This is a genomic window from Neoroseomonas terrae (genome assembly GCF_018129025.1).
Classification (GTDB): domain Bacteria; phylum Pseudomonadota; class Alphaproteobacteria; order Acetobacterales; family Acetobacteraceae; genus Neoroseomonas; species Neoroseomonas terrae.
Window position 1 is genome coordinate 1 of sequence record NZ_JAAEDI010000032.1, and the last position, 56050, is coordinate 56050.

The following is a 56050-nucleotide window of genomic DNA, read 5'->3' on the forward strand; positions in this document are numbered from 1 at the left end:
CTGGGCGCCGCCTGGCCGCCGCCGCGGCCCCGGCGTCGCCGCGGGCGGGCGCACGGGGTCGGCCACCTGCACCGGTGCCCCGGCCGTCAGGCGCAGCGCGCCGGACGTGACGACGCGATCCCCCGGCTGCAACCCGCGCTGTACCACCGCCTGCGTGCCCGATACGACGCCGAGCGTCAGCGGACGCTGCGCCACCGTGCTGTTGGCCTGCACGACGAAGGCATAAGGTCCGTCCGGCCCGCGCTGCACCGCGACCAGCGGGATCGCCACCACATCCCGCAGCAGCGCAACCTGCAGGCGGATGTTCACGAAGGCGCCGGGCCACAGGCGCATGTCCTCATTCGGGAAGGTCGCCTTGAGGCGGATCGTGCCCGTCGCGGCATCCACCTGATTGTCCACCGTCACCAGCGTGCCGACCGGGTTGGGCGGCGGCGGCGTGCCGTCGGCGCGCGGGATGGTCGGCTCGGGCAGCCGCGCCTCGACCTGCACCGGCCCGGCGGCGAGCGCCGTCATCACCTGCGGCAGCGCCTGTTGCGGCAGGGTGAATGTCACGCTGATCGGCCGCATCTGCGTGACGGTCACGATGCCGCCCGAGCTGCTCTGCACCAGATTCCCGATATCGAGCTGCCGCAGGCCGACGCGCCCGTTGATGGGCGAGCGGATCACCGTGTAGTCGAGCTGCGCCTGAGCGTTCTCGATGGTCGCCTGGTCGTACTGCACCTGCGCTTCAAGCTGCGCGACGGTCGCGCGCTGCGTATCGAGCGTCTGCTGCGAGGCACCCTGCCCGCGCACCAGCGTCGCATAGCGCTGGAGGTCGAGCCGCGCATTGGCGAGCTGCGCTTCCCGCTGCGCCTTGGTCGCGACGGCCTGGTCGAGCGCTGCCTGATAGGTACGCGGGTCGATGCGCACCAGTACATCGCCGGCCTTCACCTCCTGGCCTTCGGTGAAGGCGATCTCGGTGATGCGGCCGGCGACCTGCGGCACGATGGTGATGGTGTTGAACGCCTGCACCGTGCCCAGCGCGTCCAGCAGGATCGGCACGTCGGTGACCGCCGCATCGGCGGTGCTGACCGGCACCGTCATGCGCCCGCGCGGCCCGCCGCTCGGGCCGAAGCCCGCCGGCGGGGCGGAGGCGGCGCGCTCAGGCTGCGGCGGCCAGGGCAGCCAGCCGCGTTGCCAGGCATACCAGCCACCGCCGGCAAGCACGGCCAGCAGCAGCAGCCAGCGCCAAAGGCGCCGGCGCCGGCGCGGGGCAGCGGTTTCCAGGGTCCGGGGAGCCTCCCGCAACGGCGGGCGCGGCAGCTCGTTCATGGGGTCGGCCCTCCGGCGGCGGCAAGCGCGGCGCGAATGCTCCCGACCGTCCAACCGCCGCCGAGCGCGGTGAACAGCGTGGCGGCCGCCTGCAGCCGCGACGTCTGTGCCTGCGTCAGCGCCAGGCGGGCGTTGAACAGGCTCGACTGCGTGGTCAGCACCGTCAGCAGGTCGATCGTTCCTGCGCGGAATTGCGCGTCGGCGATATCATAGGCCCGCTCGGCCGCCTGCACGCGCGCCATCTGCAGCGTCACCGTCTCCCGGCTGCGCTGAAGGGCGGAAAGGCTCGTCTCGGTGTCGCGCAGCGCCGCGAGGATGGTCTGCTGGTAGTTCGCCAGCAGTTCCTCCCGCCGGGCGCGCGTCTGGGCAAGCTGGGCGCGGAGCGCGCCGCCGTCGAAGATCGTCTGCGTCAGCCCCGCGGCGATGCTGTAGATCGTTGCACCCGGGCGCAGCAGCGTCTGCAGCGCGACGCTCTGCAGGCCGCCTTCCGCCGTGAGCACGATGTTGGGGAACAGCGCGGCGCGCGCGACCGTGACGTCCGCGCTCGCGGCGGCGAGGTTCGCCTCGGCCAGCCGCACATCCGGTCGGCGCGCCAGCACCGCGGCGGGCAGGCCGGGCATGATCTCCGGCACGCGGATGCCGGCGAGACGCTGCGTCGCCACCGTGATCTCGGCCGGCTGCATCCCGGCGAGCGCTGCGAGGGCATAGGTGTTGGCCTCGACCGCCTGTTGCAGCGGCGGCACCTGCGCGCGCTGCTGCGCCACGACCGATTCCTGTTGTGCGACATCGAGGCCCGTCGCCGTCCCGACCGACAGCCGCTGCCGCAGGATGCCAAGCGTGCGGTCCGCGATGCGCAAATTCTCGTGCTGGTTCGCGAGCTGCTCCTGGGCGCCGAGCAGGTCGAACAGCGTGCTCGCCACCGCCGACTGGGTGGCGAGCGCCACCGTGCCGATGCCGAACTCCGCGGCGGTGACGCTGTCGCGAGCCGCCTGTTCCTGCGCCGCCAGCCCGCCCCAGAAGTCGATCTGGTAGCTGGCCTGGAGGGAGCCGCCATAGCGCCGGCCGGCGTTGGCCGGCGTGCCCGGGGTGGCGGAGGTGCCACGGCTCCGCCCGATCGAAGCGCTGCCCTCGACCAGCGGCAATAGCTGGGCGCCCGCGATGCGCAGCGATTCGTCCGCCTGTCGCATCCGGGCGATCGCCGCGGCGAGGTCGAAGTTGCGGGCCATCGCCGCGTCCATCAGGCGGTCGAGCTCGGGGGCGCCGAAGGCGCGCCACCAGGCCGGGTCGGGTGCGGGCGCCGCCTCTGCCGGGGCCCGGCCGGCGACGAAGCGCCCGGGGGCCGCGATGCCGGAGTCAGCCGGCTCGATCGGCAGGGCGCAGGCGGCCAGGGCCATCGTCAGCAGCAGGGCACGCGGTGCCGGACCGACGCGCAGGGGTGGCGGAACAGATTGAACGAATTCGGACATCAGGCTGCGAGACGACCATGGGCACACCCCTCTGGTCGCTATTTGGCTCGGCGGCGGCCCCGCCGCCAGTATCGAAAGGCAACGGTCTGTTGCGAATGAGTCGCGATTTGCGCCTGAATCGCGGGGTGCCGCGCCATGATGTGCGGGGCGTTCCGCCGCGGACAGCAACGTTTCGATGGGCGCGGCTCTCATCAGGCGTGGGTTTGGGAAACGTTCCTGATGGCTTTGATACGTCCACTGTCGCAGTTGGAGGGGCGTTGCCCCTCCAAGCCACCCCAGCAAAGGCCGAAGGGCCTTTGCAAACCTAAACTTGGCGCCGGGCGACGCGCGCAGAATCCTCCTGGGCGCGCAACTAGCCCGCCATGCCGGGCGCCAACAGCTTGCGGTCCAGGGGGTCCAACCCCCTGGCGGGGTGGTCTGGAGGGGCCGAGCCCCTCCGGCTTTCGTGAGCCCCATATAGCGTGAAGAGACCGCGGAGGATCGCCGCGCACCTGCCTATCGCATCGTCACCAGCAGAACTGCCCCGCCGGCGGCGAGCCCCAGCAGCGAACCGATTCCGTAGGTCCGCCCATATTCCCGGTTGCCGAGCGTGGCGGCATAGACCGCCTTGGCGATGATGTTGCTGGCGACCGCCACGGCGATCGCCGCCGCGGCGAGGGTCGCTTCAATCACCCCTGGCACGAGTTGCGGGACTGACAGCGTGATCGCATCCACATCGGCCAGCCCCGTCACCGCCGCGATCAGGAGCACCGCCGCGCCGCCGAGCCATTCCGCGCCGAGCTTCGCTATCGCGCCGACTCCGCCGAGCAGCGCGGCCATGCGCAGCACGGACCCGATCTCGAACGGGTTGGACGGCGGGTTTGGCTCCTCCTCAGCCTTGGTGCCACGCAGCGACAGTATGGCGGCCATCGCCCCCATCCCGGCCGCGGCGGCGAGCAGCGCCGGCCAGACCACCAACCCCACCGCGGGCGAGGCGATCATCGCGAGGACGATCGTGCGCAGGCAGGACACCGCCCCCGCCACCAGCGCCCCGGCGGCGAGCCCGCGCGCCGGCCCGTCCTTCGTCGACGCCGCGGCGTTGGACAGCGTCGTGGCGGTGGAGCTGACGAGCCCCCCCGCCGCGCCGGCCAGCAGCAGCCCGCGCTGCGCCCCGCCCAGCTTCACGGCGAGGTAGCCAAGGAAGGAAATGCCGGCGAGCAGGATCGCGAGCGTCCAGATCTTGTGCGGATTGATCCCGGCGAGCCAGGGGATCGGCCGGTCCGGCACCAGCGGCAGCGCCACCAGCGTCATCGACAGCAGCAGGATGGCCGAGCGCATCTCCGCCCAGGTGATGCGTGCCATCAGCCCATGCAGCTGCTCCCGCGCCGCAAGCAGGCCGGTCATGGCGACGGCGGCCGCCCCCGCCGCCTGCGGCTGCCCCGACACCGCCAGCGCGCCGAGCGCATAGGTGACGATCGCGACGACCAGGCTGGTGGCGCTGACATTGTCCTCGGCGTCGGATTCCCGCAGCGCGAAGGGCAGCAGCACGGCGACGAGGGCGAACAGCCCGGCGCCGATCGTCAGCGCCCCGCCCACCGGGCCCGCGGGCGCCGCCAGGGCGCCCATGATGCCGCCGCCGAGGCCGATGAGCCCGAAGGTGCGCACCCCGGCGGTGCGCGTACCGGGCGATGCGTCGCGTTCCCGCCAGTGGCGTTCCGCGCCCACCAGGAGCCCGATCGCCAGCGCGACCGCCAGGTGGTGAATCAGAGTCTCCCCATTCATCGGAGCATTTCGCGCAGCAACGCCACTGGCGGCAAGCGCCGCCTTGCGCCGGGACGGCCGCCGCGCCCATATCCCGGACCATGGAGCTCGACTTCACCGAAGCGGAACTGCACCGTTATTCCCGTCACATCCTGTTGCAGGAAGTGGGCGCGGTCGGGCAGGCGCGGCTGCGCGCGGCGCGGGTGCTGGTGGTCGGTGCCGGTGGGCTCGGCTCGCCCCTCGCGCTGTACCTGGCCGCGGCGGGGGTCGGCACCATCGGGCTGATAGACGACGACCGGCTGGAACTGTCGAACCTGCAGCGCCAGATCGCCCACACGACCGACCGCATCGGCCGCAACAAGGCCGAGAGTGCGGCCGAGACGCTGCATGCGCTGAACCCCGCGACCATCGTCGAGGTACATGCGCGGCGCATGGATGCGGAAGCGGCGCAGGACCTGATCCCGCGCTACGACGTCGTTTGCGACGGCACCGACAATTTCGCGACGCGCTTCCTGATCGGCGACGCCTGCCATCTGCTGGGCCGGCCGCTGGTGAGTGCCGCGGTGCTGCGCTTCGAGGGGCAGCTCTCGGTCTTCGCCGGGCATGACGGCGTCTGCCCCTGCCACCGCTGCCTGAACCCAGAACCGCCACCGGAAGGGCTGGTGCCGACCTGCTCCGAGGCCGGCGTCCTCGGTGCGGTGACCGGGGTGATGGGCACGCTCCAGGCGACCGAGGTGTTGAAGCTGATCATGGGCATCGGCGACCCGCTGAAGGGCCGGCTGCTGCTTTGGGATGCGCTGGATGCGCGCTTCCGCACCGTGCGGCTGAAACGAGACCCGGCCTGCGCGCTGTGCGGTCCCGATGCGACGATCCGCGACCTGTCCGCGCACCGGGACATGGCAGGCCCCGTCTGCGCGGTCGGATGAGGCGCGCCCTCGTCACCGGCGGCGCCAGCCCCATCGGCGCGGCGATCTGCCGTGCGCTTGCCCGCGACGGATGCCGCGTCATCGTGCATGGCCATGCGAACGCCGCCGCCGCCGCTGCGCTGGCGGTCGAGATCGGTGGCGAGCACGCCACCTTCGACGTGACCGATCACGGCGCGGCGCAGCGTGCGGTTGATGCCCTGCTCGAACCCGGGCCGATCCAGGTGCTGGTGCATAACGCCGGCATCCATGACGACGTGCCGATGGCCGCGATGACCGAAGCGCAATGGCGCGGTGTCATGGCCGTCTCGCTCGACGGCTTCTTCCACGTGGCGCGGCCGCTGCTGCTGCCGATGATGGGCACGCGCAACGGGCGGATCGTCGCGATGTCCTCCGTTTCAGCCATCATGGGCAATCGCGGGCAGGCGAACTACGCCGCCGCCAAGGCCGGGCTGATCGGCGCCGTGCGCGCGCTCTCGCTGGAATGTGCGCCCCGCGGCGTGACCGTGAATGCCGTTGCCCCGGGGTTGATCGACAGCCCCGCCATCGCCGCCACGGTGCTGCCGGAGACGGTGCGGCAACTCGTGCCCGCGCGACGCCTCGGCCGGGCGGAGGAAGTCGCGGAACTCGTCGCCTTCCTCTGCTCCGACCGCGCCGCCTACATCAGCGGGCAGGCCATCTCGATCAACGGCGGGATGGCGTAGGTCCTAGCTCTCGATCGGATGGCACCGGCCCACGCCCCACCCGGCTACCAAACGGCGGTATGCCGAATCTTGATTACCTTGCTGGTTCCGGCGGTGGAGATCGGAGGGGCTCTGCCCCTCCGAACCACCCCGCCAGGGGGTTGGACCCCCTGGACCGCAATCTGCTGGCGCCGGGCACAGCAGCGGGTCCGGGAGTCGTTCCTGCCCGCGGCGCACGACACCAGGTGGAGGTTTGCAAAGGCCCTTCGGCCTATGCGGGCCCCATTCACACTGCCGAGGCAATGTGAATGGGTACCCGTGCCGGGGTAGGGTTCGGGAAGGGGCAGCGCCCCTTCCTGATCCAACCGCTACCGCAAATCTTCGCGCATAGGGGGCGACGCCCCTCCAACCGCGACAGCGCAAGTATCAGACCAATCAGTCGCAAAATCGGAGACCGGGCCGGTGCCGTTTCCGACAAACTGCGAAATGCTCTAGCGCGGCTGGCCCGCCGGCAGAGCCGGGAAGGCGCCGTCCGGGATCGAGCCCACCGGCAGTTCCGACACGCCTTCGGTCAGGCGGCGTGAGGAGCGTGCGCTCGCCGTGGCGCTTTGCGGCGCGGTGCGGGCGGCGGGGGTCGCGCGGCTCACCGTGTCAGGCTGCGTCCGCAGGATCGCCCCCTCCAGCGCCCGCACCCGGTCGTTATAGGCGGCATGGATGCGTGCGCCGTCGTAGTCCAGGTTCACGCTGTTGACGTAGCGGATCGAGAACGTGCGCACGTCATAGGAGATATCGACGGTCATCTGGTGGCTGCGCCAGGAATTCGTCGCTCGCAGCAGGCCGTAGCGCACGGGCTGGACGGTCCAGCCGGTCTGCGTCGCGGCGGCGCGGCGGATCTGGGATTCGCGGTCAGCCATGTTGCCGTTGCCGGGGAACTGCCCGCCGACGCTCTCATAGATCGGTGCCTCGCGGCAGGCGCCGAGGCCCAGGCTTGCGCCCACCGCCACCAGCGCCGGCATTCCGCCGCGCAGCATCTCACGCCGTTGGAGCATCCCGTTTCTCCTGACTTTCCTGCCGCAGACTGCGCCACAGTCCCACCGGGTCCATGCCGCGTGCCAGCAGCTTTCCGGCGACCATGATGACGATCCGGGCGATGTCCGCAACGGGCCGGAAATGACTGGCCCGTTGCAGTGTCGGCCCGTAAAGCGCCGGAATTTCCGCCGCCACCGTCATGATGCCGGCCCGCGCCGCATCGATCAGGATCTCGCTTTCGAAGGAGAAGCGGCGCGCGCGGCCGTCATACCGCGCAAGGTCGGCCAGCGCGGCGGTCGGATAGATGCGGAAGCCGGATTGGCTGTCCGCCACCGGGTGGCGCGCGGCCCAGGAGATCCAGAAATCCGCCACGCGATTGGCCCGGCGGCGCGCTGCCGGCTGCCCGGCCGCACCGCGCCGGGATCCGATCACGATGACGCCCGGGCCGGCGAGGGCAAGCAGCCGCGGAAGATCCTCCGGCCGATGCTGGCCGTCGCCGTCCAGCGTCACGACCAGGGCGGCGCCCATCGCCGTCGCATGCCGCATGCCCCGCCGCAGCGCCGCGCCCTTTCCTTCGTTCGAAGCGCAGCGCAGCACCGTCGCCCCGGCTGCTTTGGCGATCGCGGCGGTGTCGTCCGTCGACCCGTCGTCAACCACCAGGACCGACAGGCCCGGCATGACCGTGCAGAGCCGCCTGACCACGCCGGCGATCGTCGCCGCTTCCTGATAGGCGGGGATGAGGGCCACGAGCGGCGGCGATGTGGACGAGGTTGCGTCGGTCACGGGAAACCGGCTGGAATGGGCCGTCATCCTACAGTCGGACCGCGTCGGGGCACAGGATCATGCCGCTCGATAACACTGCCATGGCGCCGGCCGGAACGGCCTGCGACGTTCTTGTCATTGGCGGCGGCCCTGCCGGGGCCACCGCCGCCGCGCTGCTGGCCGCCAGGGGTCGGCACGTGATCCTGCTCGAGAAGGACCACCATCCGCGCTTCCATATCGGGGAGAGCCTGCTGCCGCTGAATCTGCGGCTGTTCGAGACGCTGGGTGTGGCGGAGCGCATGGCGGCGATCGGCGTGTACAAGCCTGGCGCGCGCTTCGTGTCGGATGAGCACGGCCGGCACACCGCCTTCTCCTTCGCCGCCGGGCTGAACCAGGACTACACCTATTCCTACCAGGTCCGGCGCAGCCAGTTCGATGAGATCCTCTTCGCCCGCGCCCGCGAATGCGGCGCCGATGCACGCGAGGGGATGCGTGTGATGGAGGTGGCGCTCGATGCGCGCGCGGGACACCACGTCACCGCTCGTGGCGAGGACGGCGCCATGCACACTTTCCGCCCGCGCTTCGTCATCGATGCCTCCGGCCGCGACACGGTCCTGGCGGGCCGCATGGCCAGCAAGGCGCGCAACCCGCACAACAACACGGCCGCATTGTACGGCCATTTCCGCGGCGTCGCGCCTTTCGGGGAGGCGGAGGACGGCAACATCACCATCCATCTGTTCGACGAGGGATGGTTCTGGATGATCCCGCTGCCGGGCGACGTGATGAGCATCGGCGTCGTCAGCAACCCCGGCTTCTTCAAGCGTCGGCGCGGCGAGGTGCGGGACTTCTTCCTCGACACGCTGCGCGCCGTGCCGTCCGTCGCCCGTCGCATCGAGGGCGCGGAGCTGGTCAGCGACGTCACCACAACCGGCAACTACTCCTACGCCTCAACGGTGATGCAGGGGGATGGCTGGCTGATGGCGGGCGATTCCTATGCCTTCATCGACCCCGTCTTCTCCTCCGGTGTGCTGCTGGCGATGGCGAGTGCCGAGATGGGCGCGGCGGTGGCGGACACTTGGCTCGACGACCCCGCCCGTGCGGCGCCGATGGCGCGTGCCTTCGAGCGCAAGGTGAAGCGCGCCATCGGCTCGCTGTCCTGGCTGATCTACCGGATCAACACGCCGGTGCTTCGGGACATGTTCATGTTCCCGAGCAACCGGTTCCGCATGCGGGAAGGGCTGGTCAGCCTGCTGGCCGGGGACGTGCATGCGAACGCGAACCGGCAGTTCCCCGTGCTGGCGTTCAAGGCGGCGTATCTGTGGCTGACGCTGGCCCGGCGGTTCGGATACCGGCTGCGGGAAGGCGGGCTGGCGAAGGTGTGAACGGGCGGCGGGGCGCTGGGAGAGACGGCGCCCCTCGCGCGCTCCCTATTCCCTGCCCTTCCGGTGGTGCAGCAGGCGGAAGACCGGCGGCGTCAGCACGGTGACGAGGAAGATGCGCGTGACGTGCAGCGTCACGATCAGTGCGACATCCATGCCCAACACCTTGCCGGTCAGGCTCATCTCCGCGACGCCCCCGGGTGCGGTGCCGAGGATCATCGCGCCCAGTGGCTCCTGGAACAGCCAGGCCATCAGCCCCGCCGCCACCGCGCAGCCGGCCATCAGCAGGAAGACCTGCATCACGGCATGCGGCAGGAAGCGGCGCAGCGGGCGTATCGTCTCCCGTCCGAAGGCGGCCCCGAGGCTGGCACCGAGCACCACCTGCGCGACGGCCGACAGCCATGCCGGGATGCCCGACAGCGTCACGCCCGAAGCGGTGAGAGCCGCCGTGACCGCGAGGGGCCCGAGCATCCACCCGGCCCGCACGCCCAGCCGCACCAGCAGGAAGCCCGCCGCGAGCCCGCCGGCAACCTGCAACGCCAGGATGCCGGGCTGGAAGGGGAGGATCGTCGCGACCTGCGGCACGTCGCCTTTCAGCCCGGCCAGGGCAAACAGGTTCGGGACCAGCACGACCACCGAACAGACGCGCAGCAGCTGCGCCAGCGCGACCGGGGCCGGGCGGCCGCCATAGCTTTCCGCCAGCATCGCCATGTCGGCGACGCCACCCGGGATGGAGGAGAACCAGGCCGTCGCCATGTCGACTCTCGCGCGCTTCGCGAGCAGCGGCGCCAGCGCCGCCCCCATCGCCAGCGTGACGATGGCCGCGAGCAGCAGCAGGCCCGCCTTGGCCCCCAGCACCGCCGCCGTGGCCGGCGTGAAGTACAGCCCGAGCGCAATGCCGATGATACCGAGGAAGAGGTTGCGCAGCCGGGGGTCGGCCTCTGCCGGCAGGCCCGACAGCCGCCCCGCGGCAACCGCGACCAGCGATCCGATCAGCCAGGGCAGCGGCAGGTGCAGCGCCGCGAAAGCCGCGCCGCCGAGACCACCCAGCGCGAGGCCGAGCAGCAGGCGGAGAGCCTTCGCAGCCGTCATGCCTGATCGGCCGGGCAGCGGTGTCGGGGCAGGCGACGGGTCACGAAGGCTCCTTGCCGGGGGTGCGGTGCATGGTGCCACGCAAGTCCCGCGCCACTAAGGCAGCGGGGCGAATTACCGCCATGCGGGGTGGGGGGTGGTGCTGCCGGGGGAAATGTGGGCGGCCGCTACCCGATCATCACCCGGTCCCGCCCGGCGGCCTTTGCGGCGTACAGCGCCTGGTCCGCCGCCGACAGCGCCGCTTCGAGCGCCGCCTCCCCGCCCCCCGGGCCCAACGCTGCGATGCCGGCGCTGAAGGTCACGCGCTGGCCTGCCCCGGCCGGATGCGCAACCCCGGCCGCCACCGCGGCGCGCAGTCGTTCGACGAGCCTTGCGGCACCGGCCGGATCGTCGCCGGGCAGCAGCAGGGCGAATTCCTCCCCGCCCAGCCGGGCGGTCACGTCCGAAGCGCGCACCGCCTGGGCGATGGTCAACGCGGCGCCGCGCAGCACGGCGTCGCCGGCCGGGTGGCCGAAGCCGTCGTTGATCGCTTTGAAGCGGTCGAGGTCGAGCATCGCCACCGCGCAGGCCCGGCCATCCCGCCGGGCGGCGGCCACGGCGGGCTCGGCGCGGGCCAGGAAGCCGCGGCGGTTCGGCAGGCCTGTCAGCGGGTCGGTCTCGGACAGCATGGCGAGTTCCGCCTGCAGCCGGTCGTAGCGCCGCCAAGTTTCCATCTGCAGCAGGAGGAAGGCCGGCACCAGGACGTCAAGCGCCGTCCAGATCCATTCCAGGACGGTATCTTCAGGCACTTCGAGCTGCGTCAGCACGGTGGCGAGATCGAGCACCGACAGCACCACGACGCCGAGCAGCAGCGGAGCGCCCAGCGCCCGAAGGCCGCGGCGCCAGCCATCGCCGCGCACGGACACCGCCCGCGCGACGCCGTAACCGAAGGCGATGATCGCCAGGATCGCCGTCACGGAGCGCAGCGCGACGTGCAGCGGTATCTCCCAATCCATGGTCGGCGCGGTCCTCCGGGGCGCGGCATGAAACGCCGAAAGGGCTTGGAGAACCATTACCCGCGGTGACCCGGTGCACAACGCGGGGCGGCTGCGCGACGTCAAGGGGCGCCAAACGCGGGATGAAGCGGTACAGTGCGGCCGCCATGGGCGACACCGCGCCCGGCGCAACCGCAACCCCGAAGGCGAGGCACATCCCGTTGTCTTGGCGCGACGCAGCGGCAGCATTGGCCCGGCGGCACAGGGCGGAACCCGTGGCTACGGACCATGGTCGACCATCCCTCCTCCCCGTCGGCGGCGCGACATCGCGGCGTGCCGCGCTGGCGGCGCTCGCCCTGTCCGCGTGCGCGCCGGTGCGGTCCCCGATGGGCCCGCATGTCGCGGTGCCGATGCTCACGCCGGATGCGCTCGTCATGGCCGATGGCGCCCGACTGCCGGTCTACGGCTGGCTTCCGCCGCAGCCGCCGCGTGCGATCGTGATCGGCCTGCACGGCATGAACGAGCATGCGCGATCCTTCGCCGAGGATGCCGCCGGCTGGTTCACCGATGCCGGTGTCGGCCTCTACGCCTATGACCAGCGGGGCTTCGGCGGTTCCCCCAACCGCGGCATCTGGGCGGGGCATGAGAGCATGGCCGCCGATGCTGCCGAGGCCGCGCGGCTGATCCGTGCCCGCCATCCCGGCGTCCCCGTCGTAATGATGGGGGAAAGCATGGGCGGGGCGGTGCTGCTGGTTTCCGGGGCCTCCGCCGCGCCCCCCCCTGTGGATGGCTACGTGCTGCTTGCGCCGGCCGTGGTGTCGCGGTCGAGCCTCGGCTGGTTCGCGCGCGGACTGCTCGACGTCATGGCGAGCGCCGTGCCGATGATGGGGTTCCAGAACAGCGCGCCGGGCTTCCAGCCGACGGACAACATCGCGGCCTGGCAGCGCTGGTCGCGCGATCCGCTGCTGATCCGCCATACCCGCGTCGACGCCATCGCGGGGCTGGTCGACCTGATGGATGCCGCCGTGGCGGCGGCGCCGCGCCTCCGTGGGCCGGCGCTGCTGCTCTATGGCGGGCGGGACCGGCTGGTGCCGGCGGGGCCGACCCGCGCGCTGCTTGCCGCGCTGCCGGCGCCGGCGCAGCGCGTCGGCTTCTACCCCGCCGGCTATCACATGTTGCTCCGGGATACGCAGGGCGAGATGGTCGCAAACGACATCGCGGCCTGGGTGACGGACCGGCGGTACATGCTGCCCTCGGGTGCCGAAGCCGCGGCACAGCGCTGGCTGCAGGCGTGACGCCAGCGCGCGGCCCGATCGTCGGCCGCGACGGCGCGATCACCCTGGCCGCCGCGCTGGCTGCCTGCCTGCTGACGGTGGGGATCGCCCCGGTCCTCGCGACCGCCGCCGTGGCGCGGCGCGCCTGGCTCGCGCCGCTGCTGCCGCGCGAGGCACCCCGGCGCATCCTGGTACTCGGGCATCGGCTGAAGCAGGGGCGGCCCTCGACCGATTTCGAGCATCGGCTGGCACGGGCAGCGGAGCTGGCACGGCGGTTCCCGGAGGCGAGGGTGGTGGTCCTCGGTGGCCGCGCGACCACCGAGGAACCGACGGAGGCCGAGGCTGGGCGCGACTGGCTGGTTGCGCGCGGCGTGGATGCCGGCCGCATCACGATGGAGCCGGATTCCCGCCACACCCTCGAGAACCTCAGCAATCATCGCGCGCTGCATGGCACCGCCGGACCCGAGACGCTGGTGACAAGCCGCTTCCATCTGCACCGGTCGATGCTGATGGCCGAAGGGCTCGGCCTCAGGCCAATGCCGGTGGCGGCCGAGGAGACGCCGCAGATCGAACCCATCCGCCTGCTGGGCGAGGGTCTGCGCGTCCACTGGTACCTGACCGGGCGTGCTTTGGCGTGGCTGCTGCAACGGCCGGCCTGGCTGGCACGAATCTCGTGACGCCGATCGGCCGGGCGAGGCTGGCGCAACTTCAATGGCGCGGAGACAGGGTCCGTGTCGGATCAGGGAGTGGCTCCGCCCCTCCCCGAACCCCACCCCGGCAAAGGCCGAAGGGCCTTTGCAAACCTCAGTTTGGCGCCGGGCACCACTGACAGGATGAGTGCCGAAACCCGCACCTGTGCCCCTAGCGCGTTTGCTGGGGAAAGAATGCCATTCTGCCCAACGCCGGATGCCGACGGTCCAGGCCATGCATTGGCCTGGCGGGGTGAGGTCTGGAGAGGGGCAGCGCCCCTCTCCAGTCTGGAGCGTACCCCCGCAGCTCCCCGCCCGCCGGCGCCAGCAGAGCAGCGATGACATCCCGTCCCCGCCGCCCCATTTACTCCCACCGCTGGTCACTGCGCCGGCTGCACCCTCCATTCCCGACGAGATTCCCCGCCCGGTGAGCCAGCAGACCGAACTTGCGAAGGTGAAGGACCGTATCCGCCGCCTGGCGGCGCGCACCGTGGATCGCGGCTGTTCCGAAGCTGAGGCGCTGGCGGCCGCACAGAAGGTCGGCGAGCTGCTCGAGGTCTATGGCCTCACGATGTCCGAAGTCGAGCTGCGCGAGGAGGCGTGCATCCAGCGGGAGGTGCTCTTCGCCGGACCCCGACTGCAGGCCCTGAACGGCATCTTCCTGTCCGTGGTGGCGCTGACCGAGACCAAGGGCTGGATGGTCGGCCGCCAGACCTTCGTCTTCTACGGGCTGGAACCGGATGTGCTGATGGCGGAATACCTGCTGCATCTGGTCGCCGCCGCCGTGGACCATGAGGAAGGCGTCTTCCGCGCGAGCCCGGGCTACCAGCGCAGCCGCGCGACGCCCCAGAACCGGCTTCGCAGCTTCCGCTACGGCTTCGCCGAGCGCGTCTCCGGCCGCATCGAGGATCTTGCCGCGCATCGCCGTGCGACGGAGGAAGCGGCCCGCGGCCCGACCTCAAGGGGCACCGCGCTGGTCCTCGTGAAGGAACGGCTGATCGAGGAAGGGTTCCGCGATCTCGGCATCCGCCTGCGCACGAGCTACACGACGCGCACTGTGCGCGACGCCGGCGCCTATCGCCGCGGCGCGGAGGCGGGTGACCGCGTGAACCTGCAACGACCGGTCCGCGCAGGCGCTGCCGCGGCTGCGCTGCCGCGCCGCGGCCGATGACCAGCGCGCGCGACGCCCGCGTCTACGCCTGGGAGAACCGGGTCGTCGCACCGCGCGATCGATCCATCGTCCCGTTTGGGCAGATGCAGGCGCTCGTCGATCATGTATGGGCGGCGGAGGGTCTGGCCTGGCCACCGCGCATGCGGCCGCGGAAGGCGTCGCGCGGCGTACTCGCCACCGGAAGTCGCCTCGCCATCGAGGCCCCGGAGAGCCTGCCGAGCTGGGTGCTGCTGCACGAGATCGCGCACGCCATGACCAGCACCGCGGATGGCGACGGCGCAGGGCACGGGCCGGATTTCGTAGGCGTCTATGTCCGCCTGCTCGTGCAGCACTGCCGGCTGGATGAAGAACTGCTGTCGGAAACGCTGGCAGCGGACGGGATCGCCTGGAACCGGCATGCGCGGGTGGCGTTCGTCGATGTTCCGCGCGGCGGGGGCAGTTCCCGAGCAGGCGGAATCACCTGATCGGGGCAAGATGCGCGCCCGGACAATGGGTTTGAGGCTGTCGGTACTGGGAGAGAGGGCGCTGTACCGTCCGGACCCCAGCGCCAAAGGCTTGGTGGCCTCCTGACAGTTCCGCTGTCGCGGTTGGAGGGGCGTCGCCCCTCCAAGCCACCCCAGCAAAGGCCGAAAGGCCTTTGCAAACCTCCACTTGGCGCCGCGCAACGCGGTAGGAACGACGCCGAAACCCGCTCCTGCGCACAAAGCGTGCGGGGTGGGTCCGGCGTGCCCGTTGTGCCCGGCGCCCACAGATTGCGGTCCAGGGGGTCCAACCCCCTGGCGGGGTGGTTCGGAGGGGCAGCGCCCCTCCGTTCGCGGCAGACGCAAATACACAAGCGCCAGAGCGCCGCTCGGACCTTCGCGGAGTGAGGTTCGGTGAGGGAAGGGCCGGGGGGCCGCTCAGCAGCGAGAATTCTCAGGCGAACAGGTCGGCCGGGCTGTCCCGTCGCAGTGCATGGCCGAGTTCCTGGCCCAGCCGCGTGGCATCCTTTGCGAGTCCTTCTTCCGCCCGCTTCAGCAGGAAGGTGCCGTCGGCGCGCGCCACCAGCCCGGTCAGCCGCAGCCGCCCGCCCGTAAGCAACCGGGCATAGCCGCCGATCGGCGTCCGGCAGGATCCGTCCAGCGCCGCCAGCAGGGCGCGCTCGGCCGACGATACGGCGCGTGCATCCGGGTCCTCGATGGCGGCGAGCAGCTCGTGCAGTTCCGTATCGTCCGCCCGCACCGTGACGCCGACGATGCCCTGGCCGGCGGCCGGGACCATCACTTCCGGGTCCAGCGCGACGCTGCCCGGCGGGTTCAGTTCCATGCGCCGCAGCCCGGCGAGGGCCAGCAGGGTGGCCGCGGCCTCGCCCTCGGCCAGCTTGCGCAGCCGGGTCTGCACGTTGCCGCGGAACATCACGACCTTCAGGTCCGGGCGGCGATGCAGAAGCTGCGACTGCCGGCGCACGGAGGAGGTACCGACCACCGCGCCGTGCGGCAGCGCCGCGAAGGGATCGGCCGGGTCGCAGGGAGGCAAGGCGGGGCCGGGCAGCAGGCAGTCGCGGGCATCCTCCCGCGTCAGCGTGCAGGCGAGCACGATGCCGGGCGGCATCTCGGTCTCGAGGTCTTTCAGCGAATGCACGGCGAAATCCACGCGGCGGTCGAGCAGCGCTTCGTGGATCTCCTTGGCGAACAGCCCCTTGCCGCCGACATCGGCGAGGGTGCGGTCCTGGATCGCGTCGCCCGAGGTGGTGATCGCGTGTTCCTCGAAGGCCTTGGCGTTGCGCAGCACCGGGCAGAAGCGCGTGATGCGGTCGAGGAAATACCGCGTCTGCCACAGGGCGAGCGGCGAGCCGCGGGTGCCGACGCGCAGGGGCAGGGGCCGCCGGTGATCCGGCACGGCGGCTGTGGGGTGGGCAAGGGCCATGGGCGCGTCATAGAACCCCGCCCATGGGCGCGAAAGATGTGATGACGCTGCGCGGCCCCGTCCTGGGGCTGGAGAGCAGCTGCGACGAGACGGCCGCGGCCGTGCTCGCGCCGGACGGCGCGATCCTGGCCGAGGCGGTGTTGAGCCAGGAGAAGGAACACGCCGTCTTCGGCGGCGTGGTGCCTGAGATCGCGGCGCGGGCGCATCTGGCGGCCCTGCCCGGCCTGGCGGAAACAGTGCTGCAGCGCGCAGGGCTGACTTATGGCGATCTCGGCGCGGTGGCAGCTACCTCGGGGCCGGGACTGATCGGTGGACTGATCGTCGGCGCTTCCTTCGGCAAGGGGGTGGCGATCGCCCACGGCCTGCCCTTCGTCGCGGTGAACCACCTCGAGGCCCATGCCCTGACTGCGCGGCTGCCGGGGCTGCTGGAAGCCGGGGCGCCCGCCTTTCCGTACCTGCTGCTGCTGGTCTCGGGAGGGCATTGCCAGTGTGTGGCGGTGGAGGGGCTCGGGCAGTACCGGCGGCTTGGCACCACGCTGGATGACGCGGTGGGAGAGGCCTTCGACAAGGCCGCCAAGCTGATGGGCCTGCCCTGGCCGGGTGGGCCGCATCTGGAACGGCTGGCCGGGGTCGGCGATGCGCGGGCCGTGCCGCTGCCGCGGCCGCTGTTCGGCCGGCCGGGTTGCGATTTCTCCTTCTCCGGTCTCAAGACGGCCGTCGCGCGAGCCCTGGCGCAGGGCGCGGCGCGGGAGGATGTGGCGGCGTCGTTCCAGGCCTCCGTCGCCGCCGTCCTGGCCGACCGCGCGAAGCATGCTCTGGCGATGGTGCCGCAGGCGACTGCCGTCGTGGTGGCGGGCGGCGTCGCGGCGAATGGCGCGGTGCGTACCTCCCTCGCCGCCGCGGCTGCCGCGTTGGGTGTGCCGATGCTGGCGCCACCGCTGCGGCTGTGTACCGACAACGCCGTCATGGTCGCCTGGGCCGGGATCGAGCGCCTGCGCGCCGGCCTGACCGACCCGATGGACCACAATCCGCGGCCACGCTGGCCGCTCGCGGAACTGACCGGCGCGGCATGAACTACCGCCACGCCTTCCATGCCGGGAACCACGCGGATTGCCTGAAGCATGCGCTGTTGCTGCTGCTGCTCGATGCGCTGAAGCGGAAGGACGCGCCGTTCGCTGTGCTCGATACCCATGCCGGGCGCGGGATGTATGACCTTGCAGCGGATGAGGCCGCGCGCACCGGAGAGGCCGCGCGCGGCGCGCTGCGGCTGCGGGGCATCACGGAGGGTCCGCTGACGCCCTTCGTCGCCGCCCTGGTGGGCCAGGGGTTCCCGGCGCGCTACCCCGGTTCCCCTGCGCTGATCCGCGCCGTGCTGCGCCCGCAGGACCGGCTCGCCTGCTGCGAGCTGCATCCCGAGGACCATGCTGCCCTCCGCGCCCACTTCGCCCGGGATCGCCAGGTGGCCGTGCACCACCGCGACGCCTATGAGGCGATCCGTGCCCTGGCGCCTTTCCCCGAACGCCGCGGCCTGATCCTCATGGACCCGCCCTTCGAGCAGGGTGACGAGTTCGACCGCCTCGCCGCCGCCATCGCCCAGCTGCACCGCCGGTTCCGTGCCGGCATCGTCGCCGCCTGGTACCCGGTGAAGCACCGCTCGCCGGTGCGGGATTTCCACGACGCGCTGCGCGCCGCCGGCGTACGGGATGTGGTCGCGGCAGAGCTCTGGCTGCGTGAACCGACCGACCCGCGCCGACTGAACGGCAGCGGCCTGCTGGTGATGAACCCGCCCTTCGGCTTCGAGGAAGCAGCGGGCACGATACTGGCGGCGCTGCTGGGAGTGCTGGAGCACGAGGCCGGCGCGGGGGTCTCGGTGACGAGGGTCGCGGCGGAATGAGGCGGGAAGCGCTTAAGTTTGCGGGGCGCGCACGGTGGTCCGAATGGAGCTTCGCCCATCTCCGGAGCACAGGCCGCCAAAGGCCGAAATGCCCTCCTGGTCGTCCTGAGATTTCCGCTGTTGTCGTTGGAGGGGCGTTGCCCCTCCAAGCCACCCCAGCAAAGGCCGAAAGGCCTTTGCAAACCTCTATTTGGCGCCGGGCGGCATGGGCGGAAACGATGCCGGAAGGCGCCCTCGCGCACGAAGCACACGTGGACGGTCCGACTTGGCTGCTGCGCCGGGCGCCAACAGATTGCGGTCCAGGGGGTCCAACCCCCTGGCGGGGTGGTTCGGAGGGGCGGAGCCCCTCCGTTCTCCAATGGCGAAGCCGACGCGGCCATCAGAACGGCACAACGCCTTTCCCCGGGAGCCGCCCATGACCGCGAAGACCGCCATCCTCGGCGCCGGCGCCTGGGGAACCGCGCTCGCCATCCAGGCGGCCCGCGCCGGCTGCGACGTGGCGCTCTGGGCACGGGATACTGCCCGGGCCGAGGCCATTGCGGCCGCGCGCGTCAATCAGCGTTACCTGCCCGGCATCGCACTTCCCGACGCCGTCAAGGTCACCGCGGATGCCGAAGAAGCGCTGGGCGGCGCTGCGCTGGCGCTGATGGTCGTGCCGGCCCAGGCGCTCGCGCGCGTGCTGGCTGCGATGCCGGTGCGCGGCGTGCCACTGCTCGCCTGCTGCAAGGGCGTGGAGGCGTCGACGCTGCGCCTGCCGCTCGAGATCATCGAGGCGATCCGTCCCGGCCTGTCTGCGGGCGTGCTGTCAGGGCCGAATTTCGCGCATGAGGTCGCGCGCGGCCTGCCCGCCGCCGCGGTCGTCGCCGCGGCCGACCCGGCGCTGCGGGAGGCTGGGCTCGCGCTGCTCTCCTCGCCCGCCTTCCGGCTGTATGGCGGGGAGGACCCGATCGGCGCGGAGGTCGGCGGCGCGGCGAAGAATGTCATCGCCATCGCTGCCGGCGCAGTGATAGGGGCGGGGCTGGGGGAGAATGCCCGCGCGGCGCTGGTCACGCGCGGCCTGGCGGAGCTGTCGCGCCTTGCCGTCGCACTGGGTGGCCGCGCGGAGACGGCGGCGGGCCTGACCGGGTTGGGCGACCTGATGCTGACCTGCGCCGGGCCGGGCAGTCGCAACATGTCGCTCGGCCTGGCGTTGGGACGAGGCGAGAGCCTGGCCGCGGTGCTGGCGGGGCGGGCCGGCGTGACGGAGGGTGTGGCAACAGCGCCCGCGATCGTCGCGCGCGCCGCGGCGGCCGGGGTGGAACTGCCGATCTGCGAAGCGGTGGCCGACCTCGTGGCGGAACGCATCACCGTGCCGGAGGCGATGGCCCGGCTGCTCGCGCGCCCGCAGCGCGCCGAATAGCCTGCGGGGCAGACGGTGCGCGCGCCTCGGCATCGTGGGGCCTGCGCCCCGGACGGCGTGCCGGTGATCGGCGCCTGTCGCAACTGAGGCAGAATCTGCTCGAGCTTGCCGACGCGAGCGATCTCGCCCCGTGCGACGCGATAGGAACCGTCGCGGTCGCCGCGCGGGTGCTACCGCGATCGATGGCGAACCGATGTGTATCCAGGCAGTGACGGGCCGTCGCGAGGGGGCGACTGCCCCCCCGCCGTGGCGGCGTCAGCCGGCCTTGACGCGGCGCGCCGGCTGGTCGGCCCGCGCCGCGATGCGGGCGCGGATGCCGTCCAGCGCCGCGTCCCCTTCCTCGAGGACCGGCGCGCAAGCCGCGGCGCGATAGCGCCCGTTGCTGCGCATCGCCTCGAAGTCCACGACCAGCGCGGCCACCTTCGCATTGTCGAAGAGGTGGCGATTGCCGTCGTCGAAGTAGGTCTCGGTCACCGCGCCCTCGGAAACCACGAGGCCGTGGTGCTCGAGTTCAACGTGATAGTAGGTGACCTCGCGAACCCACAGCTCCTGCACGATGTTGGTGCCGTTCACCAGCAGCCGTGCCGGCACCAGGCGGCCATCGAGGTGGATGGCGTGCTCGGGGCTGACGCGCAGGTCGCGGAAGGGCACGCCCGAGGCCAGGGCGCCGGCCTTGATCAGGATCGGCGCGGCCTTCGCGCGGTCGCGCTGGCGCGCGACGTTCACCTGGGTGCGGCCGACCCAGACCAGCGGCTGCAGCGGCGCACCGCCATGGGCCGCCACCACGAGGTCGCCCGCGCGCAGGTGCTCGACCGGCACTTCGCCGCGGGCAGTCGCGATGCGCGTGCCTTCGGCGAAGCAGACGATGACGTCGTTGTCAGGGTCGTAGCCGTAGACGGTGATGGTGTCGGGCCCGTCGCCGCCGTTCACCGTATTGTAGAACAGCGTCGACCCGTCGCCGCCGTCGACCGTTTCCCACGGATCGTCGCCGCCGCCGGTCCAGCCCTGGAAGTCCAGGGTGTCGTTGCCGCCGCCGAGGTAGATCGTGTCGTTGCCACCCCCGTCGGACCAGGAATAGCTGTCGTCGCCGCCGCCGAGATGAATGGTGTCGGCACCGCCGCCGGCAATCACCGTATCGTTGCCATCGCCGAGAACGTAGTTGCCGAAGTCGGAGATGGTGTCGATGCCACCCTGGCCATCATTGACGGTGTCGGCACTCAGGTCGAGCACCACCGGCGCATCCGAACCCGAGTAGTCGAGCGTGTTGGTGCCGCCGCCGCCGACCAGGCTGTCGTTGCCGGCCGAGCCGACGACGGTGTCGTCGTTCGCACCGCCGTCGATCGTCTCGTTGCCGGACCCGCCGACCAGGCTGTCGTTGCCGGATCCACCGACGAGGCTGTCGTTGCCGCCACCGCCAACGATGGTGTCGTTGCCGCCGCCGCCGTTGATGGTGTTGTCGTCGCTGTTGCCCGTCAGCGAGTCGCCCCCGCTGCCGCCGAGGATGTTCTCGATGCCCTGGAGCGTGTCGTTGCCCGCCGCGCCGGTGGCCGTGCCGTTGCCGGATTCGTCCAGTGTCACGGTCACGGCCGAGCCGGTGCCGTTGTACGAGGCCCAGTCGTCGCCGGTGCCGCCGATCAGCGTGTCGTCGCCGCCGCCGCCGCTCAGCGTATCGTTGCCGGCGCCGCCGTCGAAGAGGTTGTTCGCGTTGCCAGTGCTGACGATGGAGTCGTCGCCGGCGCCGCCGGTGACGTTCTCGATGCCGGTCAGCGAATCGCTACCGACATCGGCGCCGCCCTGGCCGGTGCCGTTGCCGCTGTTGTTCAGATTGACGACGACGTCGCTGGTGGCGCTGCTGTAGTCGGCAAGGTCGGTGCCGGAACCGCCGATGAGGCTGTCGTTGCCCGCACCGCCGTTGAGCGTGTCGTTGCCGCCGCCGCCGTTCAGCGTGTCATTGCCGGCGCCGCCCCAGAACTGGTTGGCCGTGTCGCCGCTTCCGCCGAAGATGCTGTCATTGCCCGAGCCGCCGATCGCGTTCTCGAACCCGTAGGCACGGTCGCTGCCTGCGCCGCCCGTCACGTTCACGCCGGACGTCGCGCCGAGGCTCGCCGTGACAGCGCCGCTGATGTTGGAGAAGTCCAACAGGTCGATGCCGTCACCGGCCTGGATGGTGTCATTGCCGAGCGTCGCGACCACCGTGTCGTCGCCGGAACCCGCGTCGATCGATTCCGCCTGCGCGCCGCCGACGATGCTGTCGTTGCCCGCGCCGCCGATCAGCGTATCCCGCCCGCCCTGGCCGAGAATGGTGTCGTTGCCGTCGCCGCCGTCGAGGAGGTCCATATCCTCCTCGCCGGACTGTGGTGCGGTGCCGATTAGGTAGTCGTCGCCGGCTTCGCCATAAGCCGTGTCGCCGTAGTTCGTGACGATCGTGTCGTTACCGGCGCCGCCCCAGAGCACGTTGTCCGCCGTCGAGCCGCCGGTGAGATGGTCGTTACCCCAGCCACCGCGCAGGTTCTCGAACTGATTGATGCCAATGTTGTCGCCCTGGGCATCGCCGCCGGAGGCCGTGCCGTCGATGATGCTGACAGTCACGCCCGCCGTATCAGAGGAATAGGACAGCTCGTCCGTGCCGCTGCCGCCGCGCATGTAGTCGGCGCCGGCGCCGCCTTCGATGGTGTCGTTGCCGCTGTCGCCGGTGAGGCTGTCGTTGCCGACGCCGCCGTAGATCAGGTCGTTGCCGTCACCGCCCGAGACAGTGTCGTTGCCGCCCTGGCCATAGACGGTGTCGTTGCCGCCACGCGCATTGATCGTGTCGTCGCCGCCGAGGGTGATGTTCGCGCCGCCGTTGAGGCTGTCACCGAAGATCAGGTCGGCCTGGTCCGTCGTATTGCCCGAGACGCCGGGGCTCGAGTTATTGGGTGCCCAGGGCCAGCCGCCGCCCGTGATGGTGTCGTCGCCGGTCGTGCCGTTAATCGTGGCCATTGGAACTGTCTCTCCTCAGGATCTGGTCACACCGGCGCACAGGGCCGCGGCGGCGGGTTGAAACGCGAAGAACCCCACGGCGCAGTGCGCTGTGGGGCGGAAAGGGACGGTGATTGCGAAGAGGCGCGTGGCCGGAGGGGCCCGCTCGTCCGGCCCCTCGGCCGCGCTTGCCGGCCGGGCGCCGGGCGCTGGCAGGTCGGGAAGGCGGTCGCGGCGCCCTCGCCGCGGTCTGCGTGAGAGCAGGCGGTGACGCGACCCCCTTGCTCGGCATCTCGGCCTGGCTGTCCCGCATCGGAGAGGTGGCCGCACCAAGTGAGACCGCTTCGCGCAGGACGATCCGCACACCGCGCCGGGCCAGCGCCGCCAAGCGTCGCGCGACCCGCGCACCCGCCGGGGGGGCGGGTGCGCGGGTCGGGCGGCTGGATGCGGGCACCGGGCGGAGCATATTCGGAATCAAAGCGCCAAAAATGAGATGGACAACCTTGTTGCGGGCCGTGTTCTCCGCCGCAATGGCGTAAATTTCAGCGAAGGATTCCCGGTGTGAGAGATTTCCGCCTAATGATACTCGTTAAGGTTGAGTGAACGGGAAACCCTTGAGCAGCCAAACGTGGCGATCAGAAAATGACCTGGACTGGATCGCGGCTGATTTCCGCGCCGATGTGTGACCCCCGATCAGGAGCCGCGGATGCGCGCGTCGCGTGCATCGCGTGACCTGCGGCCAGCGGGGTGCAACCACCTCGCACCTTCGAAACAAACATCACAAAATCGTGATTATTAGAGGCGCCGCGGGAAGCTCAGCAGGGCCGAATCAGTCCACCGTCAGCGCGGCCCCCGCCGCCAGCGGTGCGAGTGGCGCAGCCAAGGACACACCGGCGCCAAGCAGCAAGAGGAACGGCGCCGGCGACAACCCGGCCGCCGCCGCCTCGATCGCCGCGGCCCCAAAGATCACGGCAGGGATCGCCAGCGGCAACACAAGAAGCGGCAGCAGTACTGATCCTCGTCGCGCCCCGAGCGTCAGCGCCGCCCCCACCGTTCCGAGCAGCGACAGCAGTGCCGTCGCGAGCGCCAGCGCCGCCAGCGCCGCGCCCCAGGCCTGGACCGGCAGGTTGAGCAACGCGGCAGCGATCGGCGTAGCGGCAAGCAGCGGCCATCCCGTGGTGATCCAGTGCCCCAGCGCCTTCGCTGCCGCGATTCCACCCCGCGGGAGGCCGGACAGGAGAAGCTGGTCCAGCGTCCCATCTTCCGCATCCGCGCCGAACAGGCGATCGAGCGGCAGCAGTGCCGCCAGCAGCGCCGACGCAAACAGCGCCCCGGGGGCGAGCCGCGCCAGCGTCTCCGGCGCCGGCCCCACGCCGAAGGGAAACAGCGCCGCGACCAGCACGAAGAACAGCACCGCCGCCAGCGTGTCGGCCGGGTGACGCAGCGCCAGGCGGATTTCGCGCGCCAGCAGCGCGGCGAAGGCCCTCACAGTCGCAACTCCTGCGCATCAGGTAAGGGAAGGGGGATATGCGTCGCCGCGACGACGATGCCCCCCGCCGCGCGATGCGCCGCCAGCAGCGGCCCGAGCCGTTCGACCGACGCTGCGTCCAGCCCCGTGGTCGGCTCGTCGAGCAGCCAGAGCGGCACCGGTGCCAAGGCAAGTCGGGCCAGCGCCAGGCGCCGCTTCTGGCCCGACGACAGCACCCGTGCGGGCAGGTCCGCGAGGGGCGCGAGCGCCACGGCATCGAGCGCCGCCTCAACCGAACCGCCGGTAAGCCCGGCAAAGAAGGTCAGGTTCTCCGCGACGGTCAGCGCCGGCTTCAGTGCATCCTGGTGCGAGAGGTAGCGCAACCGCGCGGCATGGGCCGCCGGGTCCAGCGCGATGTCTTCGCCACGCCACAGCACCGCGCCTTCCGCAGGGCGAAGTAGTCCAGTGAGAATGCGAAGCATTGTCGACTTGCCGGCGCCATTCGCGCCTGTCAGCAACAATGCAGCGCCCGCCGACAATCTCAGGGACAGGCCCGAGAATACGACGCGGTCGCCCCGCAGGCAGGCGAGGTCATGCACCTCAAGCATCGCCTCGCCTGTTTCGCTCAAACCTGCCCCCACTCCATGGACCGTTTCCGGCCGTCATGCTTTAAACCGCCCGTTTGTGCAGCCGCGAGTGCGGCTTCGGACCGAATGAAGGGCACCCCAACCATGCGGATGATCGGGCAGGACAGCCTGAAGACCCGCCGCACCCTAGCGGTGGACGGCAAGACCTATCACTACTTCAGCCTGCCCGAGGCGGCCAAGAGCATCGGCGACATCGCCCGCCTGCCCTACAGCCTGAAGGTGCTGCTCGAGAACGTGCTGCGCTTCGAGGATGGGCGCTCCTACACCGTGGACGACGCGAAGAAGATCGCGGAGTGGGTGAAGGAAGGCCGCTCGACCAAGGAAGTGCCGTTCCGTCCGGCGCGCATCCTGCTGCAGGACTTCACGGGCGTGCCCGCCGTCGTCGACCTCGCCGCGATGCGCGATGCGCTGCTGAAGCTCGGCGGTGACCCGCGCAAGGTGAACCCGCTTGTGCCGGTCGACCTCGTCATCGACCACTCGGTGATGGTGGACGTCTCCGGCACGCCGACCGCGCTGCAGCAGAACGTCGACATCGAGTTCGAGCGCAACGGCGAGCGCTACGAGTTTCTCCGCTGGGGCCAGGAGGCGTTCAACAACTTCCGCGTCGTCCCGCCGGGCACCGGCATCTGCCACCAGGTGAACCTCGAGTACCTGGCGCAGGTGGTCTGGACCGCGACCGACACCGGCGACACCTTCGCCTTCCCAGACAGCTGCTACGGCACGGACAGCCACACGACGATGGTGAACGGCCTCGGCGTGCTGGGCTGGGGCGTCGGCGGCATCGAGGCCGAGGCGGCCATGCTCGGCCAGCCGATCGCCATGCTCATCCCCGACGTCATCGGCTTCAAGATGCACGGCAAGCTGAAGGAAGGCGTCACCGCGACCGACCTGGTGCTGACCGTCACCCAGATGCTCCGCAAGAAGGGTGTGGTCGGCAAGTTCGTCGAATTCTTCGGCCCGGGCCTCGATGAGCTGCCGCTCGCCGACCGTGCGACCATCGGCAACATGGCGCCGGAGTACGGGGCGACCTGCGGCTTCTTCCCGGTGGACGAGACGACGCTCGGCTACCTCAGCCTGTCCGGCCGCGACGAGCACCGCATCAACCTGACGCGCGACTATCTGAAGGCGCAGGGCATGTTCCGCGAGAAGGACACGCCCGATCCGGTCTTCACCGACACGCTGGAGCTCGACCTCGCGAGCGTCGGTCCCTCCATGGCTGGCCCGAAGCGGCCGCAGGACCGCGTGGCGCTGGACGGCGTCGGCGCTGCCTTTGGCAAGGACCTCGCGGCGGGCACGATGGGCGTGCCCGGCGACAAGGCCGATCTGCGCGTCGCCGTCGAGGGTGCCGAGTACGACCTTGGCCATGGCGACGTGGTGATCGCGGCGATCACCTCCTGCACCAACACCTCGAACCCCTATGTGCTCGTGGCCGCCGGCCTCGTCGCGAAGAAGGCGGTGGAGAAGGGGCTGACCGCGAAGCCGTGGGTGAAGACCTCGCTCGCGCCGGGCTCCCAGGTCGTGACCGAGTACCTGGATAAGTCAGGCCTGCAGACCTACCTCGATGCGCTGGGCTTCCAGACTGTCGGCTATGGCTGCACCACCTGCATCGGCAATTCCGGTCCGCTCGCGGACCCGATCGTGGATGCGGTCGAAGGCAACAAGCTGGTCGTGACCTCGGTGCTGTCGGGCAACCGGAACTTCGAAGGCCGCGTGCACGCCAATGTCCGCGCGAACTACCTCGCTTCCCCGCCGCTGGTGGTTGCCTACTCGCTCGCCGGCACGGTGAAGAAGGACCTGACGAAGGAACCGATCGGCAACGGGAAGGACGGCCAGCCGGTTTTCCTGAAGGACATCTGGCCGACGCAGAAGGAAGTGTCGGACACGGTGCATGCCGTCGTGACGCGCGCCATGTTCCAGGAGCGCTACGGCGACGTGTTCAAGGGTCCGCAGCAGTGGCAGGCGATCCGCGTCGACGCGGACAGCGACACCTATCGCTGGAACTCGGGCTCCACCTATGTGCAGAACCCGCCCTATTTCGAGGGCATGACGATGGAGCCGGGCGCGGTTTCCTCGATCAAGGGCGCGCGCATCCTGGCCGAGCTCGGTGACTCGATCACGACGGACCACATCTCCCCGGCCGGTTCGATCAAGAAGGCGTCGCCGGCGGGCGAATACCTGCTGGAACACCAGGTGCGGCAGGCGGACTTCAACAGCTACGGCGCGCGCCGCGGCAACCACGAAGTCATGATGCGCGGCACCTTCGCCAACATCCGCATCAAGAACGAGATGGTGCCCGGCGTCGAAGGCGGCATCTCGAAGCACTACCCGTCCGGCACCGTGGCGCCGATCTACGACGTCGCCATGATGTACAAGAAGGAAGGCGTGCCGCTGGTCGTCATCGGCGGCAAGGAGTACGGCACGGGCTCCTCGCGCGACTGGGCGGCGAAGGGCACCTTCCTGCTCGGCGTGAAGGCGGTCATCGCAGAGAGCTTCGAGCGCATCCACCGCTCGAACCTCGTCGGCATGGGCGTGCTGCCGCTGGTCTTCAAGGAAGGCGAGAGCCGGGAGACGCTCGGCCTGACCGGCGACGAGACCATCGACATCCTGGATGTCGAGAATCTCCGCCCGCGCATGATGATGGATGTGGTTATCACCCGCGCCGATGGCTCGAAGGTGAACACCCAGGTGCTCTGCCGCGTCGATACGGCCGACGAGGTCGAGTACTACAAGAACGGCGGCATACTGCACTACGTGCTGCGCGGGATGGCGAAGGCGGCATAAGCCGCCGCCATCGCCGAGGACGATCGAAGGGCGCGGTTCCGGAAGGGGCCGCGCCCTTCTTCTGTCCCGCTGCGCGACCGTCAGCGACCCCGCGTCACATTCCCATCGCTCGCCGTGCGAAGAACCGCTTCAACCCCGGCACCCGGTCCACGGCTGCGATACCGAGCCGCCGCGCCAGCCGCACCGGCGGCAGGCGGGACGTGAACAGCCGCTCCAGCCCGTGCGTCGCGCCGAGCATCAGCAGGCTGTCCGGGCGCCGTGCCGCCTGATAGCGCGCGAGCAGCGCGGGTGCGCCCGGGTCTTCCCCGGCCTGCACCGCCGCCGTCACCAGATCGGCCAGCACGGCGACGTCGCGGAAGCCGAGGTTCAACCCCTGCCCGGCGATGGGATGGATGCCGTGCGCGGCATCGCCCACCAGCGCGAGCCGCTGGTCCACGTAGCGCATCGCGTGCATGGCCGAGAGCGAATAGGACCAGCGCCGCCCGATCGGCGTGACGGCGCCGAGATGATCGCCGATCCGTGCCGCGATCTGCCGGCCATAGGCCGCGTCGTCCATCGCGAGGCAGCGGGTCGCCACCGCGGTGCGCTCGGTCCATACGATGGCGCTGACATGCGGGTGGCCGTCGGTGCCGGTCATCGGAAGCTGCGCGAAGGGGCCGGAGGGCAGGAATTGCTCGACCGCCTGGTTGTGGTGCGGCTTCTCATGCGCGATGGCGCCGACGATGCCGAGGCAATGGTAGTCGAGCCGCGTCACCGGGATGCCCGCGGCCTCGCGCAGCGGGGACCGACGTCCTTCGGCGCCGACGACGAGGCGCGCGCGGACTTCCTCCCCCGTCGAGAGGTGGACGATGACGCCCTCCGCCATGCGCGTGACGGAAGCCGTTGCCGGCGCGAAGACCGAGAGTTCAGGCAGCAATGGCAGGCGCGCATTCAGCGCGACGCGCAGCGCGCGCGCCTCGACCATCCAGCCGAAAGGCTCGTCGGTGAGCTCCGCGTGGTCGAAATGCAGCGACAGCGGTGAGGCGCGTTCGCCCGGCCGGCCATCGGCGACCCGGATCCCGTGGATCGGGCAGGGTTCGGCGGGCAGCTTCTCCCACACCCCGGCGGCGTCGAGCAGCCGGCGGGACGTAAGGGCGATGGCATAGGCGCGGCCATCGAAGGCAGGCAGTTCCATCGGTGGCAGCGGGGCGGCATCGACCACCGCGGTGCGAACGCCACCCGCGGCCAGCGCCGCCGCCAGCGTGGCGCCGACCGGCCCGGCGCCCAGGATGCAGACCTCGACCTCGTTCATGCGGTCATTCTACGCGCGGCGGCTTCACCTGCCATCATGCCTTCAAATCAGGCAGATGCCCGATTCATTGGCGCCTGTTCCGGCGACATCGCGCGGATCCCTATGCAACGCCCGGTTTCGCCTGTGGCACGGGACTTGGAATGAAGTCCCGCATCCGCCGAGAGAAGGAACAGGACGGCGCCATGAAACTGGTGATGGCAGTGATCAAGCCCTTCAAGCTGGATGAGGTGCGCGAGGCGCTCACCCCGCTCGGCGTGCAGGGGCTGACGGTGACCGAGGTGAAGGGGTTCGGCCGGCAGAAGGGCCAGACCGAGATCTACCGCGGTGCCGAATACCACGTGAGCTTCCTGCCCAAGGTGAAGATCGAGGTCGCCGTGCCGGCCGAGCTCGCCGACGCCGTCGTCGAGGCGATCGCCACGACCGCGCGCACCGGCAAGATCGGCGACGGCAAGATCTTCGTCCTGGATGTGGAGCGCGCCCTGCGCATCCGCACGGGCGAGTCCGACAACTCGGCGCTGTGAGGCGGACGGCCATGCACGGAAAGGATACAAGCAAGGTGAAGCGCATTCTTGCGCGCGGCGGGCTCGCCGCCGCTGCCATGATGGTCGCGGCGATGCCCGCGATGGCCCAGGAAGCCCCGAAGGTGGATACGGGCGATGCCGCCTGGATGCTCACCTCCACCGCCCTGGTGCTGATGATGACGATCCCGGGCGTCGCGCTCTTCTACGCGGGCATGGTCCGCAAGAAGAACGTGCTCGCCACGATGATGCAGTCCTTCTTCATCACCGCGCTCGTCTCGGTGTTGTGGATGGTGGCGGGCTATTCCATCGCCTTCGGTGAGGGTGGGGCCTATTTCGGCGACTTCTCCCGCGTGCTGCTCGCCGGCGTGGCGGACAAGTGGGACCAGCCCTTCTCGCTGGGCACGGGCGATTCCGCGGTGGCCTTCACCGTGCCCGAGACGATCTTCATGATGTTCCAGATGACCTTCGCGATCATCACCGCCGCGCTGATCACCGGCGCGGTGGCGGACCGCATGAAGTTCTCCGCGCTGGTGGTGTTCATCACCCTGTGGTCGCTGCTGGTCTATTCGCCGGTCGCGCACTGGGTGTGGCATCCGAATGGCTGGCTGTTCCAGGACGGCGCGCTCGACTTCGCGGGCGGCACGGTGGTGCACATCAATGCCGGCGTGGCCGGCCTGGTCGCCGCTATCGTCCTCGGCAAGCGCATCGGCTACGGCACCGAGAACATGTCGCCGTTCAACCTCGGCCTCGCCGTCATCGGCGCCTCCCTGCTGTGGGTGGGCTGGTTCGGCTTCAACGCCGGCTCGGCGGCATCGTCGGGCGGCGGGCGCGCGGGCATGGCGATGCTGGTCACGCAGATCGCGGCGGCGGGCGCGACGCTCTCCTGGGTGGTCATCGAGTGGATGACGAAGGGCAAGCCGTCCGTGCTCGGCGCCATCTCGGGCGCGGTGGCGGGCCTTGTCGCCATCACCCCGGCGGCTGGCTTCGTCCTGCCGGGCTCCGCGCTGATCATCGGCGTGGTTGCCGGCCTGGCCGGCTTCTGGGGCGCAACGGCGCTGAAGCACGCGCTGGGCTATGACGACAGCCTGGACGCCTTCGGCGTGCATGGCATCTGCGGCATCGTCGGTGCGCTGATGGTGGGCTTCCTGGCCTATGGCCCGCTCTCGGCCACCACGGCCTCGCCGGAAGGCGTCAGCGGCTCGATGGCGCAGTTCATCAAGCAGTGCACGGCGGTGGGCGCGACCATCGTCTTCACGGCGGTGTCGACCTTCATCCTGCTGAAGATCGTCGACGTGGTGATCGGCCTGCGCGTGAGCGAGGAAGAGGAACGCGAGGGCCTCGACGTCACGCTGCATGGAGAGCGCCTGAACTGAACCGGGATCGGGGCGGCTGCCCCGTCCCGCCAACCGACCGGACCGGGCGCGGGGCTTGCCTCCGCGCCCGCATCCTTTTCCGCCTTGCCCTGCTCGATTCAGCCGAACGCTTCGTCCACCGGGACGCGCAGGGCTTCCGCCAGCCGGTTCGTCTCGGCTGCCATGCCGAGCACGGCGAGCAACTCGCCATGCATCTCCGGCGTCATGCCCTTCGTCCTCGCCGCCGCGGTATGGGAGGTGACGCAATAGGTGCACCCCGCCGCGGCGGAGGCCGTGAGGTACAGCATCTCCTTGACCAGCGGATCGAGCGCGCCGGGTGCCATCACATGCTTCAGGCTTTCCCACGTCCGCGCGAGCGTGGGCGGATGGACGGCGAGCGCCTTCCAGAAGTTGTTCACGTCGGCGACGCCGCGTGCGGCCTTGATGTCGTCGAACACCGCCCGGACCTCGGGCGGTGCTTCGTCGTACGAGATGAGTCGGCTCATATTCCGGGCCGCGTCATGGTTCGGCATATAGCCGCTGCGACAACCCAGGACGCGATCCCGTTGCCTGTCCGACGATCTCGCCGTCGGAAAGGCTGCGCTGCATCAGCCCGGCTCGCCCGGGGCGGCCAGCTCCAGGCGGTAGCCTCCGGTCTCCGTCACCAGGATGCGGGTCTCCGCCGGGTTCGGCTCGATCTTCTGCCGCAGGCGGTAGATGTGCGTCTCGAGCGTATGGGTCGTCACGTTGCTGTTGTACCCCCACACCTCGTTCAGCAGGATCTGCCGCGGCACCGGCTTGCCGCCGGCGCGGTAGAGGAACTTCAGGATCGCCGCTTCCTTCTCGGTCAGGCGCAGGCGCTTCCCGTTGGCGGGGTCGTGCAGCTGCTTCGCCGCCGGGCGGAACAAATACGGCCCGACCTGGAAGATGGCGTCCTCACTGCTGTCGTAGACGCGCAGCTGCACGCGGATGCGCGCCAGCAGCTCTGCCAGGCGGAACGGCTTCGCGATGTAGTCATTCGCCCCCGCATCGAGGCCGCTCACGATGTCCGCCTCCGCGTCGGAGCCGGTCAGCATGATGATCGGCATGCGGAAGCCGCTGCGGCGGATGCGCACGCAGAACTCGCGTCCATCGCCGTCCGGCAGAGTCAGGTCCAGCAGAATAAGGTCGAAATGTACCCCAGCCGTGGCCAGCAACGCCTCTGCCTCGGTGAGCCGCCCCGCCACGGACGGCTCAAACTCGCTGTCCAGCGCCAACTGGTCCTTCAAGGTCGCGGCCAGCGCCGCATCATCCTCCACGATAAGAACCGGACGCGGCCCTGCCATACGAGCTGATCCCCTCTATCTCTCAGCGGTTTCAACCGCCGGCCGGCGAAACGGTTTCAAAAAAACTTGCGTGACGTATGAACCGCTACGCTTTCTTGTGCCAGCGCCTGCCCTGCCGATAGGGTCAAATCGCGCAGCTGTGATGGCGGGGCTGGGGAACTGGACGACGCAAGGAAACGTACCACATCCAGCATCGATGTGCTGCCTTCGGCACGCCATAGTTCGGGCGCGCCATCGAATCACCCTACGGAACGCCAGTCCATGACGCCACAAGGCAGCCGCGCCGCCGAGACCCAGATCGATGCCGCGCGCGATTCGCGCATCCTGGCGCTCCGGCAAGTCCATCGCGCCGTGGCCGAGTTGCGCCGCGGGACGCCTGTGCTGCTGAACGGGCCGGATGCCTGCCTCGTGGTTGCCGCGGCCGAAACCGTCGGCGCTCTCGGCCTGGCCGAGCTTTCGGACGCGGCGCACGCTGCGCCTGTGCTTCTGCTCGCGCCGATGCGGGCTGCCGCCGTGCTGCAACGCCCCGTGCCCCATGCCCCCGAGGATGAGGGTGCCGTAGCCCTACGGCTGAACCCCACCCTGACCGAGCCGGAGGTCCTGCGCAGCCTCGCCGACCCGACCGCTGACCGCATGCTGCCGGAGCAGCCCGAGCGTGTGACGGCTCCGCCGCTCGCCCACGCCGCGATTGCGCTGGCGAAGCTCGGGCGCCTGCTGCCGGCGCTGGTCGCCGCGCCAGCCGGGCCGGTGGCGGCCGCACGGATGTCGCTGCTCGCCGTCGATGCCGCCGACGTCATCGACTATCCAGCGACCGCCGCGACGTCGCTGACGCGCGTTGCCGACGCGCGCGTGCCGCTCGAAGGCGCACGGGATGCGCGCGTCGTCGCGTTCCGCGCCGCGGACGGCGGCATCGAGCATCTGGCGATTCTGGTCGGCACGCCTGAACGGACCGCCGTGGAGGGCGGCGCGCCGCTGGTGCGAGCACATTCCGAATGCTTCACCGGCGACCTGCTCGGCAGCTTGCGCTGCGATTGCGGCCCGCAGCTCCGCGGCGCGATCGCTCGCATGGCTGCCGACCCGGCCGGCGGTGTGCTGCTGTATCTCGCCCAGGAAGGCCGTGGCATCGGACTGGTGAACAAGCTGCGCGCCTATACGCTGCAGGATGGCGGGCTCGATACGCTCGATGCCAACCGCGCGCTGGGCTACGGTGCCGACGAACGCAATTTCCTCGTCGCCGCCACGATGCTGCGCGTCCTCGGCGTCGAGCGCGTGCGGCTGCTGACGAACAACCCTGACAAGATCAATGGCCTTGCCGCCTGCGGCATCGAGGTGCTGGGCCGCGAAGCCCACGCCTTTGACCCGAACGGGGTGAACGATGGCTATCTTCGCACCAAGGCGGCACGCTTCGGCCACTTGCTGCCGGAATGAGTGGCACGGCCATCGTCACGCCCGACGCCCTGCTGCGCTTTCGCGGCCAGACGCTGCGCTGCGCGATCGGTGCCGGCGGCATTCGTTCCGACAAGCGGGAAGGGGATGGCGCGACCCCGGTCGGCCTGCTGCCGATCCGCCGCCTGCTGTGGCGAGCCGACCGCGGCCCGCGCCCTGGCGGCGCCATTCCCGCCGAGCCGATCGCGCCCGAGGACGGCTGGTGCGACGACGTGGGGGACCCAGCCTACAACACCCGTATTCGGCTGCCGCATGGCGCCCGCCACGAGCGCCTGTGGCGCGACGATACGGTCTACGACGTCATCGGCGTGCTTGGCTGGAACGACGCGCCGGTAGTGCGCGGGCGCGGCAGCGCGATCTTCCTGCACCTCGCACGGCCCGGCCTGCCACCGACCGAGGGCTGCGTCGCGCTGCCTGAGGCGGAACTACGGCGCCTGCTGTCAGAGGGGATGGCGGCGCTGGAGATTCGGGGCTGAGGAGGCTGCCTTGGCCGGAGGGGCGCTGGCACTTCGGCTGTTGAGTTGGAGGGGCTTTGCCCCTCCAAGCCACCCCACCAAAGGCCGAAAGGCGTTTGGAAACCTTAAATTGGCGCCGTGCACCATGGTTAGAATCGCGCCGAGACTCGATTTGGCGCACGAAACGCGCCTGGCGGCGGCAACGAAGCCTCAGTGCCCGGCACCAACAGCTTGCGGTCCAGGGGGTCCAACCCCTGGCGGGGTGGTTCGGAGGGGCAGCGCCCCTCCGACCTCCGACGGTAGATCCGACGGGCCTTCAGCAGGAGGCGAGCGGCGTGCGCCCGCCGATCCCGGAGCGGCTGAGGAGGACGACCGTCCTCACTCGGCTGCGCGCGCCTGCGTCGCCACAAGCGGCACGATCCCCGGCAGCGAGGACCCTTCCCAGAGCTGGGCCAGCAGCGCCTTCGCCGGCGCGGATCCCACCGCATCCGACGTCAGTTCCAGGAACTTGTCGGACAGGTCCTGGTCGGACAGCGGCGCATCGGGATCGCCCTTGCGCGTATGCTGGTGCCTGTTCAGCACGCGGCCATCCTTCAGCGTGATCGTCACCTTCGCGGACCGCTTGGACGGGAACGCCGCCGCGCATTCGGGGTCAAGCGTCACCGACACCTTCGCCATCAGCGCACGCGTCTCCGGATCCGCCAGACGGTCCGGCGTGAAGGCAACGAGTCGCACACCACCATGCCGCAGCATGGTCGCGGCCGTGAATTGCGCGGAGAACCGGCAATCCTGCTCCGTCATGGCATTCGGCCGGTCGCAGACTTCCTTCGTGGCCTTGTAGCCGCCGATCAGCACGCTCTCGACATCTTCCGGCTTGAAGCCGTTCTCGAGATGCAGGTCGCGCACGGCGTCCAGCGCGGCGAAGATGTGGCCGCAGCAGCCATGGTTCTTGAAGGTCATGTCAGTGATGGCGAAAGGCTTGCCGATCCCGGCCAGCGCCATCTCCCACTTGCCGGTGTCCTCGCTGGTCGCGGCCGCGAAGCCGGCCGGGCCGTGCAGCACGTCCAGCGCGCCAGTCATGCCCTTCGCGGCGGACATGGCGGCAAGCGCGCCGGCCTCGGCCGCATGGCCGGGATGCAGAGGCTTCGACATGCCCTCGCCGCGGAAAGCCTGCTGCAGCCCCGACGCCATCGTGGCAGCCGTCGCGATGGCATGCGCGATGCGCGTCTCGTCGCAATCCAGCAGCACGGCGACGGATGCGGCGGCGCCGAAGGTGCCGACCGTCCCGGTAGTGTGCCAGAAATCGTAGTGCGACGGCTGCACCGCGCGGCCGATGCGGCAGGACACCTCATAGCCGGCGGCGAGGGAGCGCAGCAGCGTCTCCATCGTCACGCCGCGCGCCTGGGCCGCGGCCAGCGCAGCCGCGATCGTCGGGCAGCCCGGGTGATAGACGGCGTAGCGATAGATGTCGTCGAACTCGACCGTGTGGGACGCCGTGCCGTTCAGCAGCGCGGCATGGCGCACCGGCACGCGCCGCCCTGAGACGTAGCAGACAGCGCCGCCGCCGCCGCGCGTCTCGTCCTCCAGGGCGGCGGACATCAGCGTGGCAGGCTCCCGCCAGGCGCCGGCGAGAAGGGCGGCGAACCAGTCCACCAGGGCGCGTCGCGCGTGATGCGCGACCTCGGTATCGAGCGGGCGCGACTTCCAGGTGGCGGCGTGGTCGGCGAGGACGAGGAGCGGATTCGTCATAGTCATGCTGCTCACGCGTTGCCGCGGAGCACCTCCTTGTTGATGACGACGTCGGGGTCGAGCTGGCCCTTGAGATGGGCGAAGATGCTCTCGGCGCAGGACAGCCCCATGCGGCGGGTGGATTGATCCGTCGCCGCCGCCGAGTGCGGCGAGACGACGACATTGGCGAAGTCGAGGAAGGGCAGCTTGGTGGTCACCGGCTCCTCCCAGAACACGTCGAGGCCGGCCGCGCCCAGATGGCCGGTCTTCAGCGCATTGGTCAACGCCGTCTCGTCCACCAGCGTCCCACGCGCCGTGTTGATATAGGCGGCACCCGGCTTCATGGCGGCGAAGAAGGCCGCATTGACCATGCCGCGCGTCTCGATGTTGGACGGGCAGTGGGTGGTCACGATATCGGCGGCGGCCAGGCCTTCATGCAGCACCTTCACCGGCTTGAATCCCGCGCCCTTGATGGTGTTCTGCGGAATGTAGGGGTCGTGGACCAGCACATCCATCCCGAAGGCGGCGCATAGCCGCGCCACCCGCCCGCCGATCCGCCCGAAGCCCACCACCAGCACGGTCAGCCCCGCGAGGTCCAGCGTGCGCAGCGACGGCTTCGGGCCCCAGTCCAGTGCCTTGGTGTTGCGATCATAGTCGATGGTGCGCCGCGCCGTGGTCAGCATCAGCATCATCGCGTGTTCGGCAACCGAAACGGCATTGGCATCCGGGGTGACGGTCAGCGGGATGCCGCGTTCCGTCAGCGCCTCGACATCCACGGCGTCATAGCCGACGCCGTGGCGGGCGCAGATGCGCAGCGCCGGGGCATTGGCGAGGAAGGCGCGGTCGATCTTCGTCGAGCGCACGATGATGGCATCCGCCGTCCTCATCGGCTCGGCCAGCGTCTCCGGCGTCACCGGGTCGAGCATCGTGACCGTGTAGCCCGGCTCGGCGCGCAGCCGCGCCATGGCATCGGGATGGAGCGGGCGGAGGCAGACGACGTGCGGCATGGATGGTTCCCTGCTTACTCGACGGTGGCGCCGGAGATGCGGACGAGTTCCGCCCATTTCGGGATCTCGGCGGCGATGAAGGTGGCGAAGGCCTCGGGGTTGGACCCGACCGGCTCGCTGCCCTGTTCGGCGAGCTTCGCGCGCAGCGCATCGGTGCGCAGCACGGTCGCGATCTCGTTCGACACGCGCAGCACGACCGGGGCGGGCGTGCCGGCGGGGGCGAAGATGCCGTTCCACAGCGCGACCTCGAAGCCGGGAATGGTCTCGGCGATGGTCGGCACCTGCGGCAGCAGGGCGGAACGCCGCGCGGTGGTGATGGCGATGGCGCGCAGCCGCCCGGCCTGGACATGGGCGATGACCTCGACCAGCGGCGCGGCCATCGCCTGGATCTTGCCGCCGATCAGGTCCGTCACGGCGGGCGCGCCGCCGCGATAGGCGACGTGCGTCACCTCGATCCCGGCCTTCGCCGCGATCATGGCGGCGGACAAATGCTGGGACGTGCCGGAACCCGCATTGCCGAAGTTCAGGCTGCCCGGCCGGGCCTTGCCCAGGGCGATGAGCGCCGGGAGGTCCTGCGCCGGCACATCCGGGCTGATGACCAGCAAATTCGGGATGAAGGCGACCTGGCTGACCGGCGCGAAGTCGCGCTGCGCGTTGAACGGGATGTTGCGGTACAGCGCGGCATTGGTGGCGTGGGTCGAGCTGGTTCCGAGCAGCAGCGTGTACCCATCGGGCGTGGCGCGCGCGACGGCCTCGGAGCCGATGTTGCCGCCGGCGCCGGGCCGGTTCTCGACCACCACGGGCTGGTCGAGCCGGGCCGAGATGGCCTCGGCCACCAGCCGTGCCGTCACGTCGGAGCTGCCCCCCGGTGCGAAGGGCACGACCATGCGGATCGGCCGGTCCGGCGACCAGGATGCCTGCGCCTGTGCGAGGGCAGGCGTGGCCAGGGCGGCGGCGATGAGACTGCGGCGATACATCGTTTCCTCCGATCGCCGGTCTGTCGCCGGCCTGGTTCGGGACGGCGGCCGGGTGTGCCGGCCGCCGCTGCTCTCAAAGCTGGTGGTAGGCGGCGTCCCCCAGGATCGCTTCGCGCATCCGGTGCTGGATGGCGGCACCATCGCGGGGCGGCAGGACCAGCTTCTTGCTGCCGGCGTCGATCTTGGCGACGGCGAAGAACGGCCCGTCGCCCGCATGGATCGCGGCGCGCAGCGCGGGCACTTCCTCGGGCTTCGTCACGAACATCGTGTGCTTGAAGCCGGCGCCCTTCGCCATGGCGACCAGATCGACGCCGTATTTCGTCGCCGTCTCCTGCATGCCGGTCTCGCCGTAATGCTCGTTGTCCTGCACGACGATGGCGAGGTTCTTCGGCTTCTTCACCGCGATGGTGGCGAGCGCGCCGATGCCCATCAGCATCTCGCCATCGCCCGTCAGCACCAGCACGGGCCGCGTCGGCTGCGCCTGCGCGAGGCCGAGCCCGATCATCGCCGCCGCACCCATGCCGCCCCACAGCGGTAGGTTCAGCTTGTGGTCGCCCACCGCCGTGATGTCCCAGCAGGGCGCGCCGAGGCCGGCGATCACCGCCAGATCACCGCGGTCGGCCAGCAGCGCGCGGGTCAGTTCGCGACGGTCGAGTTTTCCGGATTCCGCAAGCATCGTCTCAATCCTTGCCGAAGGTCTTGGCGCCGATCACGCGCTGGCCGATCAGGGCCGCGGCGGGGCGGAAGGTGTTGAAGGCCATGCGGATCACGGCATCGACGGTCGGCGCGATGTCCTCCGGCGTGTCGGCGCGCTTCACCAGCGTGCCCATGGCTTCCAGCACCGCCTGGGTGGCGTTGCCCATCGGCACCTGGGCCGGGTTGAACTCCCCGAAATCGCCGCGCATCGTCACCAGCATCGGCATCGGGCAGCGATGGATGTGCGACAGCGACAGCATGTTGATGCAGTTGCCGACGCCGGAGGACTGCATCAGCAGCACCGACTTGTCCCCGCCGAGCCAGGCGCCCTGCATCAGGGCGATGCCTTCTTCCTCGGTCGTCAGGGTGGTGACGATGATCTCGTTGTCGGCCAGGCAGCGCTTGATCAGGCGAGAATGGCCCGCATCCGGCACCAGGCAGACCTGCCGGATCTCGTGCTTCTTCAGCAGGTCGTAGATCTGGTCCGGCCAGGCGTCGGCAGCATCCGGCGCCTTGTCGATCGCGTTGGGATCCATCCGTTTCCTCGGAAATTCAGGCTGCCTGCATCCTAGGGCGAGGCGTCGGGCTGGCAAGACCGCCGCTCGGCGCGGCATCATGAGGCCATGCCCTTCGCGCAGACCATCGGCGGCACGCGTTACGTCTTCGGAGACCTGAAGGCGCTGATGGCGCGCGCCACGCCGCCGCGGTCGGGCGACGCGCTGGCCGGGGTGGCGGCGGAGAGTGCGGCCGAGCGGGTTGCCGCCCAGCGCGCCCTGGCCGACCTGCCGCTGGCGCATTTCCTGTCCGAGGCCGTGATTCCCTATGAGGCCGACGAGGTCACGCGGCTGATCATGGACCGCCACGACGTGGCGGCCTTCGCACCGGTCCGACACCTGACGGTCGGCGGCTTCCGCGACTGGTTGCTGGCGGCCGATCCCGCCGCGGTCACGGCGCTGGCGCCGGGCCTGACGCCGGAGATGGTCGCCGCCGTCTCCAAGATCATGCGCGTGGCGGACCTGATCCAGGTCGCGGCGAAGTGCCGCGTCATCACGCGCTTCCGCAACACGATCGGCCTGCCGGGCACGCTGTCCATCCGCCTGCAGCCCAACCACCCGACCGACGATCCGCGCGGCATCGCGGCCTCGGTGCTGGACGGGCTGCTGTTGGGCGCGGGCGACGCGGTGATCGGCGTGAACCCGGCGACCGACAATGTCGAGGCGGTGATGCGCGTGCTCGACATGCTCGACACCGTGCGGGACCGCTTCGCCATCCCGACGCAATCCTGCGTGCTGTCGCACGTGACGACGACGATGCTGGCGATGGATCGCGGCGCACCGGTCGACCTGGTATTCCAGTCCATCGGCGGTACCGAGGCGACCAACACTTCCTTCGGCGTGTCGCTCTCTACGCTGCGGGAGGCGCGCGAGCAGGCATTGTCGCTGAAGCGCGGCACGGTCGGCGACAACGTGATGTATTTCGAGACCGGCCAGGGCAGCGCGCTGTCCGCCGAGGCGCATCACGGCGTCGACCAGCAGACCATCGAGGCCCGCGCCTACGCCGTTGCGCGCGAATTCGCACCGTTGCTGGTCAACACCGTCGTCGGCTTCATCGGCCCGGAATACCTGTTCGACGGCAAGCAGATCATCCGCGCCGGGCTCGAGGATCATTGCTGCGGCAAGTTGCTCGGCCTGCCGATGGGGGTCGATGTCTGCTACACCAACCATGCCGAGTCCGATCAGGACGACATGGATACGCTGCTGACCTGCCTCGCGGTCGCCGGCGTGACCTATGTGATGGGCGTGCCCGGCGCGGATGACGTGATGCTTGCGTACCAATCAACTTCTTTCCATGACGGGCTGACGGCGCGGGCGATGCTCGGCAAGCGCGCGGCGCCGGAGTTCGAGGAATGGCTTGCGCGCATGGGCATCGGGAGCGACACGGATCGCATCCCCGCGCGGCTTTCGCCGGCGCTGATTGGCTTGTCGTGACGACGCCGTCGCTCTGGCGCGACCTGCGACGCTTCACCGACGCCCGTGTCGGGTTGGGCCGCGCCGGCACGGCGCAGCCGACCGCTGCGCATCTGGATTTCCAGGAAGCGCATGCCCGCGCACGGGATGCGGTGTGGTCGGGGCTCGATGTGCGGGCGCTGGAGGTGGCGCTCGACCGCCCGGTGCGGCGCGTCCGCAGCGCCGCGCCGGATCGCCGGACCTTCCTGCTGCGGCCGGATCTCGGGCGGCGCCTGGCCGACGACACCGAACTGCCGCGCGCGCCCGGCACAGTTGCCATCGTCATCGCGGATGGTCTCTGCGCCATCGGCGTGCAGCGCCACGCGCCGGCCGTGCTGCAACGCCTGCTGCCGCTGCTGCCTCTCCCCGTCGGCCCGATCGTCATTGCCGAACAGGCCCGCGTCGCGCTCGGTGACGACATCGCCGAACGTCTCGGCGCCGCCGCCGTCGTGGTGATGATCGGTGAGCGCCCGGGGCTTTCGGCGACCGACAGCCTCGGCCTCTACCTCACCTGGACGCCGCGCCGCGGGCGCACGGATGCCGAGCGCAACTGCATCAGCAATATCCGCCCCGGCGGCCTGACCTATGACGAAGCCGCCGCCAAGGCCGCCTGGCTGCTGCGCGCCGCGCAGACGCTCGGCGCGACCGGCGTTGCGCTGAAGGACGACATGCCTGCTACCGCCCTGCCCGCGCCATGCTGATTCGCGTCACCGCCCGTATCGCCATCGAGGAGGATGAGCTGACGGAGGATTTCCTCCGCGCCTCCGGCCCCGGCGGGCAGAACGTCAACAAGTTGGAGACGGCGGTTCAGCTCCGCTTCGCCGCGATGGCCTCGTCCAACCTGCCGGAGGCGGTGAAGATGCGGCTCGCGACGCTCGCCGGGCGGCGCATGACGAAGGACGGCGTGCTTGTCATCACGGCGCAGCGGCACCGGATGCGCGAACGCAACCGTGAAGATGCTCTCGAGCGGCTGCTGGCGTTGTTGCGGGAGGCCGCGACGCCACCACCGCCGCCGCGCCGGGAGACCAAGCCCTCCCGTGCCGCCAAGGCCCGCCGCGTCGATGAGAAGACCCGTCGCGGCACCACGAAGCGCCTGCGCAGCGGCAGGCCTGGAGACGAATGATGCCGACCCGCCCCTGCCGCATCCTGACCGTCGCCATCGAGCGCGACGCCCGCGACGTCTACGCCTTCGCCTCGCAGCCGAAGAACCTGCCGCGTTGGGCGGCTGGCCTTGGTTCCGGCGTGACGCGGGACGGCGACGACTGGCTCGTGGACGCGCCGCAGGGCCGTCTGCGCATGCGCTTCGCGCCGCGGAACGACTACGGCGTGATCGATCACACCGTCATCCTGCCCGATGGCAGTGAGGTCGACGTGCCCGTCCGCATCCTGCCGAACGCATCGGGCGCGGAGGTGATCTTCGCCCTGTTCCGCCAGCCTGGCATGTCGGACGCCGATTTCGAGCGCGACGCCACGGCGGTCGCCGGCGACCTCGCGACGCTCAAGCGCCTGCTCGAAGCCTGACTATCGCCGCAGCGTGTCCATGAAGCGCTGGTGGTTCCAGTCGTTCTGCCGCTGCTGCTGCTGATACTGCTGCTGTTGCTGCTGGAACTGGAACTGCTGCTGCTGCATGCGCTGCTGGTGGTCCCAGGCCTGCTGCTGCGGCGAGTACCCGCCGGCGTTCGGCGCCATGCCACCACCGCCACCCATCATCCCGCCGCCGAAGGCCTGCTGGTACGCCATCATCACCTGCTGGGCGCCCATCTGGTACATCTGGCAGGCCTGCGGATTGCCCTGCTGGCAGGCCATCTGCGCCTGCATCAGCTCCTGCGCCGCCTGCTGAAGTTGCGGCACCAGCATGCAGCCCTGCTGATTGCCCTGCTGGCACTGCATGTTCGCGGCCTGCATCATCTGCATCAGCGGCTGGCCCACCTGCGGGTCCAGCCCCTGCGCCGCCGCCGGCTGCGCCATGCCAAGGGCGATCGCGATCGCCCCACCCAACCCGATCAGCCCCGACTTCGCCACCGCGCCATTCCTCGTTCCCGACGCCGTGATCTTATGCCGGAACGGATCGGCCCTGTACCCGAAATGCTTCGCTGTCCGATCGCGCGGGTCAGCCCAGCATCTGCCCGCCATCCACCACGATGGTCTGCCCCGTCACCCACCGCGCCAGCGGCGAGGCGAGGAACATCACCACATCCGCGACCTCCTCGGGCGCGCCGAGCCGCCCGAACGGGATCCCCGCCAGGATGCGGTTGTACAGCTTGGGATCGTCCGTCCGCCGCTTCTCCCAGGACCCGCCGGGGAACTCGATCGAACCCGGCGCGACGGAATTCACGCGAATGCCGTCCTTCGCATACATCGACGCCTGGGACGCCGTGTAGTTGATCACTAGCGCCTTCACCGCCGCATAGGCCGGCGACCGTGTGGACGGCGCGAGGCCCGAGATCGAGGTGGTGTTGACGACACACCCCTTCGACGCGCGCAGGTGAGGCAGCGCCGCGTTCGACGCCCGCACCGTCGCCATGACATCGACATCGAGGCCGCGCTTCCAGGCCTCCTCGGTATCCGGTGCCCCGAAGCCGGACGCGTTGTTGACCAGCACATCGATGCCACCGAGCGTCCCCGCGGCAGCCTCGACCCACGCGGCGATCTGCCCGGCGTCCGCCAGGTCCGTCGGCTGGACATGGGCGATGCCCTCCGCCGTCAGCGCCGCCAGCCCATCCGCCCCGCGCGCGCAGGCCGACACCTTCGCCCCGGCTTTCGTGAAGCCGAGCGCGATCGACCGCCCGATCCCGCGGCTGCCGCCCGCCACCAACACCCGCTTCCCCGTGAAGTCGAAGCCCATCGCGCGATCTCCGTTCCGATCGGCGCCATCCTGGCGCGGCCCCGGCCGCGCGGCCAGAGTGGTTGCCCACCCGCCGGATTGCCGGCATCAAGCGACCGGTCGCGGCACAGGGAGACGGGGCGCGTGGTTCAGGCGCTGTTCATCCACCAGAACTTCCCGGGGCAGTATCGGCACCTCGCGCCGCTCATCTCCCGGCGCAAGGGCGCGCGCGTCATCGGCCTTGGTGAACGGGCCAACCAGTCGCCACCGGGCCCTACGCATGTGCGCTACGCCGCGCCCGAGAGTGCCGGCGAGAAGACCCATCGCTACCTCCGCCCGGTCGAATCCGCGGTGCGCCGCGGCCAGGCCGTCGCCCGCGCCCTGATCGGACTGAAGCAGAAGGGCTTCACCCCCGACATCATCTGCTGTCATCCCGGCTGGGGCGAAGGGCTTTATCTGCGCGACGTCTTCCCCGACGCGAAGCAGCTCCAGTACTGCGAATTCTACTATCAGGCCGTGGGTGGCGACGTCGGCTTCGACCCGTCGCAGGAAGTCACGCTGGACGAGATGGCGCGCGTGCGCACCCTGAACATGACGCAGACCCAGTCGCTCGAGGCGACGGATTGGGGGGTCTCGCCCACGCTCTGGCAGCGCAGCCGCTATCCGGACTTCATCCGCGCCAAGACCTCGGTCGTCCATGAAGGGGTGGATGCCAGCTTCGCCACGCCGAACGGCGCGGCGAACGTCAAGCTGCCGGACGGCTTCACCGCATCCAAGGAGGAGGAGGTCGTCACCTTCGTCTCCCGCAACCTCGAACCCTATCGCGGCTTCGATGTCTTCATGCGCGCCCTTCCCGAGATCCTGGCCCGGCGCCCCAAGGCCCATGCGGTGATCGTCGGCGGGGAGGAGCGCGGCTATGGCCGCCTGCCCGCGGGGGGCAAGTCATGGAAGGCCACGATGCTGGAGGAAGTCGGCGCGAAGCTCGACATGTCGCGCGTCCACTTCACCGGCCGCATCCCGCATGAAGGGCTTGTCGCGCTGTTCCGCCTGACGAAGGCGCATGTCTACTACACCTATCCCTTCGTCCTTTCCTGGTCGCTGGTCGAGGCGATGGGTTGCGAGGCGCTCATCATCGGTTCCGACACCCCGCCGCTCGCCGAGGTGGTGGAGCACGAGAAGAACGGCATCCTGCTGCCCTTCTTCGATCATGCCCGCATGGCCGACGCGGTGGTCGATGCGCTCGCGAACCCCGATCGCTACGCGCCGCTGCGCAAGGCCGCGCGCCGCACCATGCTGGAGCGCTTCGACCTGCACGCGCACTGCCTGCCGCTGCAGGTGAAGCTGTTCGACGCCATCCTGGAAGGCCGCCCCGGCACCAGCGCAATCCCTGACCGCGGAGCCGCGCCATGAGCTTCGTTCCCCTCGCCGAGATCCGTCGCGGCGGCATTCTGGAAAGCCTGCATTACGGCGTCGCCGTCGTCGCGGATGCAGAAGGCCGCATCCTGCAATCCTGGGGCGATCCGGCCTTCGCGACCTTTCCCCGGTCTTCGCTGAAGCCGTTCCAGGCGATACCGCTGGTCGAGACCGGTGCCGCGGACGCCGCCGGGCTGACGGAGGAACACCTGGCGCTCGCCTGCGCCTCCCACTCGGCCGAGGATTTCCAGGTCGCGCTGGTGCGCGGCTGGCTGGACCGCCTGGGCCTGACGGAATCGGCGCTGGTCTGCGGGCCGGACATGCCGCGCAGCCAGGCGGACCAGTCGGCGATCTGGCGTTCAGGCGGCGATCGTTCGCGCGTTTATCACAACTGTTCCGGCAAGCATTGCGGCTTCCTGACGCTGACGAAGCACCTCGGCGCGCCGGTCGCGACCTACAATGACCCGGCGCACCCCGCGCAACGCCTCTACATCGAGGCCTTCTCCGAACTGCTCGGCGAGGACGCGTCGTCGCTTCCGCGCGGCATCGACGGCTGCGGGCTGCCGGCCATCGCGCTGCCGATGCGGGCGATGGCCCGGGCCGCCGCGCGCTGGGCGGCGGCGAGGGTCGCGACGGACGCCCGCCGCACCGCCATCCGCCGCCTGCAATCGGCCATCCGCGCCTATCCCGACCACCTTTCCGGCCGGGATTCGGCCACCGGCAAGATCGTCCGCGCCACCCAGGGCCGCGTGCTGCTGAAGGGCGGTGCGGAGGGCTTCGTGGTGGGCTTCGTGCCCGACCAGGGCCTCGGCATCGCGGTGAAGTTCGCCGATGGCGCGTCGCGCGCAAAGATGGGGGTCTTCGCCGCGCTGCTCGGGCGGTTGGGGCTGGCCGATGCGGCGGAGAGCCTGGCGGATGAAGTGGAGGGCGACATCCGCGACAGCAACGGGAACACCGTTGGGGTGATCAAGGTGACGCTGCCCGCATAGTCGCGCTGTTGGAGAGGGGCTTTGCCCCTCTCCAAACCTCACCCCAGCAAAGGCCGAAGGGCCTTTGCAATCCTCACCTTGGTGCAGTGCGCCAAGCGCGCGGACGGCGCCAAACCCGTTTCTGTGCAACCACCTTGGTCGGACGGTCTGGTTTGCCTGCTGCGCCCGGCGCCAGCAGATTGCGGTCCAGGATGCCCAGCATCCTGGCGGGGTGGTTCGGAGGGGCGGAGCCCCTCCGATCTCCAACGGCGGAAGCAGGAAGGCGCTTAAGTCTTAGACAGCCGGGGCGCGAGGACAGGCAATGGACCTTGCCGGCGCAACTTCACCCCATAGCCGGCGCCGACCAAGCGATCCGGCCCACTTCCCCGCAGGCTGTGCACTCGGCCTTCCACGCCCCGTGTTCGGCCCCGCAGGCGCTGCACCGCCACACGGGCGCCCCAGGGGCGCTCGCTGCCCCGCGCAGCCAGCGCGCCTGCGCCGCTCGCGCGTCGGCGGTGTCCCCATGCTCGGCTTCTTCGAGTTCCGCCAGCATCAGGTATGCCCGGCGATCGGCGTGGCCGGCGGCGGTCAGGGCTTCCAGCTCCGCGCGCGCCCGGCCGGTCAGCCCGGCATCGAGGGCGACGCGTGCCATCAGCAGCCGGCTTTCCAGATGGTCGGGGTTGCGGTGGATCAGATCTTCCACCGCCTTCACGCGGGCCAGCGGCGCCGGTGTGCCGGCAATCCAGGCAGCGCCGATATCCGGGTGCGGTGCGGCGACCCAGGCCTGCTCCAGCGCCGCCCGCGCGCGGCGGGTGCTGCCGGCGGCCGAGAGCCGCTTCGCGTGGGCGATCGCGGCGGGCGCGAAGCCCGGGTCGGCGGTGAACGCCTGCTTCTCCAGCTCGGCGGCTCGCGCAGCATCGGTCTCCTGCTCGGCGGCGGCGAGGGCCAGGGCAGCCCGCGGCCCGCCGGGCGGTGAGAGCGCCAGCGCCTCGCGCCAGTCATGCGTGCGCAGGGCCAGCACCTGCCGTTCCTCGCGCAGCCAGGCCGCGCCCGGCTGGGCGGCCTCGGCCTCCTTGGCCAGCCGGTGGGCGGCTTCCCAGTCCTGCCGCTGCATGGCCTGGCGCAACAGGCCGCGCAGGCCGAGGAAACGGGCGTCCGGGCGCTCGGCCAGCGCCTTGAAGGCATCGGCCGCCATGTCCTCCCGCCCGGCGAGGCGGGCGGCCTCGGCGGCCAGCAGCAGGGTCTGCGGCGTGTCGCCTAGCAGGTGGCGGGCACGGCGCACCTCGATGCGCGCGGCTTCCGGCGTGCCGGCGGCGAGCGCCACCAGGGCGCGCGTGACGGCGGCATCGCCATCAGTGCGGCGGCGGTCCGCCCGCTGCGCCCGGCGCTGCGCCGGCACGCGGCCGAGCGCACGCAGGGCGGTGAAGACGCCATGCAGCAGCCCGAAGCCGATGACGAGTGCCAGCAGCGCGATCGGGAGGCCGACGCCGATCCACAATTCGCCGACCTGCACCTCGATGGTGCCGCCGGTTTCGGCCAGCCAGAAGGCGAGCGCGGTGACGGCCGCGAGCGCGACCAACACCCATAGGGCACGACGCATGCTGTCCCCCTCAGCCAGCGGCCAGCGTGGTCAGCGCGGCGCGTGCCGCGCCGAGCGCCCGGGCCTGTGCCACCCACTCGGCCATCGCGCCGCGCGCGGCCGGCGGCAGCCGGTCGATGCGGGCCACCGCGGCGTCGAGGTCGCCGGCCTCCAGGGCACGGCGGGCGCCTTCCAGCTCGGCGGCGGCGGCGTCACCCCAGACCACCTGCTCACCACGCCGGACCGTCACGAGGCCGGACAGGCGGGAGACGGCGGAATCCAGCACGCCCTGGCCCTCGCGGGCCGGCTCGCTCGCCGCCCGGGCAGCGCGCGCCGCGGCCTCGAAGGACAGGCGCAGATGGGATTCGGTCGGCGGCGCGACGGTGGCGAAGCGGGTCAGCGCTTCCGGCGCGGCGGGCAGGGCGGCGAGCGCCGGGCCGAGCGGCTGCCCCGCATCGAGCCGCAGCTGCAGCGCATCGAAGGCGGCGAGGCGGGTGGCGCGGGATTCGACCGCGGCGACACGGGCCTGCGCCTGCTCCAGCGCGGCAAGGCGAGCGGCCAGCGCCGATTCGGCGCTGCGCAGCCGGGATTCAAGCGCCGTGGTCGCTGTGGCGATGCGCTCGGCCTCGGCGCGTTCGGCGGCGGAAAGGCGTTCGTTCACGCCGTGCGCCAGTTCCTGCGTCCGGCGGATCGTGTCCGCATCGGCGGCCTGCTGGCGCGTCGCGACGGCGTCGAGCCGCTCGGACAGCCGGTCGGCACGGCTGGTCAGCCCCTCCACGGTTGCGCGTGGGGCGAAGGCGGCCGGGTCGGGCAGGGGCCGGGCCAGCGCTTCGCCGGCGCGGCTTTCGGCGGCGGCAATGCGGCCGGTCAGCCCCTCGATGCGGCCTTCGATCGGGCGCAGGTCCGCGGGTGCGGGGATGGCGGCGAGCCGCTGCTCGATGCCCGACAGGTCCGGCATCGGGCGCGCCTCCAGCGCGGCGATCCGCGCCTCGACCGGCCCGAGGTCGGCGGTACGGCGGCTCTCCACGGCGGCGAGGCGCCGCTCGATTGGCGCAAGATCAGGACCGCGGCGGGCTTCGAGCGCGGCGACCCGCGCCTGCAGTGCCGCAACGGTCTCCGCGGTCGGGTTCGGCGCCGGGGCGGGGCGGGGCGTTACCCACAGCCAGGCCGCCGCCAGCACCAGGACCAGGCAGCCGACCAGGAGCGGGACGGCAGCGGGGTCCAGATAGCGGCGGATCGGGGTAGTGGGCTTGTCGGTCATGCCGGTCCTCATGCTGCGAGCCGTGGCGACGGTTTGGCGGGTGTATAGCACCGCCTCGCCGGTTGGCTCCCCCGACGACCGGGTCAGTCCGGTGGCGGGCCGAGCAGGCCGGGCAGCAGCGCGGGGTCCGGGCGCCGGGTCGTCTCGATGCCGGCCCAGGGCAGCGCGGAGAGAGCATCGGCGATGCGTGGGCTGATAGCGAGGGCGCGAATGGAGCGGACGGCGCCGGCGAGGCCGCCACCACGCAGCAACGAGATCGTGATCGCCGCACCGCGGGGCGAGGTGAACAAGGCCGCGCGGACGCGGCCGGCGGCCAGTGCAGCGGCGGCGGCCGGCGGCAGCGCGGCGGCGGGAAGGGCTGCGTAGACGACGCGGCGCACGACGCGGAAGCCGCGTGCGCGCAGCGCGGTGGCCAGCCCGGTGCCGTAACCGCGGCCGACGGCGAGCAACAGCGGCCCGGCGCCCGGATCGAGCGTCGCGGCGGCGAGATCGGCCAGCGACGCCGCGTCGCCCTCGGCGGTGCGGACATTGGTGAAGCCGCGCGCGCGCGCCTCGGCCGCGGTGCCGTCGCCGACAGCCAGGACAGGCGTCGATTCAGGGTCCAGGGCGCGCGCCGCAGCGCGCGATGGCAGGAGGAGCGCCTGAGCCCGCGGCAGCCGCGCCGCGGGCGTGGCGTGCAGTTCCAGCGCCGGGGCCAGGATCGCATCCCAGCCCAACGCGGCGCAGGCGGCGGCGGTTTCGGCGGCGCCGGGCTCCGGCCGGGTGATCAGGACGCCCGTCAGGATGCCTGCGCCCGCCAAGCCGCGGCGATCTCGGCCCCGGCCGCGCTCCAGACCGCGCCGCGGGCCAGGATGGCATCCAGCAGCGCCCCGAAGGCGCGGATGCGGTGCGGCTGGCCCATCAGCCAGGGCGTCACGGACAGGGTCAGGATACGGCCGCTGCCGGTCGCCCGCGCCTCCGCATCGAGCGTCTGATGCGCCGCGAGGATGGCGGAGCAATAGTCCTCGGTCGCGAGGTTCTGTTGCATCAGCAGGCGCTGATCAGAGAGATCCTGCGACAGCGGCATGGCGGTCAGCGTCCCGGCCGTCGTCGCGAAGGGATAGGGCATGTCGTCGTTCGGCCAGCCGCTGGTCCAGGTGAAGCCGGCGCCGGCGACGAGGTCCGGCGTGCGGGCGGATTCCGAGTGGGCGGGCGAATGCCAGCCGGTCACGGCGTCCCCGAAGCGGCCGCGCAACAACGCCGTGGCCTCGGCGAACCGGCTGCGCTCCTCGGCCTCCGCGATGTCGCCGTGGTGCAGGTGGCCCATGTCGAGGCCGGCGCAGGCGGGTTCCCAGCCGGCGGCCTCGATCTCATCCATCAGCACGGGATACTCGCGGGCCAGCGTGGCGCTGATCAGGGCGGTGCCCTTCACGCCGCGGGCCGCCATGGCCTTCATCATGCGGTAGATGCCGATGCGATTGCCGTAGTCGCGCTGCGTGAAATCCCAATAGGACGGGTAGGGCCGCTCCATCCCGCCAGGGATCGCGAAGGGCTTCAGCCGCATGTCCATGGGGTAGTGCCCGACATGCACGGCGACCCACAGCGCGACGCGCGCCCCGCCCGGCCAGGCGATCGGCGCCGCGCGCGGCAGGGCGCGATAGGCGTAGCGGTCATGGTCCATCGCCCGTCTGCGGATGGGGTAATCCGTGTAGTCCGGGGGCAGGGTCATGGCGTGCCCTCCGCGATCCAGGCCTGGTGGTCGGCGAGGTGATGGTCGATGTAGTGGCGCGCTATCTCACGCCCCGTCGCCAGCCAAACCTTGTCGTGGCCAGTGATGTGGGCAAGGACCTGATCGAGCGCGGCGATGCGATGCGGCTGGCCGATCAGATAGGGGTGCAGCGGCATGCACATCACCGTGCCGGATTCGGCCCCTTCCTCATACAGCTGGTCGAACTGCGCCTTGCATATGGCGGCGTAGCGTTCCGCCGGGGTGTCGCGCGTGACGAACAGCGGCACGTCGTTGATCTCGAGCGAATAGGGGATGGAAACGAGCCGCCCGGCGCGGGTGTTCACCGGCGTCGGCTGATCGTCATGCGTCATGTCGAGCGTGTAGAGGATGCCTTCCTCCGCCAGCACATGCTGCGTCGTCTCGTCGTTCGAGATCGCGGGCGTGAGCCAGCCATCGAGGTTCTGGCCCGAGACGCGCCTGATGGTCTCGCGGCTGTCGCGAATGACCTCGCGCTGCATCGCCTCGTCCATCTCGTAGAAGTAGCGCGTGTTGTAGGTGCCGTGGCTGAACAGCTCCCAATCCAGTTCCAGGCAGCGCTCGATGATCTCGGGGTAGTGGTCGCAGACCGCGACGTTCAGCGAGACCGAGCCGCGCACCCCGTGCTTCGCCATGACGTCGGCCATGCGCCAGAAACCGGCACGGTTGCCGTAGTCGCGCCAAGCATAGTTCAGCACATCCGGCAGCGGTCGCGGCCAGGGCGTGCGGCGGGGGTTCGGCGGTGGGTTCAGCTCGTAATGCTCGATGTTCGGCGCCAGCCAGACGGCGATCTGCGCGCCGTTTGGCCAAGTGATCTTCGGCCGCCGTCGCCAGGGCATGTAGTCGTAGTGGCCGGGCGTCTTGAGCATCTGCTGTCCGTCTTGTCGCGTCGCGCATTAAAGGCCCATGTCGCATGGATTGGCAAAGCGACGCCGCCGGGGGCAGGCTGTGCACCACGGAGGAAAACGCACCCATGACCGACCTGACCATCCGCGAGGTCCGCACCACCCTGTTGCGCATGCCGTGGGCCGACGATCCTTGGCTCGCCGGCCACGCGCTGGGCGCGATGCGCGACCTCGTGGTGGTCGAGGTCGTCACGCAATCCGGCCTGACCGGCATGGGGTACCTTCATCTGCTGAACCTGCCGCTTCAGCGCACCATCGGCGCCTGCATCGCGGAGGCCATGGCGCCACGCATCGTCGGCCGCGATGCGACGGCGGTGGAGGCGATCTGGCGCGACCTCTGGCGCGCGACGCTGACCGGCGGGCGCGGGGGCGTCGCGATGATGGCGCAGTCGGCGATCGACATCGCGCTGTGGGACGTCGTGGGCAAGGCGGCCGGCCTGCCGCTGCATCGGCTCTGGGGGCATTTCCGAAGCGAGATCCCGATCTATGGCAGCGGCTGCTTCCGCGGCGCGCGCGGGGACGGGATGATCGCGAAGGCGCAGCACTACGTCTCGCAGGGCTACAAGGCCATCAAGATGCAGGTGGCGCATGTCGGCGACCTGCGGACGGATGCCGACAATGTCCGCCGCATGCGGGAGGCCGTCGGGCCGGACATCGACATAATGATCGACGTGAACATGGGCTGGTCCGCCGATGTCGCGATCACCATGGGCCGCAAGTTCGAGGAGCACGACATCTACTGGCTGGAGGAGCCGGTGCTCGCCGACGACTTCGCCGGATACCTGCGCTGCGCCGAGGCGCTCGACATGCGTGTAGTGGGCGGGGAGACGCATTTCGGCCGCGCGGACCTCAAGCCCTTCTTCGAGAATCCTCGTCTGCCGATCCTGCAGCCCGACCCGATGCGCGGTGGCCTGACCGAGCTACGTAAGATCGCGACCGTGGCCGAGACCTGGGGCATGACCATCGCGCCGCATCTGTTCCCCGAATTGAACGTCCATCTGCTGGCGTCGATCCCGAACGGCATCTGGGCCGAGCAGATGGGGCTGCTGGACGACGTGTTCGTCAGCCTGCCGAGGATCGCGAACGGCATGATCACCGCGCCTGAAACGCCGGGCCACGGTCTGACCTTCAGGCCGGAGGTGCTGAAGGACTTCGTGCTGAAATAGCCCCTCTGGACGGCGCGGGCGGCGGCGCCCGATCATCGGGACAAGCAACGCCGGAGCCGCCCATGCGCCTGACCCTGGAACCCCTGACCGCGGAGGGCTTCGCGCCCTTCGGCGAGGTTCTCACCGCGCTTGCCGAACCGGGGCGCGTCTATATCGAGGCGGCGCTGGCCAATCGACGTGAACACGCGAAGCCTAGCCTGTCCTTCAGCACGAAGCTGCCGGCGACCCTGCCGCTCAATTCGACGACGATGGAGCGGCATCGGCATTCGTCGCAGTCCTTCGTGCCGATGGATGCCGGACGGTGGCTGGTGCTCGTCGCGCCGAACGGTGCCGATGGCGGGCCGGAGATGGCGAAGGCGCGTGCCTTCCTCGCGCGGCCGGATCAGGGCGTGACCTACGGCGCCGATGTCTGGCACCATCCCTCGACCGTCTTCGACCAGACCGCGCGCTTCGCCATCGTCATGTGGAAGGATGGCGGCAGCGAGGATGACGAGTTCATCCAGGTCGCCCCCTTCATCGTCACCGAAGCCTGAGCGGAGCCGAGCCCGATGTCCTATGAGGTGCAGCGCGATTTCATCGGCTACGGTGCCAACCCGCCCGATCCGCAATGGCCCGGCGACGCCAAGGTCGCCGTGAACTTCGTGATGAACTACGAGGAAGGATCCGAACCCTCCTTCGAACTCGGCGACGGCCGTACGGAAGCGGGGCTGACCGAGGCCCACCCCGCCAGCCAGGTGAAGTCCGGCCGCGACCTCGCCGCCGAGGGGATGTTCGAATACGGATCCCGCGTCGGCGTCTGGCGCCTGATGCGGCTGTTCCAGGAACGCGGCCTGCCGATGACGGTGTTCGGCTGCGCGATGGCGCTGGAACGCAACCCGGGGGCCGCGGCCGCCATCCGCGCCGCGGGCTACGATATCTGTTCCCATGGCTGGCGCTGGGTGAAGCATTTCGAGCTGACCAAGGCCGAGGAGCGCGAGCACATCGCGAAGGCCGTGCAGAGCCTGGCCAAGACGTTCGGTGAGCCGCCCGCCGGCTGGTACTGCCGCTACGGACCCTCGGTGAACACGCGCCGACTGGTCGTTGAGCACGGCGGCTTCCTCTACGACAGCGATTATTATGGAGAGGAACTGCCGTTCTGGGTGCAGGTGGAGAACAAGCCGCACCTCGTCGTGCCGTATTCCCTGGTCAACAATGACGGGAAGTATGCCGGCTGGCTGGGCACGTCGGACGACTGGTTCTCCTTCGTCCGCGATGCCTTCGACATGCTCTACGACGAAGGCTGCAAGGGGCGCCCGAAGATGATGTCGGTCGGTCTTCACATGCGGCTCATCGGCCATCCGGCGCGGGCAATGGGGCTGCAGCGCCTGCTCGACCACATCGGCCGACGGCGCGACGTGTGGATAACGCGACGCGTAGACATCGCGCGGCACTGGATGGCGGTGCATCCCATCGGCGCTGAGCGGTCACGAGATCCGGGCTGACGCTGCGGCTCCCAAATCGTTAACAAGTGTTTAACAGCCCGGTCATAGTTCTGTGAGGGAGGCAATCCGGCAGGCGCCCTAATCGGCGCTGGAACATCCTTGCCGGAGGCAGCCATGTCGGGGACGCAGCTTAACGCTACCCACCACTTCACCGTCGCTCACACGGCGACCAACGGCTCGGCCGCGCGGGATGCGGAGGTGGCGGCCTTCGACGCCGCCACCGGCCTGCTGTTCGTCATCGGGCCCGACGGCGTCGACGCCATCGACCCGGCCACCGGAACGATCGTCCAGAGCCTGTCGACCGCCGCCTACGGCAACGTGAACAGCGTCGCCGCGAAGAACGGCATCGTCGCCCTTGCGATCGAATCCGAGCCCAAGACCGACCCGGGCAAGGTGATCGTGATCGACGTCGTGCGCGACGCCAATGGCGGCGCGGTGCTGACGCCGCGGGAGTTCGACGGCGCGTCCTTCCTGACCGTCGGCGCGCAGCCCGACCAGATCGGCTTCACCCCGGACGGCACGAAGCTGCTGACGGCGAATGAGGGCGAGCCGAACTCCTACGGTCTGTCCGACAGCGTCGATCCGAACGGCTCGGTCAGCATCATCGACCTCGCTACCGGCAGCGTCACCACTGCCGACTTCACGGCCTTCAACAGCCAGATCGACGCGCTGCGCGAGGCCGGGGTGCGCCTCTTCGGTCCGGGCGCGACGGCCGCGCAGGACCTGGAGCCCGAATACATCACGGTCGATCCGAACGACCCGACCAAGGCCTATGTCACGTTGCAGGAGGCGAACGCGCTCGGCGTGCTCGACCTCTCGACCGGCAGCTTCGTTGACATCCTCCCGCTCGGCCTGAAGAACCACGGGCTGCCGGGCAACGAGATCTCGGCCAACGATCAGGACAATGCCTTCGCCCCGGGGCTCTATGACAACGTCTACGGCATGTACATGCCGGACGGGATCACGGCGGTGGATTTCGGCGGCACCACCTACCTGATCACCGCGAATGAGGGCGACGCCCGTGCCGACTGGCCGGGCTTCAGCGAGGAAGCACGTATCTCCGATCTCGCCGCCCAGCTCGACCCGACGGCCTTCCCGGACCTGAACGGGAACGGCACGCCCGACATCGTCGAATCGATCGGCCGCCTGACCGTCAGCGTCGCGACCGGCGATACGGATGGCGACGGCGACTACGACCAGCTCCATGCCTTCGGCGGCCGCTCCTTCAGCGTGTGGGGCACGGATGGCGAACTGGTCTTCGACAGCGGCAACATGCTCGATGAGCTGATCGCGACGCTGTACCCGAACAGCTATGACGAGAACCGCGACGACAACAAGGGCGTCGAGCCCGAGAGCGTCACCTTCGGCCAGGTCGGCGGCGACTTCTTCGTCTTTGTCGCGCTGGAGCGCGCTGACGGCATCGCCACCTTCCGCATGGATGCGCCGGACGACTTCACCTTCACCGGCTTCCTGACCACCCCGGGCGATGACGCCCCCGAAGTCATCACCTTCATCCCGGCCGAGGACTCGCCGACCGGTGAGGCGATGATCGTCGCCCCGAACGAGGACAGCGCGACCACCACGGCCTACACGCTGAACACGACCTTCAAGCTGCAGCTGCTGCACTTCTCGGATGCCGAATCGGGCCTGCTCGCCTCCACCACCGCGCCGAACCTCGCCGCGCTGGTCGAAGCCTTCGAAGGCCAGTTCGCCAACACGCTGGTGCTCTCCGGCGGCGACAACTACATCCCCGGCCCCTTCTTCGCGGCCGGCACCGACCCGACGGTCGCCGCAACGCACACGCGCGGCGACAACCCCGGCGCGGCGGATATCGAGATCCTGAACCGCATCGGCGTCGACGCTTCGGCGGTCGGCAACCATGAATTCGACCTCGGCACGCGCACCTTCAACGACGCCGTGCTGGACGCGAACTTCCCCTATATCACCGCCAACCTCGACTTCTCGGGCGATGCCGACATCCGCGGCCGCTACCTCGAAACGGTGGGCACGGGCGGGCTCGAGGAAGCCTCGACGCTGGCCGGCCGCATCGTTCCCTCCGCGGTCGTGACCCAGGGCAATGAGAAGATCGGCATCGTCGGCCTGACGACGCAGATCCTGGAGGCCATCTCCTCGACCGGCGGCGTCGAGGTGAAGGGCTTCCCCGGCGACGGTAGCGAGACGAACGATGTCGCGCAACTCGCCGCGCTGCTCCAGATCGTGATCGACGACCTGCGCGATCAGGGCGTGAACAAGATCATCCTCACCTCCCACCTCCAGCAGCTCGAGCTCGAGGAAGCGCTGGCGCCGCTGCTGTCGGGGGTGGACATCATCCTCGCCGCCGGCTCGCACACCCGCATGGG

Annotated in this window: 51 protein-coding genes (1 of these 51 cut by a window edge); 25 read left to right on the top strand and 26 right to left on the bottom strand. The window is 70.3% G+C overall.

All coding sequences use genetic code 11. The features are described from left to right. The 3 genes from GXW78_RS23625 to GXW78_RS23635 form a co-directional block, all read right to left on the bottom strand. Positions 1-1311: efflux RND transporter periplasmic adaptor subunit (locus GXW78_RS23625; protein ID WP_211871373.1), on the bottom strand; the 1311-nt coding region annotated here is incomplete at its 3' end. Further along, entirely contained in the window at positions 1308-2777 is a 1470-nt protein-coding gene (locus GXW78_RS23630; RefSeq protein WP_211871374.1) for an efflux transporter outer membrane subunit, read from the bottom strand. The genes GXW78_RS23630 and GXW78_RS23625, both read right to left, overlap by 4 nt. A 495-nt stretch (positions 2778-3272) precedes the next feature. Beyond that, positions 3273-4538: an MgtC/SapB family protein gene (locus GXW78_RS23635; protein WP_211871375.1), complete on the bottom strand. Its 1266-nt coding sequence runs from the start codon at positions 4536-4538 to the stop codon at positions 3273-3275. A gap of 80 nt (positions 4539-4618) precedes the next feature. Between GXW78_RS23635 and GXW78_RS23640 the strand changes: the two genes are divergently transcribed. Together GXW78_RS23640 and fabG are read left to right on the top strand one after the other, a co-directional pair. Beyond that, complete coding sequence (locus GXW78_RS23640) at positions 4619-5443, top strand: HesA/MoeB/ThiF family protein (protein WP_211871376.1); 825 nt, start codon at positions 4619-4621, stop codon at positions 5441-5443. Then, a complete protein-coding gene (gene fabG, locus GXW78_RS23645; protein ID WP_211871377.1) occupies positions 5440-6144 on the top strand; it encodes a 3-oxoacyl-ACP reductase FabG in 705 nt (234 codons plus the stop codon). The genes GXW78_RS23640 and fabG overlap by 4 nt, the downstream gene beginning before the upstream one ends. A 470-nt stretch (positions 6145-6614) precedes the next feature. Here the strand turns inward: fabG and GXW78_RS23650 are convergent, their stop codons facing one another. Next, positions 6615-7172 (bottom strand): hypothetical protein, encoded by a 558-nt coding sequence (locus tag GXW78_RS23650; protein ID WP_211871378.1) that lies wholly within the window; start codon positions 7170-7172, stop codon positions 6615-6617. Beyond that, on the bottom strand, positions 7156-7935 hold the full coding sequence (locus GXW78_RS23655; protein WP_211871379.1) for a glycosyltransferase family 2 protein: 780 nt from the start codon (positions 7933-7935) through the stop codon (positions 7156-7158). The genes GXW78_RS23650 and GXW78_RS23655 overlap by 17 nt, the downstream gene beginning before the upstream one ends. Positions 7936-8015: 80 nt before the next feature. Here GXW78_RS23655 and GXW78_RS23660 point away from each other — a divergent pair, with 80 nt between their 5' ends. Beyond that, positions 8016-9296 carry an NAD(P)/FAD-dependent oxidoreductase gene (locus GXW78_RS23660; protein WP_211871380.1) on the top strand — a complete coding sequence of 427 codons (1281 nt, stop codon included), beginning with the start codon at positions 8016-8018 and terminating at the stop codon, positions 9294-9296. A 45-nt stretch (positions 9297-9341) separates the two neighbouring features. Here the strand turns inward: GXW78_RS23660 and GXW78_RS23665 are convergent, their stop codons facing one another. Both GXW78_RS23665 and GXW78_RS23670 read right to left on the bottom strand, forming a co-directional pair. Continuing rightward, positions 9342-10385 (bottom strand): AbrB family transcriptional regulator, encoded by a 1044-nt coding sequence (locus GXW78_RS23665; protein WP_211871381.1) that lies wholly within the window; start codon positions 10383-10385, stop codon positions 9342-9344. A 167-nt stretch (positions 10386-10552) separates the two neighbouring features. Further along, positions 10553-11380 (bottom strand): GGDEF domain-containing protein, encoded by an 828-nt coding sequence (locus GXW78_RS23670; protein WP_211871382.1) that lies wholly within the window; start codon positions 11378-11380, stop codon positions 10553-10555. Between the two features lie 254 nt (positions 11381-11634). On the opposite strand from GXW78_RS23670, the gene GXW78_RS23675 reads away from it, so the two are divergent. The 4 genes from GXW78_RS23675 (at position 11635) to GXW78_RS23690 (ending at position 14957) form a co-directional block, all read left to right on the top strand. Continuing rightward, on the top strand, positions 11635-12654 hold the full coding sequence (locus tag GXW78_RS23675; protein ID WP_211871383.1) for an alpha/beta fold hydrolase: 1020 nt from the start codon (positions 11635-11637) through the stop codon (positions 12652-12654). Continuing rightward, positions 12651-13310 carry a YdcF family protein gene (locus GXW78_RS23680; RefSeq protein ID WP_211871384.1) on the top strand — a complete coding sequence of 220 codons (660 nt, stop codon included), beginning with the start codon at positions 12651-12653 and terminating at the stop codon, positions 13308-13310. The genes GXW78_RS23675 and GXW78_RS23680 overlap by 4 nt, the downstream gene beginning before the upstream one ends. A gap of 439 nt (positions 13311-13749) precedes the next feature. Then, positions 13750-14493: a DUF2786 domain-containing protein gene (locus GXW78_RS23685; RefSeq protein WP_211871385.1), complete on the top strand. Its 744-nt coding sequence runs from the start codon at positions 13750-13752 to the stop codon at positions 14491-14493. Then, complete coding sequence (locus tag GXW78_RS23690; RefSeq protein ID WP_211871386.1) at positions 14490-14957, top strand: SprT family zinc-dependent metalloprotease; 468 nt, start codon at positions 14490-14492, stop codon at positions 14955-14957. Before GXW78_RS23685 ends, GXW78_RS23690 begins: the two co-directional genes overlap by 4 nt. A gap of 451 nt (positions 14958-15408) precedes the next feature. Here GXW78_RS23690 and hemC read toward each other — a convergent pair whose 3' ends face one another. After that, the gene (gene hemC / locus GXW78_RS23695; RefSeq protein ID WP_211871387.1) at positions 15409-16398 is read right to left on the bottom strand and encodes a hydroxymethylbilane synthase; all 990 of its coding nucleotides are present in this window, start codon (positions 16396-16398) and stop codon (positions 15409-15411) included. Between the two features lie 23 nt (positions 16399-16421). On the opposite strand from hemC, the gene tsaD reads away from it, so the two are divergent. The 3 genes from tsaD (at position 16422) to GXW78_RS23710 (ending at position 19691) form a co-directional block, all read left to right on the top strand. After that, a complete protein-coding gene (gene tsaD, locus GXW78_RS23700) occupies positions 16422-17471 on the top strand; it encodes a tRNA (adenosine(37)-N6)-threonylcarbamoyltransferase complex transferase subunit TsaD (protein ID WP_246522579.1) in 1050 nt (349 codons plus the stop codon). After that, on the top strand, positions 17468-18292 hold the full coding sequence (locus tag GXW78_RS23705) for a 23S rRNA (adenine(2030)-N(6))-methyltransferase RlmJ (protein ID WP_211871388.1): 825 nt from the start codon (positions 17468-17470) through the stop codon (positions 18290-18292). The genes tsaD and GXW78_RS23705 overlap by 4 nt, the downstream gene beginning before the upstream one ends. A 415-nt stretch (positions 18293-18707) precedes the next feature. After that, complete coding sequence (locus GXW78_RS23710) at positions 18708-19691, top strand: NAD(P)H-dependent glycerol-3-phosphate dehydrogenase (protein ID WP_211871389.1); 984 nt, start codon at positions 18708-18710, stop codon at positions 19689-19691. A gap of 255 nt (positions 19692-19946) precedes the next feature. Here GXW78_RS23710 and GXW78_RS23715 read toward each other — a convergent pair whose 3' ends face one another. From GXW78_RS23715 to ccmA, 3 genes are all read right to left on the bottom strand, one after another. Next, positions 19947-22670 carry a Hint domain-containing protein gene (locus GXW78_RS23715; RefSeq protein WP_211871390.1) on the bottom strand — a complete coding sequence of 908 codons (2724 nt, stop codon included), beginning with the start codon at positions 22668-22670 and terminating at the stop codon, positions 19947-19949. Positions 22671-23478: 808 nt separating this feature from the next. Then, positions 23479-24138, bottom strand: coding sequence for a heme exporter protein CcmB (gene ccmB, locus GXW78_RS23720; protein ID WP_211871391.1), 660 nt, complete (start codon positions 24136-24138; stop codon positions 23479-23481). Continuing rightward, positions 24135-24746 (bottom strand): heme ABC exporter ATP-binding protein CcmA, encoded by a 612-nt coding sequence (ccmA, locus tag GXW78_RS23725; RefSeq protein ID WP_338147831.1) that lies wholly within the window; start codon positions 24744-24746, stop codon positions 24135-24137. The genes ccmB and ccmA overlap by 4 nt, the downstream gene beginning before the upstream one ends. 102 nt (positions 24747-24848) lie before the next feature. Here ccmA and acnA point away from each other — a divergent pair, with 102 nt between their 5' ends. Next, positions 24849-27545, top strand: coding sequence for an aconitate hydratase AcnA (acnA, locus tag GXW78_RS23730; protein WP_211871425.1), 2697 nt, complete (start codon positions 24849-24851; stop codon positions 27543-27545). A 94-nt stretch (positions 27546-27639) separates the two neighbouring features. Here the strand turns inward: acnA and GXW78_RS23735 are convergent, their stop codons facing one another. Continuing rightward, on the bottom strand, positions 27640-28836 hold the full coding sequence (locus GXW78_RS23735; protein ID WP_211871392.1) for a UbiH/UbiF/VisC/COQ6 family ubiquinone biosynthesis hydroxylase: 1197 nt from the start codon (positions 28834-28836) through the stop codon (positions 27640-27642). 182 nt (positions 28837-29018) lie between these two features. Between GXW78_RS23735 and GXW78_RS23740 the strand changes: the two genes are divergently transcribed. Together GXW78_RS23740 and GXW78_RS23745 are read left to right on the top strand one after the other, a co-directional pair. Next, a complete protein-coding gene (locus GXW78_RS23740) occupies positions 29019-29357 on the top strand; it encodes a P-II family nitrogen regulator (RefSeq protein WP_188971707.1) in 339 nt (112 codons plus the stop codon). Between the two features lie 11 nt (positions 29358-29368). Further along, the gene (locus GXW78_RS23745) at positions 29369-30730 is read left to right on the top strand and encodes an ammonium transporter (protein ID WP_211871393.1); all 1362 of its coding nucleotides are present in this window, start codon (positions 29369-29371) and stop codon (positions 30728-30730) included. A 98-nt stretch (positions 30731-30828) separates the two neighbouring features. On the opposite strand, the gene GXW78_RS23750 is transcribed toward GXW78_RS23745, so the two are convergent. Both GXW78_RS23750 and GXW78_RS23755 read right to left on the bottom strand, forming a co-directional pair. Next, on the bottom strand, positions 30829-31215 hold the full coding sequence (locus tag GXW78_RS23750) for a carboxymuconolactone decarboxylase family protein (RefSeq protein WP_211871394.1): 387 nt from the start codon (positions 31213-31215) through the stop codon (positions 30829-30831). Between the two features lie 102 nt (positions 31216-31317). After that, positions 31318-32034 carry a response regulator transcription factor gene (locus tag GXW78_RS23755; protein WP_211871395.1) on the bottom strand — a complete coding sequence of 239 codons (717 nt, stop codon included), beginning with the start codon at positions 32032-32034 and terminating at the stop codon, positions 31318-31320. A gap of 261 nt (positions 32035-32295) precedes the next feature. Between GXW78_RS23755 and GXW78_RS23760 the strand changes: the two genes are divergently transcribed. Further along, positions 32296-33462: a GTP cyclohydrolase II gene (locus GXW78_RS23760; RefSeq protein WP_211871396.1), complete on the top strand. Its 1167-nt coding sequence runs from the start codon at positions 32296-32298 to the stop codon at positions 33460-33462. Next, positions 33459-33956: a L,D-transpeptidase family protein gene (locus tag GXW78_RS23765; RefSeq protein ID WP_211871397.1), complete on the top strand. Its 498-nt coding sequence runs from the start codon at positions 33459-33461 to the stop codon at positions 33954-33956. Before GXW78_RS23760 ends, GXW78_RS23765 begins: the two co-directional genes overlap by 4 nt. A gap of 357 nt (positions 33957-34313) precedes the next feature. On the opposite strand, the gene GXW78_RS23770 is transcribed toward GXW78_RS23765, so the two are convergent. The 5 genes from GXW78_RS23770 to GXW78_RS23790 form a co-directional block, all read right to left on the bottom strand. Then, entirely contained in the window at positions 34314-35684 is a 1371-nt protein-coding gene (locus GXW78_RS23770; RefSeq protein ID WP_211871398.1) for an MmgE/PrpD family protein, read from the bottom strand. A gap of 11 nt (positions 35685-35695) precedes the next feature. Next, positions 35696-36670 carry a hydroxyacid dehydrogenase gene (locus GXW78_RS23775; protein ID WP_211871399.1) on the bottom strand — a complete coding sequence of 325 codons (975 nt, stop codon included), beginning with the start codon at positions 36668-36670 and terminating at the stop codon, positions 35696-35698. Between the two features lie 14 nt (positions 36671-36684). Further along, complete coding sequence (locus GXW78_RS23780; protein ID WP_211871400.1) at positions 36685-37647, bottom strand: Bug family tripartite tricarboxylate transporter substrate binding protein; 963 nt, start codon at positions 37645-37647, stop codon at positions 36685-36687. Positions 37648-37720: 73 nt separating this feature from the next. Continuing rightward, positions 37721-38323, bottom strand: a complete 603-nt coding sequence (locus GXW78_RS23785; RefSeq protein WP_211871401.1) for a thiamine pyrophosphate-dependent enzyme — start codon at positions 38321-38323, stop codon at positions 37721-37723. A gap of 4 nt (positions 38324-38327) precedes the next feature. Further along, complete coding sequence (locus GXW78_RS23790) at positions 38328-38879, bottom strand: thiamine pyrophosphate-binding protein (protein ID WP_211871402.1); 552 nt, start codon at positions 38877-38879, stop codon at positions 38328-38330. 87 nt (positions 38880-38966) lie between these two features. Here GXW78_RS23790 and GXW78_RS23795 point away from each other — a divergent pair, with 87 nt between their 5' ends. From GXW78_RS23795 to GXW78_RS23810, 4 genes are read left to right on the top strand one after another with little or no spacing between them, the layout of a single operon-like run. Beyond that, positions 38967-40331 carry an ethanolamine ammonia-lyase subunit EutB gene (locus GXW78_RS23795; protein ID WP_211871403.1) on the top strand — a complete coding sequence of 455 codons (1365 nt, stop codon included), beginning with the start codon at positions 38967-38969 and terminating at the stop codon, positions 40329-40331. Then, a complete protein-coding gene (eutC, locus tag GXW78_RS23800; RefSeq protein ID WP_338147832.1) occupies positions 40328-41050 on the top strand; it encodes an ethanolamine ammonia-lyase subunit EutC in 723 nt (240 codons plus the stop codon). Before GXW78_RS23795 ends, eutC begins: the two co-directional genes overlap by 4 nt. Then, a complete protein-coding gene (arfB, locus tag GXW78_RS23805) occupies positions 41044-41472 on the top strand; it encodes an alternative ribosome rescue aminoacyl-tRNA hydrolase ArfB (RefSeq protein ID WP_211871405.1) in 429 nt (142 codons plus the stop codon). Before eutC ends, arfB begins: the two co-directional genes overlap by 7 nt. Next, entirely contained in the window at positions 41472-41870 is a 399-nt protein-coding gene (locus GXW78_RS23810; RefSeq protein WP_211871406.1) for an SRPBCC family protein, read from the top strand. Before arfB ends, GXW78_RS23810 begins: the two co-directional genes overlap by 1 nt. Here GXW78_RS23810 and GXW78_RS23815 read toward each other — a convergent pair whose 3' ends face one another. Both GXW78_RS23815 and GXW78_RS23820 read right to left on the bottom strand, forming a co-directional pair. Next, positions 41871-42371, bottom strand: a complete 501-nt coding sequence (locus GXW78_RS23815; RefSeq protein WP_211871407.1) for a hypothetical protein — start codon at positions 42369-42371, stop codon at positions 41871-41873. Between the two features lie 88 nt (positions 42372-42459). After that, entirely contained in the window at positions 42460-43194 is a 735-nt protein-coding gene (locus GXW78_RS23820; RefSeq protein ID WP_211871408.1) for an SDR family NAD(P)-dependent oxidoreductase, read from the bottom strand. A gap of 123 nt (positions 43195-43317) precedes the next feature. Between GXW78_RS23820 and GXW78_RS23825 the strand changes: the two genes are divergently transcribed. Beyond that, positions 43318-44583, top strand: a complete 1266-nt coding sequence (locus tag GXW78_RS23825; RefSeq protein ID WP_211871409.1) for a glycosyltransferase family 4 protein — start codon at positions 43318-43320, stop codon at positions 44581-44583. Continuing rightward, positions 44580-45575, top strand: a complete 996-nt coding sequence (locus tag GXW78_RS23830) for an asparaginase (protein ID WP_211871410.1) — start codon at positions 44580-44582, stop codon at positions 45573-45575. The genes GXW78_RS23825 and GXW78_RS23830 overlap by 4 nt, the downstream gene beginning before the upstream one ends. A 322-nt stretch (positions 45576-45897) precedes the next feature. On the opposite strand, the gene GXW78_RS23835 is transcribed toward GXW78_RS23830, so the two are convergent. The 5 genes from GXW78_RS23835 to GXW78_RS23855 form a co-directional block, all read right to left on the bottom strand. After that, positions 45898-47154 carry a heme biosynthesis HemY N-terminal domain-containing protein gene (locus GXW78_RS23835; protein ID WP_211871411.1) on the bottom strand — a complete coding sequence of 419 codons (1257 nt, stop codon included), beginning with the start codon at positions 47152-47154 and terminating at the stop codon, positions 45898-45900. 10 nt (positions 47155-47164) lie between these two features. Further along, complete coding sequence (locus GXW78_RS23840) at positions 47165-48394, bottom strand: hypothetical protein (protein ID WP_211871412.1); 1230 nt, start codon at positions 48392-48394, stop codon at positions 47165-47167. A gap of 83 nt (positions 48395-48477) precedes the next feature. Next, positions 48478-49194: a uroporphyrinogen-III synthase gene (locus GXW78_RS23845; protein WP_211871413.1), complete on the bottom strand. Its 717-nt coding sequence runs from the start codon at positions 49192-49194 to the stop codon at positions 48478-48480. After that, the gene (locus tag GXW78_RS23850) at positions 49173-50102 is read right to left on the bottom strand and encodes a polysaccharide deacetylase family protein (protein WP_211871414.1); all 930 of its coding nucleotides are present in this window, start codon (positions 50100-50102) and stop codon (positions 49173-49175) included. The genes GXW78_RS23845 and GXW78_RS23850 overlap by 22 nt, the downstream gene beginning before the upstream one ends. Beyond that, positions 50099-51007 (bottom strand): polysaccharide deacetylase family protein, encoded by a 909-nt coding sequence (locus GXW78_RS23855; protein ID WP_211871415.1) that lies wholly within the window; start codon positions 51005-51007, stop codon positions 50099-50101. Before GXW78_RS23855 ends, GXW78_RS23850 begins: the two co-directional genes overlap by 4 nt. 104 nt (positions 51008-51111) lie before the next feature. On the opposite strand from GXW78_RS23855, the gene GXW78_RS23860 reads away from it, so the two are divergent. The 4 genes from GXW78_RS23860 to GXW78_RS23875 all read left to right on the top strand — a co-directional run. Next, complete coding sequence (locus GXW78_RS23860; RefSeq protein ID WP_211871416.1) at positions 51112-52209, top strand: mandelate racemase/muconate lactonizing enzyme family protein; 1098 nt, start codon at positions 51112-51114, stop codon at positions 52207-52209. Between the two features lie 62 nt (positions 52210-52271). Next, positions 52272-52742, top strand: a complete 471-nt coding sequence (locus tag GXW78_RS23865) for an ureidoglycolate lyase (protein ID WP_211871417.1) — start codon at positions 52272-52274, stop codon at positions 52740-52742. 15 nt (positions 52743-52757) lie between these two features. After that, a complete protein-coding gene (locus tag GXW78_RS23870) occupies positions 52758-53690 on the top strand; it encodes a polysaccharide deacetylase family protein (RefSeq protein WP_211871418.1) in 933 nt (310 codons plus the stop codon). 114 nt (positions 53691-53804) lie between these two features. Then, on the top strand, positions 53805-56050 hold the 5' portion of the coding sequence (locus GXW78_RS23875) for a choice-of-anchor I family protein (protein WP_211871419.1). 2215 nt of this gene lie beyond the right edge of the window; the window shows 2246 of its 4461 coding nt (coding positions 1-2246); its start codon is at positions 53805-53807; its stop codon lies off the right edge, out of view.

What these genes read in the sequence shown, in the direction of transcription:
- GXW78_RS23775 (WP_211871399.1), bottom strand. Translation starts at nt 36,670, where the DNA reads ATGCCGCACGTCGTCTGCCTCCGCCCGCTCCATCCCGATGCCATGGCG.
- GXW78_RS23830 (WP_211871410.1), top strand. Translation starts at nt 44,580, where the DNA reads ATGAGCTTCGTTCCCCTCGCCGAGATCCGTCGCGGCGGCATTCTGGAA.
- GXW78_RS23855 (WP_211871415.1), bottom strand. Translation starts at nt 51,007, where the DNA reads ATGCTCAAGACGCCCGGCCACTACGACTACATGCCCTGGCGACGGCGG.
- GXW78_RS23835 (WP_211871411.1), bottom strand. Translation starts at nt 47,154, where the DNA reads ATGCGTCGTGCCCTATGGGTGTTGGTCGCGCTCGCGGCCGTCACCGCG.
- GXW78_RS23670 (WP_211871382.1), bottom strand. Translation starts at nt 11,380, where the DNA reads ATGGATTGGGAGATACCGCTGCACGTCGCGCTGCGCTCCGTGACGGCG.
- fabG (WP_211871377.1), top strand. Translation starts at nt 5,440, where the DNA reads ATGAGGCGCGCCCTCGTCACCGGCGGCGCCAGCCCCATCGGCGCGGCG.
- GXW78_RS23650 (WP_211871378.1), bottom strand. Translation starts at nt 7,172, where the DNA reads ATGCTCCAACGGCGTGAGATGCTGCGCGGCGGAATGCCGGCGCTGGTG.
- acnA (WP_211871425.1), top strand. Translation starts at nt 24,849, where the DNA reads ATGCGGATGATCGGGCAGGACAGCCTGAAGACCCGCCGCACCCTAGCG.
- GXW78_RS23820 (WP_211871408.1), bottom strand. Translation starts at nt 43,194, where the DNA reads ATGGGCTTCGACTTCACGGGGAAGCGGGTGTTGGTGGCGGGCGGCAGC.
- GXW78_RS23745 (WP_211871393.1), top strand. Translation starts at nt 29,369, where the DNA reads ATGCACGGAAAGGATACAAGCAAGGTGAAGCGCATTCTTGCGCGCGGC.
- GXW78_RS23865 (WP_211871417.1), top strand. Translation starts at nt 52,272, where the DNA reads ATGCGCCTGACCCTGGAACCCCTGACCGCGGAGGGCTTCGCGCCCTTC.
- GXW78_RS23630 (WP_211871374.1), bottom strand. Translation starts at nt 2,777, where the DNA reads ATGTCCGAATTCGTTCAATCTGTTCCGCCACCCCTGCGCGTCGGTCCG.
- GXW78_RS23765 (WP_211871397.1), top strand. Translation starts at nt 33,459, where the DNA reads ATGAGTGGCACGGCCATCGTCACGCCCGACGCCCTGCTGCGCTTTCGC.
- GXW78_RS23795 (WP_211871403.1), top strand. Translation starts at nt 38,967, where the DNA reads ATGCCCTTCGCGCAGACCATCGGCGGCACGCGTTACGTCTTCGGAGAC.
- GXW78_RS23705 (WP_211871388.1), top strand. Translation starts at nt 17,468, where the DNA reads ATGAACTACCGCCACGCCTTCCATGCCGGGAACCACGCGGATTGCCTG.
- GXW78_RS23810 (WP_211871406.1), top strand. Translation starts at nt 41,472, where the DNA reads ATGCCGACCCGCCCCTGCCGCATCCTGACCGTCGCCATCGAGCGCGAC.
- GXW78_RS23850 (WP_211871414.1), bottom strand. Translation starts at nt 50,102, where the DNA reads ATGACCCTGCCCCCGGACTACACGGATTACCCCATCCGCAGACGGGCG.
- GXW78_RS23760 (WP_211871396.1), top strand. Translation starts at nt 32,296, where the DNA reads ATGACGCCACAAGGCAGCCGCGCCGCCGAGACCCAGATCGATGCCGCG.
- GXW78_RS23785 (WP_211871401.1), bottom strand. Translation starts at nt 38,323, where the DNA reads ATGCTTGCGGAATCCGGAAAACTCGACCGTCGCGAACTGACCCGCGCG.
- tsaD (WP_246522579.1), top strand. Translation starts at nt 16,422, where the DNA reads ATGGGCGCGAAAGATGTGATGACGCTGCGCGGCCCCGTCCTGGGGCTG.
- GXW78_RS23790 (WP_211871402.1), bottom strand. Translation starts at nt 38,879, where the DNA reads ATGGATCCCAACGCGATCGACAAGGCGCCGGATGCTGCCGACGCCTGG.
- GXW78_RS23735 (WP_211871392.1), bottom strand. Translation starts at nt 28,836, where the DNA reads ATGAACGAGGTCGAGGTCTGCATCCTGGGCGCCGGGCCGGTCGGCGCC.
- GXW78_RS23635 (WP_211871375.1), bottom strand. Translation starts at nt 4,538, where the DNA reads ATGAATGGGGAGACTCTGATTCACCACCTGGCGGTCGCGCTGGCGATC.
- GXW78_RS23710 (WP_211871389.1), top strand. Translation starts at nt 18,708, where the DNA reads ATGACCGCGAAGACCGCCATCCTCGGCGCCGGCGCCTGGGGAACCGCG.
- GXW78_RS23750 (WP_211871394.1), bottom strand. Translation starts at nt 31,215, where the DNA reads ATGAGCCGACTCATCTCGTACGACGAAGCACCGCCCGAGGTCCGGGCG.
- GXW78_RS23770 (WP_211871398.1), bottom strand. Translation starts at nt 35,684, where the DNA reads ATGACGAATCCGCTCCTCGTCCTCGCCGACCACGCCGCCACCTGGAAG.
- GXW78_RS23665 (WP_211871381.1), bottom strand. Translation starts at nt 10,385, where the DNA reads ATGACGGCTGCGAAGGCTCTCCGCCTGCTGCTCGGCCTCGCGCTGGGT.
- GXW78_RS23740 (WP_188971707.1), top strand. Translation starts at nt 29,019, where the DNA reads ATGAAACTGGTGATGGCAGTGATCAAGCCCTTCAAGCTGGATGAGGTG.
- GXW78_RS23715 (WP_211871390.1), bottom strand. Translation starts at nt 22,670, where the DNA reads ATGGCCACGATTAACGGCACGACCGGCGACGACACCATCACGGGCGGC.
- GXW78_RS23690 (WP_211871386.1), top strand. Translation starts at nt 14,490, where the DNA reads ATGACCAGCGCGCGCGACGCCCGCGTCTACGCCTGGGAGAACCGGGTC.
- GXW78_RS23755 (WP_211871395.1), bottom strand. Translation starts at nt 32,034, where the DNA reads ATGGCAGGGCCGCGTCCGGTTCTTATCGTGGAGGATGATGCGGCGCTG.
- hemC (WP_211871387.1), bottom strand. Translation starts at nt 16,398, where the DNA reads ATGGCCCTTGCCCACCCCACAGCCGCCGTGCCGGATCACCGGCGGCCC.
- arfB (WP_211871405.1), top strand. Translation starts at nt 41,044, where the DNA reads ATGCTGATTCGCGTCACCGCCCGTATCGCCATCGAGGAGGATGAGCTG.
- GXW78_RS23640 (WP_211871376.1), top strand. Translation starts at nt 4,619, where the DNA reads ATGGAGCTCGACTTCACCGAAGCGGAACTGCACCGTTATTCCCGTCAC.
- GXW78_RS23860 (WP_211871416.1), top strand. Translation starts at nt 51,112, where the DNA reads ATGACCGACCTGACCATCCGCGAGGTCCGCACCACCCTGTTGCGCATG.
- GXW78_RS23840 (WP_211871412.1), bottom strand. Translation starts at nt 48,394, where the DNA reads ATGACCGACAAGCCCACTACCCCGATCCGCCGCTATCTGGACCCCGCT.
- GXW78_RS23870 (WP_211871418.1), top strand. Translation starts at nt 52,758, where the DNA reads ATGTCCTATGAGGTGCAGCGCGATTTCATCGGCTACGGTGCCAACCCG.
- GXW78_RS23780 (WP_211871400.1), bottom strand. Translation starts at nt 37,647, where the DNA reads ATGTATCGCCGCAGTCTCATCGCCGCCGCCCTGGCCACGCCTGCCCTC.
- GXW78_RS23660 (WP_211871380.1), top strand. Translation starts at nt 8,016, where the DNA reads ATGGCGCCGGCCGGAACGGCCTGCGACGTTCTTGTCATTGGCGGCGGC.